Below are 57,515 nucleotides of genomic sequence, written 5' to 3' on the forward strand. Positions count from 1 at the left end.
CCACATGCCGGAACTGGGCGACAGTTCGCCCGGCGGCATGGCGGCGCTTGCAGGCCTTGCCCCCTTCAATGCCGATAGCGGCATTCACCGCGGCCAGCGCCATATCCGCGGCGGACGAAAGCGCGTTCGCGATGCCCTCTACATGGCGGCGCTGGTGGCCTACCGGTTAAAGTCGCCATTCGCCCGCATGGTTCAGGCCATGCAGGCCAAAGGCAAACCGTTCAAGGTCATGATCATTGCCATCGCCCGCAAACTGCTCGTCATCGCAAACGCCATGCTCAGGGATAAAACCACATTCCAAGCAGCTTGAAACAACATGCATCAATACAGTTGCCAGCCGACGCGCCTCTGCGCGGCGAGACGACTCTTTTCAGCCCAAGGACTTGGGCTGGCTGGATACCGGCTCAAGGCCGGTATGACGGCCGGGGGGATGGAGGCCAGACTTTACGCTTTCGGAGCCGGCCCCGTCGAGGCGCGCACCACAAGTTCCGCCTTCCATAGTTCTTGGTGCGGTTCCGTCTGGTTGAGCTTGATCCGGTTGATCAGGCGCTGGCCCACGCGCACCCCCGCCGCCCTCAGCGACGAACGGGTGGTGGTCAGCGGCACGGAGAAATTATCGGGCTTCAAAAGCGGCAGCACGTCGTCATGGGCGATCAGCGAAATATCCTTGCCGGGTTTCAAGCCCCGCTGGTTGAGCGAACGGATCGCGCCGAGCGCAAGCGCGGTACTGGCGCAAAGAATGGCGGTCGGTTTTTCCGGGCGTGACAGTAAGGCCTCCATGCCGAGATAACCTTCCTCGTCGGTCATGCTGCTGTGTCTCTTGTTGTTCGCATGCAATGTCAGGCCATTTGCCGAAAGCGCCTTTTCCACCCCGAGACAGCGCCGGTAGGTGAAGTCATAGCCTTCCGGACCGTTCAGAAGCCCGATACGCGTGTGGCCAAGCTGGAGGAGAAGCTGGGTCGCATCGCGGAACGCACCCTCATTGTCCACGTCGAGATAGGGATAATCCTCCTCCACGCCAACGGAGCGGCCATGCACGAGGAAGGGCAGGGAGAGCGATTGCATCATGGCGATGCGCGGGTCGTTCTTCTTCATATAGGCGAGATAGATGCCATCGACGCTGCCGCTTGCGGCGAGCCCCCGCAGGGCTTCGCGCTCTTTTTCCGGCTCGGTCGGCATGATCACGAGATGAAAGCCGCTGCGCGATGCTTCTTCACCGAGTCCGCTCAGGAATTCGCCGAAATGCACGTCGGAACGGTGATGCTCGCCAATCGGCATTACAAGCCCGATGGAACCGACCTTGCCTGTCGCCAGCCGTTGCGCGGCCGCATTCGGGCGATAGCCTGTCTTTTCGGCAGCCTCCATGACGCGGCGGCGCGTTTCGGCGCTGACTTCCGGATAGCCGTTGAGCGCCCTGCTGATGGTCGTCTGCGAAATGCCCAGCAGTTGCGACAGCTGTTTCAGGTTCATGTCTGTCATTCCTCCATGCGCGCGCCTTGGGAATACGGCAAAGCCTCTCCTCAATTCCCAAAGCGCTTTAGATTTTTACCAGTCTCCACCGTATTTCTCAATCGAAAAGGATAGCCGCCTTCCGAATTAAATATGACTATTCATAGGGCGCTGCAACGTTTCCGCAGAAAGAGCCTCTTGACTCCGTCTTAATGACAATGAGATGAATAGGCAGCCAAAGCGCTTTGATTGGAGAGGACGCTTTGAGCCTTTTATGTGATGGGAGGTAAATCACATGCAGAAGACTCTTTTGGCGACGGCCGCCGTCATGGCTTTGCTGTCCGGTGCGGCTTTTGCCGCCGACCTGAAGTTTGCACCCGGCGGCGACGCCAAGTTCAACTGGAAAAGCTACGAGGACTTCAAGGCGGCCCATGCCGATCTGAAAGGCCAGACGCTGACGATTTTCGGCCCGTGGCGCGGTGAAGACGAGGCCCTGTTCCAGTCGGTGCTTGCCTATTTCGCCGATGCGACCGGCGTGAACGTCCGTTATTCCTCGTCGGAAAATTACGAGCAGCAGATCGTCATCGATACGCAGGCTGGCTCGCCGCCCAATATCGCCATCCTGCCGCAGCCCGGCCTTCTGGCCGATCTGGCCGCCAAGGGCTTCCTCGTGCCGCTCGGCGACAAGACCGCCGATTGGGTCAAGGAAAATTACGGCGCGGGCCAGTCCTGGGTCGACCTCGGCAGCTACAAGGGCAAGGACGGCAACAAGGCCTATTTCGCCTTCCCTTTCAAGGCGGATGTGAAGTCGCTTGTCTGGTACGTGCCTGAGAACTTCGAGGAAGCGGGCTACAAGGTGCCCGAGAGCATGGAAGACCTGTTCAAGCTGACGGACCAGATTGTTGCCGATGGCGGCACGCCCTGGTGCATCGGTCTCGGTTCCGGCGGGGCAACCGGCTGGCCGGCAACGGACTGGGTGGAAGACCTGATGCTGCGCACGCAGCCGCTCGACGTCTACCAGAAATGGACGACCAACGAGGTCAAATTCACCGATCCGGCCGTGGTAGAAGCGATCAATGAATTCGGCAAATTCGCCAAGAACGAAAAATATGTCAGCGGCGGTGTCGCGGCCGTGGCCTCCACCGATTTCCGCGACAGCCCCAAGGGCCTCTTCGACATTCCGCCGAAGTGCTACCTGCACCATCAGGCGTCGTTCATTCCGTCCTTCTTCCCGGAAGGCACTAAAGTGGGGACGGATGCGGATTTCTTCTACATGCCGACTTACGCGTCAAAGCCTGACCTCGGCAAGCCGGTTCTCGGCGCTGGCACGCTGGTCACCATCACCAAGGAAGCACCTGCCGCCAAGGCATTCGTTGAATTCCTGCAAACCCCGATCGCCCATGAAGTCTGGATGGCGCAGTCCAGCTTCCTCACGCCCTATAAGGGTGTGAATGTCGATGCCTATGCCAATGAGCAGATGAAGCGACAGGGTGAAATCCTCACGACCGCGACAAGCTTCGGCTTCGATGGTTCGGACCTCATGCCCGGCAAGATCGGCGCTGGTGCATTCTGGACCGGCATGATCGATTTCGTCGGCGGCAAGTCCGCGGATCAGGTCGCGAGCGATATCCAGAAGGCCTGGGACGGCCTGAAGTAAAGATATCGGATCGGGCCCGGCGGTTTGCTGCCGGGCCCTTACCAACGGCGCTGCCCCGACGACCGCATAAATCAGCGCGGCGCGGAGAAGATCAAGGGAGGGAACATGGCTCAACAACTCGTTTCGGCCATCGGCGTGATGGTGGCGGGAGTCTTTGCCTGCGCTGCCTATTACTGGCTATCCGACAAGGTGCTTCAGGCGATCCTTCCGGTCCGCTCGGGAGACGTATTGCAGGCATCCCGCAACCTCAATCGCCGCGCGGCGGTCCGGCCCTGGCTGTTCATCGGTCCGGCTTTGATCCTCCTGCTGGTCTATCTGGTCTACCCCGTCATCGCGACGCTGATCCTGTCTTTCTATGACCGGACCGGCAGCGAATTCGTCGGTCTTGCCAATTATCGCTGGGCGTTTTTCGATGCCGGTTTCCGCCAGTCGATCTTCAACAATATCCTCTGGCTGGCCGTCGTGCCGGCCGCCTGCACCTTCTTCGGCCTCGTTATCGCGGTCATGACCGACCGCATCTGGTGGGGCAACATCGCCAAGTCCATCGTCTTCATGCCGATGGCGATCTCCTTCGTGGGCGCCTCCGTCATCTGGAAATTCATTTATGAATACCGCGCCGAAGGTCAGGTGCAGATCGGCCTTCTGAACGCCATCGTCGAGTTTTTCGGTGGCAATCCGCAGGTCTGGATTTCCATGCCCTTCTGGAACAACTTCTTCCTGATGGTCATCCTCATCTGGATTCAGACCGGTTTCGCCATGGTCATCCTGTCGGCAGCGCTGCGCGGAATTCCGGAAGAAACCATCGAGGCGGCCGTCATCGATGGCGCCAATGGCTGGCAGATCTTCTGGAAGATCATGGTTCCGCAAATCTGGGGCACCATCGCCGTCGTCTGGACGACGATCACCATTCTCGTGCTCAAGGTCTTCGATATCGTACTGACCATGACCAACGGGCAATGGAACACCATGGTCCTCGCCAATCTCATGTTCGACTGGATGTTCCGCGGCGGTGGCGACAGCGGCCGAAGTGCGGTCATCGCGCTCATCATCATGGCGGCCGTCACCCCGATCATGGTCTGGAACATCCGCCAGGCGAACCGCGAGATGGAGGGCCGCTGAGATGAATATCGTCAAACGCCTGCGCCGCGTCGGCCTGCCGCGCCTCATCGTCCATGCCAGCGTTCTGGTCGTCGTGCTTCTCTGGCTCCTGCCCACGCTCGGCATTCTCGTCAGCTCGCTGCGCGACAAGGACCAGATCACCGTGTCGGGCTGGTGGACGGCCTTCTCCAGCTCCGAACAAACCTCGGCAGTGCGCCTCGCCGATGCTTCCGTGCAGAAGCAGGATGGCAGCCGCTATGTGATATCAGGCAATGTTTTCGAAAACGGACAGGGCGGCAAGGTTGCAGCCTTCGGCGTTCGCGTACAGGAGCCCACGGCGTTCAAAGCCGGCGAGGCGGCCGATATCGGTGACGGCGAAACATTGCTCGTCAATACGGACGGTAGCTACGAATACAGCAAGGCCGCGAGCTTTGAAGGTTCGCGCGGCAAGCGCGTTTACATCTCCGTCGCGACGCCGCCCGTCTTCACGCTCGACAACTATCGCACGGTCCTGACCTCGGAAGGCATCGGCCAGTCCTTCGTCAACTCGCTGACCGTCGCCGTGCCGGCAACCGTCATCCCGATCCTCATTGCCGCCTTCGCCGCCTATGCACTGTCATGGATGAGCTTTTCCGGCCGCAATCTGCTGATTGCCATGGTGGTGGGCCTGATCGTCGTGCCGCTGCAGATGTCGCTGATCCCGCTTCTCAGGCTCTATAATGAAATCGGCACCATCTTCGGCGTGCCATCCAAGACCTATGCCGGCATCTGGCTGGCGCACACGGCCTTCGGCCTGCCGCTCGCCATCTATCTGCTGCGCAACTATATTTCCGGCCTGCCGAAAGAGATCATCGAAAGCGCCCGCGTCGATGGTGCGAGCGATTTTGAAATCTTCGTCAAGATCATCCTGCCGCTGTCTTTCCCCGCGCTCGCCTCCTTCGCCATCTTCCAGTTCCTTTGGACCTGGAACGACCTGCTCGTCGCCATGGTCTTCCTCGGCACGCAGAAGGACGAGTTGGTGCTGACAGGCGCCTTGAACGCGCTGCTCGGTTCGCGCGGCGGCAACTGGGAAATTCTCACTGCCTCGGCCTTCGTCACTATCGTCGTGCCGCTCGGCGTTTTCTTCGCTCTTCAACGTTATCTCGTGCGTGGCCTGCTGGCAGGCTCCGTCAAGGGAGGCTGATCATTCCATGAACGCCCATACCACACAGGACACTTCCATGACCACTTCGGTGACTTCCGCTTTGACGCCCAACAAGGATTGGTGGCGCGGCGCTGTTATCTATCAGATCTATCCCCGCTCCTATCAGGACTCCAATGGCGATGGCATTGGCGACCTCAAGGGCATCACCGACCGTCTGGCGCATATCGCCAATCTGGGTGCCGACGCGATCTGGATTTCGCCCTTCTTCACCTCGCCGATGAAGGATTTCGGTTACGACGTCTCGAATTATGTCGATGTCGATCCGATGTTCGGCACGCTTGCCGATTTCGACGGGCTGATTGCCGAAGCCCACCGGCTCGGCATCCGCGTCATGATCGACCTTGTGATGTCGCACACTTCGGACCAGCATCCGTGGTTCGTGGAAAGCCGCGCCAGCCGCAGCAATCCGAAATCGAATTGGTATGTCTGGTCGGATAGCAAGCCGGACGGCACGCCGCCCAACAACTGGCTGTCGATCTTCGGCGGTTCCGCCTGGCAGTGGGATCCGACCCGCATGCAATATTACATGCACAACTTCTTGACCTCACAGCCGGACCTCAACCTGCACAATCCGGAAGTTCAGGAAGAGCTGCTGAACATCACCCGCTTCTGGCTGAAGCGCGGCGTCGATGGTTTCCGCCTCGACACCATCAATTTCTATTTCCACGACCTTGAGCTGCGCGACAATCCGGCGCTGGCGCCGGAGCGCCGCAATGCCTCAACCGCTCCGGCGGTCAACCCGTACAATTTCCAGGAACATCTCTACGACAAGAACCGCCCGGAAAACATCGCCTTCCTGAAGCGCTTCCGCGCGGTGCTGGACGAGTTCCCGGATATCGCCGCCGTCGGCGAAGTGGGTGACAGTCAGCGCGGTCTCGAAATCGTCGGCGAATATACCTCCGGCGATGACAAGATGCAGATGTGCTATGCCTTCGAATTCCTCGCCCCCGATGCGCTCACACCGCAGCGCGTGGCCGATGTGCAGGCGGATTTTGCGAAGGCCGCACCGGAAGGCTGGGCCTGCTGGGCTTTCTCCAACCACGATGTCGTGCGCCATGTCAGCCGCTGGGGTGAGCATGTCGAAGATAAGGACGCCTTCGCCAAGGTGCTTTCGGCACTCTTGATGACACAGCGCGGTTCCGTCTGCATCTATGAGGGTGAAGAACTCGGCCTCACCGAAGCGGACATCGCTTTCGAAGATTTGCAGGATCCCTACGGCATCCAGTTCTGGCCGGAATTCAAGGGCCGCGACGGTTGCCGCACGCCGATGGTGTGGGATGCCGGCCACGCACAGGCCGGTTTCTCGACAGCCGACAAGACATGGCTGCCCATTCCGGCCGAGCACAAGCAGCGCGCCGTCAGCGCCCAGCAGGGCAATGAAGCTTCGGTGCTGGAACATTACCGCCGCTTCCTCGCTTTCCGCAGGCAGCACCCGGCTTTCGCAAAGGGTGGTATCGAATTCCAGCCGGTGCAGGGTGAGGTGCTGAGCTATACCCGAAAGCTGGGCAACGAAACCGTTCTTTGCCTCTTCAACTTGTCTGCAACGCCGGCAAAAGCCACGCTGCCGGAAGGGAACTGGGAGGTTCTCGAAGGCCACGGCTTTGCAAGCGGCCTTGAAGGCAGAAGCGTAGAACTTCCGGCATGGGGCGCATTCTTCGCCCGTTACGCCTGACAGATGAGGGAGGAACACCCATGACAAGTCTCGTTCTCAAGGATATCCGCAAATCATACGGGCAGGTGAAGGTCCTGCACGGCATCGATCTTCAGATCGAACAGGGCGAATTCATCGTTTTCGTCGGCCCCTCTGGCTGCGGAAAATCGACGCTGCTGCGCATGATCGCTGGTCTGGAGGAAATCACCGGTGGCGAGATGTATATTGACGGCCAGCTCGTCAACGAAATCCCGCCATCGCGGCGGGGTATCGCCATGGTGTTCCAGTCCTATGCGCTTTATCCGCATATGACGGTTTACGACAACATGGCCTTCGGCATGAAGATCGCGAAAGAGAACAAGCAGGAGATCGACCGCCGCGTTCGCGCCGCTGCCGAAATCCTGCAACTGACGCAATATCTGGAGCGGCTGCCCAAGGCGCTCTCCGGCGGCCAGCGCCAGCGCGTCGCCATCGGCCGCGCCATTTGCCGCAATCCGAAAGTCTTCCTGTTCGATGAGCCCTTGTCGAACCTCGATGCGGCGCTGCGCGTCGCCACCCGCATCGAGATCGCCAAGCTCAACGAGCAGATGGCCGATACGACGATGATCTACGTCACCCACGACCAGGTTGAGGCGATGACGCTGGCGGATCGTATCGTCGTTTTGAATGCCGGTCGTGTGGAGCAGGTGGGTGCGCCGCTCGAACTTTACGAGAGACCGGCCAATCTTTTCGTGGCGCGTTTCATCGGCTCGCCCGCCATGAACATCATCGCTGCAAAGATCACCGAAACCGGTGAGAAGACCTCCATCGAACTTGCCGGCGGCAAGACGCTCGCCGTTTATGTTCCGACGTCCGCAACCGAAAAGGGCAAGGCTGCGAGCTTCGGTGTCCGGCCGGAAGATCTGAGCATCGTCACCGGGGACGATTATCTTTTCGAGGGAAAAGTCGCGATCGTCGAGGCGCTCGGCGAAGTGACACTGCTTTATCTCGAAGCGCCCAAGGGGCAGGAGCCGATCATCGTCAAGGTGCCGGGCATCGTTTCCGTCGGCAAGGGCGAAACCCTGCGTTTTGCGGCACCGCAGGAAAAGCTCCACCTCTTCGACGCCGAGGGCAAGACCTATCGCAGCTAATCGCCGTCGATGCCGAACCATGCCCCGGAACCTCCTCGTTCCGGGGTTTTTGCTGACCTTTTTACCGCTGTGGAAAAATCTCGGAAATGTCCCGCTTCCGGTCTGTTTAAGCCTGCGCTGATATGAATTGTTAAAGACTATGACCTAGTCTCAATCCATTGATCGAGCATGGGAGTCTGGGCGTGCAGAGCGGTACGGGTGTCATCAGGAACCATTACCTGAGCAAGGAAGAATCCTTCATGTATGACCGCGAAAGCCGGTTTCGCATGGAAGATACCATGAACGCCGCACGCATCGAATATACCGAAAAGGCGGTGATGCACATGGCGGCGCGCCGCTGCGATGTCATCCGCATCTCCCAGACCGAAGCGGTGCTGGCGCTGCTGACGAAATATAACCTGCCGAACCAGTTCTATCTCGATATTCCCGACGCCCGCATCACCAAGATCGGCTGCGTGATGTTGCGCGTCAACGCCAACAACACCATCCACGTCCGCTTCCTGCGCATGCTGACGCAGAAGGAACTGGACCGCATTTTCGTGTTCAGCACGCATCCGGCGCATAGAGACCGGAAGCTCGATATCCGGTCGTTCTGAAAATCGGATGATCGGCGAGGGTCTTAAGAAAGCCCGCCCAGAACCGTCTGCTTCAGCTTCACATCCGGCACTTCGGTAAAGGTGAGATCGCTGCGGCCGAAATAGGATTTCTGGTTGGTGGCGGACCAGTCGTTGCAGACCAGCTTGTAGCGCTCTTTGTTTTCCGGATTTTCCGGCATGGCGTAGAGATAGTCGCCGGTGCGCTCGGTGAGCGGAATGTCGCCATCCTGATTGCAGCGCTTGAGGATTTGGGCGAGAGCCTCGCCATCGACTTCCGTCACCATCAGCTTGCCGTCGAAACGCAGCGAGGCGTTGAAATCGTAGCGGCGAATATCGCCCTCGGGCAGGCCGGCACCAAACGAAGTGTGGCCGATGAAGCCGACATCCGCACCGGTTTTTGCGGCGATGAGCTGCGCCACATGGCGGCCCGCCTCATCGACGGTCATTGCCTTCGCGGATTTGCCGACGATGGCCCGTTCTTCTGCGGTCAGGTGCTTTTCGAGTGTCTGTTCGATCAGGGATTTGAGGGCCGGGGACGTAGGCGCATTGAGCTCGATCGCGACCGTTTCCATGGCAGCCGCCTTGCCGGGTGCCGCAATGGTCGCGACCGTCATGGAGGTGCACCAGGAGCCAGTATGGACATAACGCGTGGCACCCTGCTCGTGCACGAAGTTCAGGTGATCGTGACCGCCGACCAGCAGCGTGCCGTCCGGCAGCAGGGGCAAGATATCGCGGTCGGCGACGACGCCGGCATGGTTGAGAACGATGTTGATCGCATCCGGTTTGACGATATCGGCAAGGTTGGCCTTGGCCCATTCGACCGGCTGCGGAATGTCGAGCATCTCGCGCGTGGGTTTCGGATAGGTGTTAATCGCATTGGTGGCGAGACCCGTAACGACGACCCTCTGTCCGCCGGCATTCACTTCGGCGCTACCAGGAGCAAAAGGCTTTCCGCTGCGCTTGTCGACGATGTTGGACAGCACGGTAATGCCGAGCGCCTGGCCGCGGCTGACAAAATTAGCGAGATCGTTGTCGATATCGGGCTCATGATTGCCGATATTAACGACGGTGGGGGCGAGCTTTGCGAGCGCCGCCAGGAACGTCCATTCGATTTCCCCGGCAGACCGTGTGGCCACCGCATTGCCGATTTCGAAAAGGTCGCCGTTCAGCAAGATGATATGGGGCGCCTTGTCGGCGGCGATGCGCGTTTCGATGGCTGCGAAAAGCTGGCCGATACGCTCATAGGCCGAATGCAGGTCGGAGATGACGATTGCACGCAGCGCCACGTCCTGCGCCATCGCTGGCTTTGCCGCCACCATCAGCGGCAACAGGGCGGTGCCCGCCATAAGCTTCAGCACATCGCGGCGTTTGCTCGAGAAAATCGTCATGTCAGGCCCCATCATCCGAAACTGCACCGCCGTCTCGCGGCCGGTTGAGAAGGCCCTAAAGGGCGATCATCACAGCCGCATGACAAGTCTGACGTTTAAGACGTGGGAAATAAAGCGGTTTCTGCGCCAGCTCTCGGCGATGAGAGGTGCATTCAGGCGATACCGCAAAGTGAGATTGAAAGGCGAAAGCCGTACCCGGCCTTCGCCCATCAAAAATCAATGGAACAGAACGCTGGCGCCCTGATCGGCCGGACCGGCATTGCGGCGGAAGGGGGCGAAAAGCTCGCGGCCCATGCCCCATTCATTGCCGGAAAGATCGGCCCGCGCCGGTTCGCGTTTCGCCAGTTCGGCGGCGGAAACGAGCACTTCCAGCGTTCCCGAAATGGCGTCGAGACGGATGATGTCGCCATCGCGGATAAGCGAGATCGGGCCGCAGTCTGAGGCTTCCGGCGTGACATGAATGGCGGCCGGCACCTTGCCGGAAGCGCCGGACATGCGCCCGTCGGTCACCAGCGCCACCTTGAAACCGCGATCCTGCAGCACACCGAGCGGCGGTGTCAGACGGTGCAGCTCAGGCATGCCATTGGCCTTCGGTCCCTGGAAGCGGACGACGGCGATGAAATCGCGGTTGAGCTTGCCGTCCTTGAACGCGTCCTGAAGCTCCTGCTGGTCGTGGAACACGATTGCCGGTGCTTCGATAATATGGCGCTCCGGCTTGACGGCGGAAATCTTGATAACCGATTTGCCAAGATTGCCGGTCAACATCTTCAGACCACCGGTTGGCTGGAACGGGGTCTCGATGCTGGAAAGCACCTTCGGGTCGTGGCTCTGCTCGGGGGAGGGCTGGCGTACAACCGCGCCCTTCTCGTCAAGCATGGCATCCACGGTGTAAGCCTCGAGGCCCTGTCCGAAGACGGTGCGCACATCGTCATGCACGAAGCCCTGTTTCAAAAGCTGCTTGATGAGGAAGCCCATGCCGCCGGCGGCGTGGAAATGGTTCACATCGGCAAGACCGTTGGGGTAAACGCGGGCGAGCAGCGGCACGATGTCGGAAAGATCGGAAATATCCTGCCAGGTGAGGATGATGCCGGCGGCGCGCGCCATGGCGATCAGATGCATGGTGTGGTTGGTGGAGCCGCCCGTCGCATGCAGGCCGACGACGCCGTTGACGACGGATCTTTCATCGATCATCTCGCCTGCCGGGGTGAACTCGTTGCCCTGCGCGGTAATCGCCAGCGCACGCTTCGTAGCCTCGCGCGTCAACGCATCGCGCAGCGGCGTGCCGGGATTGATGAAGGAGGAGCCGGGCATGTGGAAACCCATGATCTCCATCAGCATCTGGTTGGAATTGGCGGTGCCATAGAAGGTACAGGTGCCGGGCCCATGATAGGATTTCGATTCCGCTTCCAGAAGCTCGGCGCGGCCGACCTTGCCTTCGGCATAAAGCTGGCGGATGCGCGACTTCTCGTCGTTCGGAAGGCCGGATGTCATCGGGCCGGCGGGAACGAAGACGGCGGGCAGATGGCCGAAGGCGAGGGCTGCGATGACGAGGCCGGGCACGATCTTGTCACAGACACCGAGATAGACGGCGGCGTCGAACATGTTGTGCGACAGGCCGATGCCGGCCGCCATGGCAATGGCGTCGCGGGAAAACAGCGAAAGCTCCATGCCCGGCTGGCCCTGAGTCACGCCATCGCACATGGCGGGAACCGCGCCTGCCACCTGGGCTATGCCACCCGCTTCTTTTGCCGCATCGCGGATGATCGCGGGGAAGGTCTCATAGGGCTGGTGCGCCGAGAGCATGTCGTTATAGGCGGTGATGATTCCGAGGTTTGGAACCCGGTCGCCGGCAAGGATGTCCTTGTCGGCGGGGGAACAGACGGCAAATCCATGCGCAAGATTGCCGCAGGAAAGCACGGAACGGTGAACGCCTTTCGAGACCTGCAGCCGCAGCCGCTCGAGATAGGTCTCGCGGTAGGGCTTGGAACGTTCGACGATGCGGGCGGTGATGGCCTGAATGCGGGAATCGGCGGACATGGGCGTTCATCCTGTTCGTTGGTCGGCAACCGGCGTTCCGGGAGGTGAACGGCCGGTTGTCGTGTTTCAGTCTTCATGTCTTCGGGGCGCTTTGTCGCCGGGCCGCAATCGCGGCGGTGGCGTTCGGCTTATGGCGCCCAGTATATATCCACGGGCGTTTCTGCCCGGTTCAGCACGGCGCGGATCGGCATTTCATCCTCATCCTCGCCCGACTGTGCCTTCTCCAGCGTCGCCTTCTTGGCAGCACCTTCGATATGCAGCACCAGAAACTCGGCATCGTGCAGGCTGGAGAAGTTGAAGGTCAACCGTTCTTCTCCGGCATTCTCCGCCGCCATGGTCAAAACGCCGCGCGGCTCATCGAGGTCCAGCGCTTCGTAGAGATTGTCTCCACCGGGGAAGAACGACGCCGTATGGCCATCCGTTCCCATGCCGAGAATGACGACATCGAACGGGTCACAGATCGCCTCGGTCTTGACGGTCGCAAGCGTCGCGGCATCCTCCGGCGAGGCCGCCGGCTGGAACAGCGGCACGAAATAAGCCGCCTTCGCCTTATTCTGCAAAAGGTTCTCGGCAACGAGACGATGGTTCGAACGGTCGCTTTCCGGCGGCACGAAACGTTCGTCCACCAGCGTTACGCTGATATTGGGCCAGTCGAGATCGTGTCTGGAAAGCGCCTGAAAGAACAGCTTGGGCGTCGAACCGCCGGAGACGGCAATGCTTGCCGCACCGCGATCCTTCGTTGCCGCATCAAGGCGTTTGGCAACCTCTGCCGAAAGAGCGGTTGCCAGTTCGGCGGCGGTGTCGAAGACGTGGATCGTTTCGCTCATCGCCAGGCCCTCAATCGGCATCGTGCCAGGTGCGGCCGTCACGCTCGATCAGCGCGATGGAACCGCTCGGACCCCAGGTGCCGGCGGTATAACCCTGCACGCCCTGTCCCAGATCTTCCCAGCTCTTGAGAATGGGGTCGACCCAATCCCACGCCGCTTCCACTTCGTCGCGGCGCATGAACAGCGTCTGGTTGGAGCGGATCGTATCCATCAACAGCCGCTCATAGGCATCGGGGCTGCGCACGTTGAAGGCTTCGGCGAAGCTCATGTCCAGCGAGACCTGACGCAGGCGCATGCCGCCCGGGCCGGGGTCCTTGATGAGGAGCGACTGCTTGACGCCCTCGTCCGGCTGCAGGCGGATGACCAGCTTGTTGGCCTCGATCTTGCCGGCCGCATCATCGAAGATCGAATGCGGAATCTGCTTGAAGGTGACGACGATTTCCGACACGCGGGTCGCGAGGCGTTTGCCCGTGCGGATGTAGAAGGGAACGCCGGCCCAGCGCCAGTTGGCGATTTCAGCCTTGATGGCGACGAAGGTTTCGGTGTTGGAAACGCCGCCTTCCAGCTCTTCCAGATAGCCCTTGACCGGGCCACCGGCGGAAGCGCCGGCACGGTACTGGCCGCGAACCGTCTGCTTTTCGACATTGCTGGTGTCGATTGGCTTCAGCGAGCGCAGAACCTTGAGCTTTTCGTCACGCACGGCTTCGGCATTCATGGATGCCGGCGGTTCCATGGCGACAAGGCAAAGCAGCTGCAGGATATGGTTCTGCACCATGTCGCGCAGCGCACCGGCCTTGTCATAATAACCCGCGCGGCCTTCAAGGCCGACCGCTTCGGCAACGGTGATCTGCACATGGTCGATATGGGCGGAATTCCACAGCGGCTCATAAAGCGCATTGGCGAAACGCAGCGCCATCAGGTTCTGCACCGTCTCCTTGCCGAGATAGTGGTCGATGCGGAAGATCTGCTCTTCTTTGAAGACATGGCCGATGGTGTCGTTCAGTTCCTGCGCGGAAGCCAGATCGCGGCCGATAGGCTTTTCAACGACGATGCGGGTCGAGCGGGTGATGAGCTTGTGCTCGCGGATCTTGTCGGCAATATCGCCGAAAATGCCGGGCGCGACGGCCAGATAGAAGGCGCGCACGCGCTCCTTGCCCTCGTCCAGCAGCTTCTTCAGCACGTCCCAGCCATTATTGCCCTTGGCATCGACTGGCACGTAGAAAAGCCTGTTCAGGAAGATGGCGACCTGCGCATCGTCATATTCGCCGGCCTTCAGGTGCTCCTTCAGCGCGTCCTGCGCGAATTTGCGATATTCCTCGTGGGTCATGACCGAACGCGACGCGCCGATGATGCGGGTCGGCTCCGTGAACTGGCCTTCGACCTGCCGGTGATAAAGGGCCGGCAGAAGCTTGCGCTCGGCAAGATCGCCCGTGCCGCCGAAAACGACACAATCAAAAGGTTCAACAGGAATGATCTGACTGCTCATATCGATTCTCTCGATCTTCAAAGGTTGGGGCATCAATAATCTAATCGATTTAAAAATGCCAGACTCAGTTATGTGAAATTATGAATTTTGCTTCCGCCAACTCATCCGCCGCCGGCAACAGTCTGTAAACATTGGCCTAAAACCTGTCTCGCAACGCGTACCACGAGAGCGCGAGGAAAAGCAGCGGCGCGCGCAGCGACGCTCCGCCGGGAAAAGAGGGCACCTTCAGCTGCGCGAAGGGCGCCAGCATGTCCTTTTTGCCGAGAATGAGATCGGCATAGAGCTTGCCGCAATAGTTCGACAGCATCACCCCATGGCCGGAATAACCGCCGATGGAGGTGACGCCGGGCATGACGTCGCGCACGAAGACTTTGCGCGTCAGGGTAATGCCGACGGAGCCGCCCCAGGAATGGCTGATCTCTATATCTTTCAGCGCAGGATAGATTTCCGCGATCTGCCGGCGGATGTGGCTGGAAATATCGCGCGGCGTATCGGCCGTGTAGGCTTCGCGGCCGCCGAACAGCAGCCGGTTATCGGCCGTCTTGCGGAAGTAGCGCACAACGAACCGCGAATCCGCCACGGCCTCCCGGTCGGGAATGATGTCGGGAAACGCATCCAGCGGCACAGTGGCACCGATGAAGGAACGGATCGGCATGATATGGGCGGCCGTCACCGGTTCGAGATTGCCGATATAGGCATTGGTGGCGATCAGCACCCGCGGCGCGGTGATTGTACCGAAAGGCGTGTCGATGATGGTCTTGCCGCCCACTTGCCGGATGGACTTCGCCGGCGTCATTTCATAAATGCCGGCACCCGCCGCTTTCGCCGCCTTCGCAAGCCCGACCAGCAGCTTCAACGGGTGGATATGGCCGGTGCCGGTATCGCGCGTGCCGCCGAAATAATGGGTGGAGCCGACGCGTTTGCGTGCTTCTGCGCGTTCCATGTAGGAAATATGCGGATAGCCATAACGGTTGTTCATCGCATCGACACTTCGGCGATAATCGTCCTCGTAAGCGGCCTTGTGCGCCACATAGAGCTGCCCGGGAAGATATTCCATGTCGATGCCGCGGCTGACGGCGAAGCCACGCAGGTAGTTTTTGGCGTCCTCGGCAATGTCGAACAGCAGCTTCGATTGCTCGAAGCCGATCTCGCCTTCCATCTCATCGGGAAAGGAGCGCTGGCCGGTGCCGAACTGGCCGCCATTGCGGCCGGAAGCGCCATCGCCGAAACGATGCGCTTCGATGAGGGCGACGGAGACGCCGTTTTCGGCGAGGTTACAGGCGGCCTGAAGGCCGGTATAACCGCCGCCGATGATCGCGACATCAACCTGCTTCGACCCGTCGAGCGCCGGATAGTCCGGCCGCTCTCCGACGGTTGCCTGATACCAGGATAGTCCCGGCGCAATCGGGCTCTGCCATGTCATGCTTTAAGAACCCCTCACACGTTGAGAAGCAGGAATTCCCGCTCCCAGGGGCTGATGACCTGCATGAAGGTCTCGAATTCCCCGCGTTTCAGGCCGGCATAAAGGCCCACGAATTCATGGCCGAACACCCGGTCGAACTGTTCCTCGCCTTCCAGCAGCGCCACGGCCTCCAGGAGACCACGCGGCAGTTCGATGGAACCTTCATTGGCCGTATCGGCGGTGGGTTCGGTCGGCTCGATATTGTTGACGATGCCGAGCCAGCCGCAGCCGAGCGAGGCGGCAAGCGCGAGATAGGGATTGGCGTCCGAACTCGGCAGGCGGTTTTCGACGCGCCGCGCCTGCGGGCCGGAAATCGGCACGCGGAAGGCGGTCGTGCGGTTGTCGTAACCCCAGGCATTGTTGACCGGGCAGGCCATGTCGGGCGTCAGGCGGCGATAGGAATTCACATAGGGCGCCAGCATGACAAGTGCGTTCGGAACGTAGCGCTGCATGCCGCCGACGAAGGAGAAGAATTCCTTCGAGGGACTGCCATCCGCATTGGAGAAGATGTTGCGGCCGCTATCGATCTCCACCACCGACTGGTGGATATGCATGGCCGAACCCGGCTGGCCCTGCATCGGCTTGGCCATGAAGGTGGCGTAGATGCCATGCTTCAGCGCCGCTTCGCGAATGGTGCGCTTGAACAGGAACACCTGGTCGGCAAGCTCGATCGGATCGCCATGGCGAAGGTTGATTTCCAGCTGCGCCGGACCTTCCTCATGGATGAGTGTGTCGATCTCCAGACCCTGCTTTTCGGAGAAGTGATAGATATCGTCGATCAGCTCGTCGAATTCGTTGATGCCGGCGATGGAGTAGCTCTGCCCGCCAACGATGGAGCGGCCGGAGCGGCCCTTCGGCGGATGCAGCGGATAGTCAGGGTCGTCATTCATGGCGACGAGATAAAATTCGATCTCCGGCGCCACGACCGGCTTCCAGCCCTTTTCGGTATAGAGCGAAAGCACATTCTTCAGCACGTTGCGCGGCGTGTAGGGCACGAAATTGCCTTCCGCATCCACCACGTCGCAGATCACCTGCGCGGTCGGGTCCGTTTCCCACGGCACGACGGAGAGGGTAGAAAGATCGGGCACCAGCTTCAGGTCGCTGTCGCGCGGCTCGTAACGGAAATTGGCGGTCTCGTCAGGATATTCGCCGGAGATCGTGTGGCGGTAGAGCGCGGATGGCAGGGCAAGCGACGTATCGCCCGTGAATTTCGCCGTCGGCATCATCTTGCCGCGCGGAACGCCGGCAAGGTCGGGCGTGATGCATTCTATGTCTTCTATCCCGCGCGCCCTCAGCCATTGCGCGGCTTCGCGCCAGGAGGAAACGCCACGGGTGGAGGAAAGGTCGAGGGGAGGGGTCTTCTTTGCCATGGTTGCCTGTTTCTTCGGGCGGAGCATGGTTTTCTTGGCGGGCATGTATCACCGGGTCTGTGTTTCGACTGGCGCCATCATAACCGTAGTTTGGCAATTGGCGAGGGGGAAAGCGCCATTGACAAGCGGCGGCACTTCGAAAAGAGGAAAGGAAACGGATCGGATGGAATGATGACAGAGAAATGTGACGTGCTGATTTTGGGGGCGGGCGCCGCCGGCATGATGTGCGCCATCCGCGCCGGCCAGCGCGGCCGCTCCGTCGTCATTCTCGACCATGCGAAAGCGCCGGGCGAAAAGATCCGCATCTCCGGCGGTGGCCGCTGCAACTTCACCAATATCCATGCCGGGCCGAAGAATTATCTCTCCGCCAATCCGCATTTCGCCAAATCCGCGCTCGCCCGTTATACGCCGCGCGATTTCATCGCCCTTGTCGAAAAACACCGCATCGCCTGGCATGAGAAAACGCTCGGCCAGCTCTTTTGCGATGACAGCGCCAAGGACATCATCCGTATGCTGCTTGCCGAAATGCAGGCGGTGAATGCGAAGCTGCGGCTCGAAACGGCAGTCTCGGCCGTCACCCATGATGGCGCTCGTTTTCGCGTCACGACATCCGCCGGCGTCATCGAAGCGGAAAGCCTCATTGTGGCGACGGGCGGCAAGTCGATCCCGAAAATGGGCGCGACCGGTTTTGCCTATCAGATCGCCGAACAATTCGGCCTCAAGCTCATCGAGACCCGTCCGGGCCTCGTGCCGCTGACGCTTGATCCCGGCTCGCTGGAAAAGCTGAGCCCGCTTGCCGGCGTCGCGGTCCCGGCAGAAGTTTTCCACGGCAAGACCTCGTTTGAGGAAGCGTTGCTCTTCACCCATCGCGGTTTAAGCGGACCCTCGATCCTGCAAATCTCCTCCTACTGGCGTGAAGGCGACGTGGTCCGTCTGAAGCTCGAGCCGCATCGCGATATAGCCGCGCTGCTGAAGCAGGCGAAGCAGAAGAACGGCCGGCAGTCGCCCCAGACGGCTCTGTCGGAAATTCTGCCGAAACGTCTTGCCCAGCACGTCGTCGAACAATCCGGCCTCACCGGCCATCTGGCGGATATGTCCGACAAGGCTCTGGCGAGGCTGGCGGGCGAGGTGCAGGACTGGCAGATCAAGCCCGCCGGTTCTGAAGGTTATCGCACGGCGGAAGTCACGCTCGGCGGCGTGGACACGACCGGCCTCGATTCCCGAAGCATGGCGGCGAAATCCTTGCCCGGCCTCTATTTCATCGGCGAATGTGTTGATGTGACAGGCTGGCTCGGTGGTTATAATTTCCAGTGGGCCTGGGCATCCGGGCAGGCGGCCGGCGAATTCGCGTGATCGTCTCTGGCCGTGGAAAAGTTCGGACCTCTCTCCTTCGTCATGCCGAACTTGATCCGGCATCCAGCCACGGCGCGTCTGCGCCGTGAAGAGTCTTTCGCGATCAAGGACTTGATCGCGCTGGACCCCGGAACTAGTCCGGAGTGACGGAGTGCGGATGTGACCTGTTCGCCAACTCAATTTCAGTTGGTAAAGTTGTGGCCCTTCCTCGCTCTTTTAATAATCTGTTAATGAGCGTGGAGTCATCCTGACCAAATGCCAGCAAAGCCGGATCGCATTGCGCTCCCGCTGCACATGATGTCCTGCTGGAGGCCCTCAACAGGGCATGGGTCGGTTGAGTTTTTCGTCAGGAACCCGCGCATGAACAGATCTGCACATCGCCGCCCTCGCGCCATTGCCATCGCCCGCGCCGACAACGAGAGCCGTCAGCTGGTCTTTCGCCTGAGCCTCATCGCAGCCGGTGCTCTGGCAGCCTTGGTCGCTCTCTTTCACTGATCCGCGGCTCTTTGCCTTCATCCGGCTTATAAGCGCGCTGAAAAGCCGCCACGGCCGAGATGCCTGCGCCATATCGGCATAAAATTTCTCTTCTTGTAGAATGGCTTCGCGCCGTGTGCGCGGCTGCTGGTTTTCGATGATAGTCCGGGCTGCAAAAATCGCGTGCATGTCGCTCTCCTTCTAATGCGGAGGGCCATGATGCACGCCGTTTTTTGATTTATCTGCGCAAGAAAATGCGCTACGTTTTTCACCCATGAAAAACGTCACCTGGGATTCCTATCAGCTTTTCCTCGATGTGTCACGCAGCGGCGGCCTGACAGGGGCCGCGGCCCTGACGGGCTTGAGCCCCGCGACCATTGGGCGGCGCATGGTCGAGCTGGAGGAGCGTATCGGCAAGGCGCTGTTCCAGCGCAGCCAGACGGGATACGCCCTGACGGCGGATGGCCGCACGCTGTTCGATCGACTTCAGGCAATGGAGAATGCGGCCAAGGACATCGAAGGATGGCAGAAGGCGTCTTCGGCCTCTTCCACCGTACGCATTGCCGTCGGCACCTGGAACGCCTGGCTGCTGACCGGGAACTTCTCCGCCATCTGCACCGACCGCGATGATTTTCGCGTCGATCTTTTCATTGCCGAACAGAGGGCGGCTCTGGCGCATCGTGAAAACGACATCGGCATCCGCGCTTTCGAGCCGCAGGAAAAGAACCTCGCCGCCATCAGGACGGGGGAGGTGGCCTATGCGCCCTACAGGCTGCGCAACGCCGCTGCCGCTGTCGCCGACCGCTGGCTGGCGGTGGCCGAGGAAAGCGCCATTTCAACCTATCTGCGCTGGCCGCATGAAAATCGTAACGGTGAGATCGTGGTAACGGTAAACCGCCCGGTGGCGCTGCTCGACCTGGTGCTGGCCGGGGCAGGGGTTGCCGTTCTTCCCTGTTTCGTGGGCGATGCGGATGGACGTCTTGCGCGCGAAGGCGGGGAAATAGAGCCGCTCCGTCACAATCAATGGATCGTCATGAACAATGACGATCGCCACCGCCGCGATATCAGGACGGTGGCGGATCGGATGACCCGTCTGATCAAGGGTCATTCCGATCTTTATGCCGGACGCAAAAGCCGCCCGGCATAAAGATCGGAATTATCTTTGATTGTATGTTTAATATTTAATAATTCTTGGTTGCGTATGCGTCTAAATATCCATAGGTTGCTTTTGTAATTTTAACTCTTTTAAGTTGAGGCAACTATGATAATTTCAGCATCATATGTAAATGCGATGTCAGCAGCGGAAACACCGGAAGAAGCTGTAAAAATTTTCTATGCGGGCGTAAGCAAGGCGCTTGCCTTGGTTGTGGCCGAACAGCTCTCTAAAGCCGTTGGAGCCTATGTACCGACGGCTTCCGATGCAAAAATTGCGGGTTGGGACAAGCTCATCGGAGGCGTAGCGATGCAATTGGCTTGGGAATCTCCAGCTATTCTAAATCCTATCCCCCTGACGCAAATTGCCTCCTTCGCTCCGTATGGGCCTGAATTGCAGGCCAATGCAGAGGCAATGGGCGTGAATGTTAGCATCGGTGTTTCCGTATCGGCGAGTTTCTAAGCTGGAGCACGCCAGGCGTTTTGTTAAATGTTGGGGGCCGGAACATCGGTTATGAGGTTCCGGCCCCTTCGTTTCAGGCCGCAGCGCCCTGCGCAACGATGACGGGGATCAAAAGATCGCCCCAGTTGCCGCCGCCGCCATGGTGGCGGGCCGAGCGGACAAGCTCGACGGAAACGCCGGCCTCGACGGCTTTCATGACAGCCTGATTGAGGCGGTGCAGATCATTGGCCAGCATGCGGATGGCGGCCTGCTGATCCTGCGTCATGGCGGAGGATTGTTCCTCGGCGCGTTCCTTGACGTGGGTCTTGATGGGATTGTGGGCATTCATGGCATTTCTCCTCTCATTATTGGTTGGGGTTCTTGATCCGGTTTGCAAGCCCTTCCCGTCACCGGGAAGGGCAGTTTTTCGATTTTATTCGGCCGCCGGGCGGAACTGGTCGTGCTCGGTGGATTCCTTCATGGCTGTCGTGGACGACGTGCCGCCAGAGATTGCCAGAGACACGGCGTCGAAATAGCCGGTGCCGACTTCGCGCTGGTGTTTGGTGGCGGTGTAACCATTGGCCTCGGCCGCGAATTCCGCTTCCTGAAGCTCGGAATAGGCCGCCATCTGCCGCTCCTTGTAACCGCGTGCCAGTTCGAACATGCCGAAATTCAGCTGGTGGAAACCGGCAAGCGTGATGAACTGGAACTTGTAGCCCATCGCGCCGAGTTCCCGCTGGAACTTCGCAATCGTTGCGTCATCGAGGTTCTTTTTCCAGTTGAACGACGGCGAGCAATTGTAAGCGAGCTTCTTGCCCGGATGCACCTTGTGCACGCCTTCCGCAAACCTGCGCGCCTGTTCGAGATCCGGCTTGGATGTTTCGCACCAGATCAGGTCGCAATAGGGCGCATAGGCAACGGCGCGGGCAATGCAGGGCTCAAGACCGTTCTTGACCTGATAGAAGCCCTCAACGGTGCGGCCGGCATCGTAATCCACGAAGGGACGGTCGCGCTCATCGATATCGGAGGTCAGGAGCTTCGCGGCCTCCGCATCCGTGCGGGCGATGACCAGCGTCGGCACACCCATGACATCGGCCGCAAGCCGCGCCGCCGTGAGATTGCGGATGTGCGCCGCCGTCGGGATCAGAACCTTGCCGCCGAGATGGCCGCATTTCTTTTCCGATGCCAGCTGGTCTTCATAATGAACACCCGCAGCACCTGCCTCGATAAAGGCTTTCATGATCTCGAAGGCGTTGAGCGGTCCGCCGAAACCGGCCTCCGCATCGGCAACGATCGGCGCGAACCAGGTGTCGACCGAAAGGCCCTTGCCTTCCGCCGTCTCGATCTGGTCAGCGCGCTGCAGGGTGCGGTTGATGCGCTTGGCAAGCTCCGGTGCGGCATTGGCGGGATAAAGCGACTGGTCCGGATACATGGCCGACGCCGTATTGGCATCCGCAGCAACCTGCCAACCGGAAAGATAGATCGCCTTCAGCCCGGCGCGAACCATCTGCATGGCCTGGTTGCCGGAAAGCGCGCCAAGCGCGTTGACGAAATTCTCCTCGTTGATCAGCTTCCACAGCCGGTTCGCGCCCATCTCGGCCAGCGAATGGCGGATGTCGACGGAGCCGCGCAGCCGCTCCACGTCGGCTGCGGTGTAGGTGCGCTCGATGCCGTCGAAACGTCCCTGCGGTGCGCCCGGAACAAGCTTGTAAAAATCCGTCATACTGCTCTCTCCCATGATAAATGCGGTTTCCGTAACGGGCCGTCTTTCAACATCATATGGCGCCGTTTGATGTGAATACATTTACATTTTTCGAGATTTGAGCGCCAGAACAAACATAAAAACAGTGACTTGAAAGAGGTTATCCTGTAGTGTGCGTGACAGGCGATGGCTGTAAAATTGTAAATTTTGTAAAAGGCTTTCGCCCGCAGAGTTTGTAACAGGTTTGTATGAGTTCGCAGGCACGGGGAGGTGAGGCGGTGTCGGAAAACAAGATTTTTGCAGGCCCGCGCGTGCGTCGCATTCGCAATGGTCTGGCGCTGACGCAGACGGCCATGGCCGAGGCGCTGGCGATTTCGCCGTCCTATCTCAATCTCATAGAGCGCAACCAGCGGCCGCTGACGGTGCAGCTGCTTTTGAAGCTGGCCTCCGTCTACAAAGTCGATCTGGATGACCTGCAGGGTGAAAGCGCCGGTTCCGCCGGGCAGCTGCGTGAGGTCTTCGCCGATCCATTGCTGGCCGGTGAAGTACCGTCGCCGCAGGAATTGATCGAGGTTGCCGATGCCGCGCCCAATGCGGCAAGCGGTGTCCTCAAGCTTTACCGGGCCTACCGGGAACAGGCGCAGCGCCTTTCCGATCTCTCCGATCTTCTGGCGCGGGAAGGGCATGAGACGGCGCTCGCCTCCACCCGCCTGCCGATTGACGAGGTGCGCCACGTCTTTGAAAACCGGCCGGCCTATTTCCATGCCATCGATGCGGCGGCGGAAGAACTCCACAAACACCTGTCGGCGGGCGATGATCTCGCCTCCGGGCTGAGGGCATGGCTTCAGAAAAACCACGGCATCGTGGTCCGCACCCTGCCGGTTCATGCCATGCCGAACCTCAGGCGGCGTTACGACCGCCATTCCATGCGGCTGTTTTTATCCGAACGCCTGTCGCAACCGGATCAGCTCAGGGAAATGGCGATGGAGACCTGTCTTCTGGCGCTTCGCGAAGAAATCGGGACGGAGCTTGAAGGGCTCGGCCTGAAAGGGGAGGAGGCAAGGCGCATCGCCCGCTTCGAGCTGGCGCGTTATGCCGCCCATGCGTTGATGATGCCCTATGGCGCATTCCTCAGCGCCGCCCAGCGGGCGAAATACGATCTCGAGGTTTTGCGGTCGCGCTTCAACGCTTCTTTCGAACAGGCAGCCAACCGTCTTGTCAGCCTGCAACGGCCGTCGGCCGCGGCGATCCCGTTTTTCCTGATGGAGATCGACAATGCCGGCAACCGTTTCCGCCTTGCAGGGGCCGGCGGTTTTCCAAGGGCGCGTTTTGGCGGCCTCTGTCCGCGTCTCAATATTCATGCCGCTTTCGCTCAGCCGGGACAGGTGCTGGTGGAAGCGGTGGAGATGCCGGATGGCGACGCGTTCCTCACAGTGTCGCGCACGCTGGAAGGTCCTCAGGCGGGTTTCGGCGAAAGGGTGCGGCGAACGGCCGTGCTTCTCGGCTGCGATCTCGCCCAGGCCGGAGAGACCGTCTATGGCCCCGCCGCTTCGGGTGCCGCGCCCGTCGCCGTCGGGCCTTCGTGCCGGCTGTGCGAAAGGCAGGGCTGTCTGTCGCGGGCGGAAGCGCCGCTGACGCGGCCGCTCGGGCTCGATGAAATGGTTACCGGTCTCAGTGTTTTCGACTTCCAGTAGGTGTTTCCATTCGCTTTTTGTGGCCGGAACACATTTGGTTGAAAATGCTGTGCTGCACATTTCCCGCTTGCTCCCTTTTGTTTTCCTTTCTAGTCTCTCCCAAAAAAGGGGATCACGCTCCCATCGTGAGGATGCGTTAACAGGAGACATCATGAAAAACCGTTCTCTCCGCCTGACCTTGGCTCTCACCACCGCGCTCGTTGCAGCAGGTTCGGCAATGGCCCAGGAGAAGGTCGTCCACGTCTATAACTGGTCGGATTATATTGACGAATCGATCCTTGCCGATTTCACCAAGGAAACCGGCATCAAGGTCGTCTATGACGTTTTCGACAGCAACGAGCTTGTGGAAACCAAGCTTCTGGCCGGCAGCTCCGGTTATGATGTCGTGGTGCCGACCGGTCCCTTCCTCGCCCGCCAGATCAATGCCGGCGTGTTCCAGAAACTCGACAAGTCCAAGTTGCCGAATCTGAAGAACATGTGGCCCGAGGTTTCCGAGCGTCTGGCGAAATACGACCCCGGCAACGAATATGCCGTGAACTACATGTGGGGCACCACCGGCATCGGTTACAACGTCGCCAAGGTGAAGGCGGCGCTCGGCGATGTTCCGGTCGATAGCTGGGATATTCTCTTCAAGCCGGAAAATGCCGAAAAGCTGAAATCCTGCGGCATCAATATTCTCGATGCGTCGGACGAGACCTTTGCCATCGCCATGAACTATCTCGGCAAGAATCCGGATAGCAAGGAGACCGCCGACCTCGAGGCGGGCGGCGACGTCTACATGAAGATTCGCCCCTATGTGAAGACCTTCAACTCCTCCGCCTATATCGATGAACTGGCGAACGGCGACAGCTGCATCACCATCGGCTGGTCCGGCGATATCCTGCAGGCGAAGAGCCGCGCGGAGGAAGCCAAGAACGGCGTCGAGGTGAACTACGTCATTCCGAAGGAGGGCACCTATATGTGGTTCGACAACCTTGCCATCCCGGCGGATGCCAAGAATGTCGAGGAAGCCCACGCCTTCATCAACTATCTGATGCGGCCGGAAGTCATCGCCAAGGCCTCCAACTATGTTCAGTATGCGAATGGCAACCTCGCCTCGCAGGCGCTGATGGATGAGTCCGTCGCCAAGAACCCGGCGGTTTATCCCGATGCCGAGACGCTGAAGAAGCTCTTCACCATCTCGCCCTACGGACCGAAGGAACAGCGCGTCCTGAACCGCGTCTGGACGCAGATAAAGACCGGCAGCTAAGCAGATTTGGGATGGGGTGGATCTATCCACCCTCATTCCTGTGCTTGTCACAGGGATCCAGCGACCTGTCGTCTGTCAGGTTAGATGAAGTCTTTTCAGCCCAAAGACTTGGGCTGACGGGTTCCCTGTAACATCCTCGGGCTTGTTCCGGGGAACGGGGATGAGGACAGTGGGATGGCATCGATACGGCATCCTGATCGTATACGTGGTCGATGGATTCTTGGGTAAAATGGGGCGGGCATGGCAAAGACACTTGGACCGGTCAAACGCAAATTCAGCCCTTGGGACAACCCCGATGCGGTGCCCTTCATCCGCTTTGAAAACGTCACCAAACGTTTTGGCGATTTCGTCGCCGTCAACAATCTGACGCTCGATATCTATGAACGCGAATTCTTCTCGCTGCTCGGTCCCTCCGGCTGCGGCAAGACCACGCTGATGCGCATGCTGGCCGGTTTCGAGGAACCGACCGAAGGCCGCATCCTGCTGCAGGGCAAGGATATTTCCGGCGTGCCGCCCTATAAGCGGCCCACCAACATGATGTTCCAGTCCTACGCGCTTTTCCCGCATATGTCGGTGGAAAAGAACATCGCCTTCGGTCTCGAACAGGACGGCCTGCCAAAAGCGGAAATCGCCTCGCGCGTCGAGGAAATGCTGCGGCTGGTCAAACTCAGTGAGTTCGCCAAACGCAAGCCCAGCCAGCTTTCCGGCGGCCAGCGGCAGCGCGTGGCGCTCGCCCGCTCGCTTGCCAAGCGGCCCAAGGTGCTTCTGCTGGATGAACCGCTCGGCGCGCTCGACAAGAAGCTGCGCGAGGAAACGCAATTCGAACTGATGGACATCCAGACCAATCTCGGTCTCACCTTCCTCATCGTCACCCACGATCAGGAAGAGGCGATGACGGTGTCGGACCGGATTGCGGTGATGGACAAGGGCAATGTCGTGCAGGTGGCGACGCCGGCCGAGATTTACGAAGCGCCGAACAGCCGCTACGTGGCGGATTTCATCGGCGATATCAATATCTTCGACGCCAATGTCGTCGCCAATGCTTCCGATATCGGCAAACCGGGTCTGGTGACGCTGGATTGCGAAGGGCTGAAGGTGGCGGTGGAGCAGGAATGCGCCGCTGCGACCGGCAGCCAGGTGGCTTTCGCCATCCGCCCGGAAAAGGTCCGCATCTCGCTCGATCAGCCCGCCGACAGCAGCGTCAATTCCGCCTATGGCGAGGTCTGGGATATCGGCTATCTCGGCGACTTCTCGGTCTTCATCGTCAAGCTTGCCGATGGCCGCGTCATTCGCGCCGCGCAGGCGAATGTTTCGCGTCTCGTCGATCGTCCGATCACCTTCGGCGATATGGTCTGGCTGAACTGGAAGCCGGATTCCGGCCTCGTCCTGACGCGCTGAGGGAGGCTTTCATGGCGATCACCACTCCCGAAAACCGGCAAAGCCCCTGGCGCGGGCTGGTCGTCGCGGTTCCCTATTTCTGGCTGCTGTTATTCTTTGCAGCACCGTTTTTCATCATCTTCAAAATCTCGCTGTCGGATACGGCGATCTCCATGCCGCCCTATACGCCGGTTTTCGAAGGGTTTTCGAAGCTCGGCGCCTTCTTCTCCGAACTGGATTTCGAAAATTACCTCTTCCTGACGGAAGACCCGCTTTACATCGACGCCTATCTGTCGTCGCTGCGCATCGCCTTCATCTCCACCTTTCTGCTTTTGCTGATCGGTTATCCCATGGCGCTCGCCATGGCGCGCGCGCCGTCTTCTATTCGTCCGACACTGGTGATGCTGGTGATCCTGCCGTTCTGGACCTCGTTCCTGATCCGCGTTTACGCCTGGATCGGCATTCTGAAGCCAGAAGGCCTGCTGACGGTGCTGTTCCAATGGCTCGGTCTTCTCGGGCCGGACCAGCAGGTCAATATCTTCCGCACCGAGACGGCGATCTTCATCGGCATCGTTTATTCCTATCTGCCCTTCATGGTGCTGCCGCTCTATTCGGCGCTGGAAAAGCTCGACAATACGCTGCTGGAAGCGGCGGCCGATCTCGGCTGCCCGCCATGGAAGGCCTTCTGGAAGATCACCTTCCCGCTGTCGCTGCCGGGCGTCGTGGCCGGCTCGATGATCTGCTTCATTCCGATAACAGGGGAATTCGTCATCCCCGATCTGCTTGGCGGCGCACAGACGCTGATGATCGGCAAGACGCTGTGGACGGAATTCTTCGGCAACCGCGACTGGCCCCTGGCATCCGCCGTCGCCGTGCTGCTGCTGCTGTTGCTGGTGGTACCCATCGCCATCTTCCAGAATCAGCAGAAGAAGGTGGGGTGAGGCCATGAAGCGCGGAAAATTCGACATCACCGTCCTCACCCTCGGTTTTGCCTTTCTTTATATCCCGATCATCATCCTGATCGTTTATTCCTTCAACGCCTCGAAGCTCGTCACCGTCTGGGGCGGTTTCTCGCTGCAATGGTACCGCTCCATGTGGTCGAATGAGGGGCTGATGGATGCGGCCTGGGTGACGTTGCGTGTCGGTATCCTCAGCGCCACCATCGGCACCATCCTCGGAACGCTGGCGGCGCTGTCGCTGACGCGGTTCTCGCGGTTTCCGGGCCGGGTGCTGTTTTCCGGCATGATCTACGCGCCGCTCGTCATGCCGGAGGTCATCACCGGCCTGTCGCTGCTGCTGCTCTTTGTGGCCGTCGGGGTGGATCGCGGTTTCTGGACGGTGGTTATCGCCCATACGACTTTCACCATGTGTTACGTGGCGATCGTCGTGCAGTCGCGGCTCCTGACCTTCGATCGCAGTCTCGAGGAAGCCGCGCTCGATCTCGGCTGCCCGCCGGTCAAGACCTTCTTCCGCATTACCCTGCCGCTCATCTTCCCCGCCGTCATTGCCGGCTGGATGCTGGCCTTCACCCTGTCGCTGGACGATCTGGTGATCGCCAGCTTCGCCACCGGCCCCGGTGCAACCACGTTGCCGATCAAGATTTATTCGCAGGTTCGCCTCGGCGTGACGCCGGAAATCAACGCCATCTGCACGATCCTGATCGGGCTTGTCACCATCGGTGTGATTGTCGCCTCCATCGCTTCCAAACGGACCGAATTGCAGCGCATGCGGGACGAACATGCGGCGGCACGGAACTGATCGAATATCCTGCGTGGATTTTTACGCGTTACTGTTGAAATCGCGAGAAAAGTAGAAACTGTTAATTTAGTTTCGGCGCTTTACGGTCTCAGAATAGGAATTTTCGTCGGTAATTGATCGATTTTGGTTTTAACCGCTTGTTAATAGGAGTTGGCGGAAAGTAAACCCAACGCAGGGCCGTCAAATTTTTGATAGCCGGGACTGATAATTTCCATCTGGCGAGATTGTCCCCCTTTCTCTCGTTGAAAAGCACAACTCATCCAGGCGGCCGCAAGGCCGCCTTTCTTTTTGTCGCAAGGTCCGTGCCACTCAGCGGTTTTCCGGATGGTCCATCGATTTCGAGACGAGAAGCACGGGAATAAGCCCGGCAATGATGATGATGATCGCCGGCACGGCCGCATCCTGCACCCTTGAGCGCGACGCATCCTCATAAACCAGCGTGGCCAGCGTGTTGAAACCGAAAGGCCGGAGCAGGATCGTGGCCGGCAATTCCTTCATGGATTCGATCAGGACGAGCAGAAAAGCCGTCAGCGCTGCGGGCCGCATGTTCGGCAACAGCACCTTGAACAGCGTCTGCGCCCGGTTGCGCCCAAGCGTCCGTGAGGCCATGTCGATATGCGGCGAAAGCTTCTGGAAACCAGCATCGAGCGTGCCTTCCGCCATGGTCATGAAGCGCACGGCATGGGCGTAAATGATGGCGAAGGCGGTGCCGGAGAGCAGCAGCCCGGTGGAAAAGCCGAAATGTGCGCGGATGAAGCCATCGACGCCATTGTCGAGACTGGCAAGCGGAATGAGCACCCCGATGGCGAGCACGGTTCCCGGCACGCCATATCCCATGGAACCGAAGCGGGCGGCCACCTTCGAGCTGCGCGAGCGCTCGGTGCGGATGGCATAGGAAAACACGAAAGCGGCTATCAGCGTCACGAAGGCGGCGGAAAGCGAGACTTCGAGACTGTGCCCGAGTGCTTTGAGAAGCTTCGGCGCAAACAGCGCATCGAGCCTCCTCGCGGCATAACCGCCCAGCACGATGACGGGAATGAAAAAGCCGCTCGCGACGGGAACGAAGCAGAAAAGGCTCGCGCCCCAGCGCCGCCAGCCGTTGAGCGCCTTCAGCCGGTGGCGCTGCACCATGCTTGTCGCCTTCGGCGCGCCGAAGCGCTGTTTTTCCCGGGCATTGCGTTCGATGACGATCAGCGCACCGACGATGACGAGGATGACGGCTGCGATCTGCGTCGCATTGGCGAGATTGCCGCGATTGAGCCAGGTTTCGTAAATGGTGAAGGTCAGCGTCTGGACGCCGAGATATTCAACCGCGCCGATATCGTTCAGCGTTTCCATCAGGACCAGAGAAAGCCCGATGGCGATGGCAGGCCGGGCCATCGGCAATTGCACGGAGAAGAACACATTCAGCGGTTTTGCGCCAAGCGTGCGGGCCGCTTCGGCCGCAAACCGCCCCTGCATGGAGAAGGCGGCACGGGCCGAGAGATAAACGTAAGGATAGAGGACGGAACTTAGAACCACCACCGCACCGCCGAGCGAGCGTATGTCCGGAAACCAGTAGTCATGGATGCTGTGATAACCGAAAGCGGCGCGCAACGCGCTCTGTATCGGGCCGGTGAAATCGAGGAACTCACCGAAGGCATAGGCGGCGAGATAGGAGGGGATGGCGAGCGGCAGGACGAGTGCCGCGGACAATAACCGCCGCAGCGGAAATTCGAATGTGGTGACAAGCCAGGCGCAGACGATGCCGAAGAATGCCGTCGTCGCGGCCGTCATCCCCAAGAGCAGGAAGGTGCGAAACCCGGCGCGCGGCAGGACATTGGCGAGAAGATGTTGCCATCCCTCCGTGCTGCCCGTCAGCGCCAGCCAGAAAATTGCCAGAATGGGCATGGCGGCAATGGCCGCGACGATGACCGCCGTGATGGGCAACACCGAGAAGCGTCTTGTTGCCGGAAGGGAAACCGTCATGGACATGCCAGTCTACTGTCGTGCAAAGGCCTCAACCGGCGACCATGGTGCCGGCGGCTTCCGCATTGCTACGCCCGCATGGCCTCAGTTGGCAAGAACCCGCTGCGACGGAAAGGTGATTTCTACCAGCGTGCCTTCATTCGGCGTGGAGGTGATGGAGAAATTCGCCCGGTTGGCGTCCACCATGGCCTTGGTCAGCGGCAGGCCGAGTCCGGTGCCGTCGCCGCGCACACGTTTGCCGGAGGAGGCCACCTGCCGGAACGGCTTCATGGCCTGTTCCAGTTCCGCCCGGGTCATGCCGATGCCGGTGTCGCGAATGCGCAGCGACACGCTGCCATTGGCCTCATAGGCGGTGGACACCACGATCTGGCCGCCCGACGGGGTGAAGCGGATGGCGTTCGACAGGATGTTCAGCACGATTTGCTTGATCGAGCGCAGGTCGGCGACGATCTGCGGCACGGATTGCGCAAGTGCGGTGCGGATGATGACGCGCTGGTTGTTGGCCTGCGGCTGCACCAGCGAGACCGCCTCGGCCACCGTTTCGTTGAGCGGCACGGCGACGAAATCCACATCCATCTGCCCGGCCTCGATCTTGGAAATATCGAGCAGATCATTGACGATGTCGAGCACATGCCGGCCGGAACGGCCGATATCATTGGCATATTCCACATAACGCGGATGGCCGATCGGCCCGAAACGTTCGGTCGCCATCATGTCGGCAAAGCCGATGATAGCATTGAGCGGCGTGCGGATTTCATGGCTGACGCGCGCCAGGAAATCGGTCTTGTGGGCATTGGCGGTTTCCGCCGCCCGCTTGGCGTTGCGCAGTTCTTCTTCCGTGCGCTTCCACTGGGTGATGTCACGGATAACCGCGCAATAGCCATGCGAGGATTTAAGCCGGCCGATGGTCATGAACAGCGGCAGGAAGCCGCCGGATGCTTCGCGGCCGATCACTTCGCGGCCGTCATTCAGCACGCTGGCGACACCGTTATTGGCAAGGCCGGAAAGATAATCCAGCACGGCGCGCTGGCTCTCATGGGCAAAAAGCGTGACGAAAGGCTTGCCGGCGATTTCACCATTGTCATAATTGAACAGCGCGCTGGCGGAGCGGTTGAGCGAGCGGATTTCGCCTTCGTCTCCGAGAAGCACCACCCCGTCGGTGGCCGTTTCCAGAATGGAATGCAGCTCCTCCACTTCGCCCTGCAACAGGGAGAGGCTGCCTGCTTCCGCATTTTCGGCATCGCCGGCAGCAATATTTTCGTTGGCGGCCGCAACCGGCGCCTGCTTTTCCTCAAGCGGCACCAGCGACAGCATCAGCGCCTTGGTTTCTTCCCAGCGGATGGATTGCAGCCGCGCCTTGACGGGGATGATGTCGTTGTCAGAGCTGACGACCACCATGCCGCCTTCGTTGTCCGGCATGTCCTCCAGCTCCTGCCGCTGCAGCAACGCTTCCAGACCGCCCACCTCTTCGAGTTCGGCGAGAGAGCCATAGCCCGTCAAGCGCAGGAAATCCGGGTTGGCGTGGATCAGCCTGTCGCCGGCATGCACCAGAAGCGCCACGGGCATCTGGTCCAGCGTCTCGGCTGTCAAGGCGTTCGCGGGGCGAACGGACGGGCTGACCATGGCGGCGGCAATATCGGCAGCCGGCCGCTTGTCGGCCGCAGGCTCTTCCTTTTCGTCGGAACCGCTTTCATCCGCCGGTGCGCGAATGGCAGCAGGCTGCTCGCCACGAACATAGTCGGCGAAAAGATCGTCTTCCTCCGCCGGTTCGGTTTTCCTGTCGTCATTTTCCGTTTCGGAGGCTGCGCTTTCTGAAGCATCCGCATCGATATCCTGCTGAATATCCTGCATGGTCGGCTCAGCGGAAATGGCTTCCGCATCCGTTTCCCGGTCTTCTTCGGAAGCAGCATCCGCCGGCGCCAGGGCTCGGCCGATTTCGCGGAAGGCGGCCTGCTCGCCTGCGGTCAGCCCCTCGCGGGAGCGCGAGCGGCGCTCCTCCAGATGGACGACCTTGTCGGAATAGGCCGGCTCCAGCGCGGGCGCTGCAACCGGCGCTTCGAATTCCGGCGGGGTATAAGCATGGTGCTCTTCTTCGGCCGAAACCACGTTCGATGCATCATCCGCCGCATCGGCCCCCGTTGCCGGGACCTCGTCCTCAGCGATGGAACCGGCGTCTTGCACCGCGTCGTCATCCTCATCGATAAAGGCCAGCAATTCGTGGCTTTCATCCTCAATAGTGGGCTGCGGCTGGGCTTCCGCCGGATCGGCCTCTTCGCCGTTGAGGAAGGTCAGGCCCGTGGCATGCGGGTCTTCGGCGGCATCGGCAAGCCGCACGATGCCAAAACCGCGGAAACCGTCGAATTCGCGTGAGCGCGTATAGGTGGGCAGGGCGGCAAGATCGATCGGCACCATCAGCGATGTGCCTTCCACCGGCCAGTAGATCGTCTTGCCCGACCATGTGTCGCGACGGCCGAGAAGCTCGCGAATCTTGCCGTCGGGATCGAGATTGAACAGGGCCGCGACATCGGCAAAGCCCATGCCTTCCACGGCAGCCGCCTTGGCGCCCACAGCCTCTGCAAATTCATGCGAGATCGAACTGAAGCGTCCTTCCGCATCGATTTTCCAGACGAAACGGGAAGCGCGCGCACCGGCATTGAAAACAAAAGGCTGCGCTTCTGCGCCAGCGCCGATGTCCGTTTCCTCGGCCTCCGTCTCCGCCGCTACCTCTTCATCCGCCGCAGGAGCAGCGTCTGATGGCGCGGTTTCAACGATTTCATCGTCCGCGACTGCGTTTTCTTCGACCCGGGTCTCTTCGGCAGGGGCATCGGCGATTGCCCGCTCGGTTAAGGGAGCTTCTGCCTCATCCTCATCGAGTTCGAAAAGATCGGCGATGTCGTCGGTCATCGCCACATGCGCAGCCGCGTCGGCGTCCTGCGCGGAAAGCGCCGCCGGGGTCTCCGCTCCGTTTTCCGGCAATGACAGAAGGCTGTTCTCATCTTGCTGCGCTGCCTCTTCCTCTTCGGGATCGGCCGGCAGTTCCTGCACCTCTTCCACATCCTCGATGCCAGCGACGGCATCGAGCACGGAATCGAAGGAGGTTGCAGCGGCAACAGGCGCGACCTCCGCAACCGGCAGTGCGGGCTCGGCGGCGGCTGGCGTTTCCTGCGGCCTGTCTTCTGCGAAACCATTGACGGGATCGAGTGTGCCCAGCGCGGTTTCGACCACGAACATCAGGTTCAGTTCGGGCGATGCCGCAATCTGGCCGGTGGCGGCGGGCAGGTAACCCTTGCCGGTCGGCACCGGCCGCTTGACGAGATGGCCGGACTGTCCGGCTGCCATTTTCACCAGTGTCCGCGCCGTGTGCGGGGTGATGCCCAGCGACGAAAAGCCGGGCGAGGCGGCGACAATCTCGTTCTCGCCGTTCAGAACCGCCATATGGATATCGGGGTCGTCGAAACCTTCGATCATGCGCCTGGCGCACTCCGCCGTGTCGGGTGGGACTTGGTCGGTGAGGGCGGAAAACAGGATGGCGGGCTGGCCGGGTTCGGCCTCGATGATTTCCGCGCGCGCCGTAATGGCAAGGCTGCGGAAGCCAGACGTGATGCGAATGGTAAACGGCAGGCTATCGCCTGCTTTGGAAAGCCGCGCCGCCGTGGCTGCCAGTTGCCGGAAGGTCACGTCCTGCGGTTTCGGGCCCTGTTCCAGAAAATCATAGACCATCGGTGTGCCGAACAGCGCCGCACCCCGGCCATTGGCCCAAAGGGCGTTTTTAAGGTCGAGCGAGAACAACGCCATGGCCGCGCCGCGCCCGAAACCTTCACGCACCCGTTCATGCACTGCGATATCGATAAAGGGATACTGGACGGCGGGCATGTCGAAACCTATTCTGGCACTACCGGACCTTGCGGGCTTTTCGGCTTCCTCATGAAGCTCTAAACGTAAACCCGCCGAGGCATCACGTTAACAGAATTTTAAATAACTTCACAGCGCGGTCCGGTCCACCATCCGCCGGATGAATCGCCAAATAGAGTTAACATCAACAGGCCGCTGCGGCCTCTTTATGTCAGCCCGGCCGATTGAAAAGCACTTGCCTTTCTCAGCCTTTTTTCGCAAAATTCGAAGAGGCACTTGCAAATGGGGAAAACACCTTTTATGTCACCCCCCGTGACGCCGCTTCGGCGTTTCATGTGCGGTTGTAGCTCAGTTGGTTAGAGCGCAGGTTTGTGGCACCTGAGGTCGGTGGTTCGACCCCACTCAACCGTACCATTCCCCTCTCCCAGTAAGTTATGCGTCACAAGGACTTTCCGGGAGAGGGGAATACTTTATCCAGACCGGTCCGCGCAGGCACCTCCCGATTTCCGAAAATCCGCAAAATTATTGCCATGTACGTGGTGGTTCCCACGCAACCTTGGTGACGTGTGAGCCTTTGCCACACGCCGCCCGGCAAAAACCATTTGGCTAAAATCGCTTGCGCTGGTATTGTCCGCCCAACGAAACCTTATGAAAGCCAGCAGCATAGCGTCTACGCTTGTGCGCGGCGAAATGGACAAGACAGTGATCGACCCCGGAAACGGCCCAAAGCCGTCGGAACAAGGGGCGTCGGTGGCGAACAAAGGGAAAGCGAAGCGATCCCGTCGTGGCAAGAAACACAAGCGTGACGGTCAGCCCCGTGACGCTGCTGTGCTGTCGCATGATGTTGCCGCGGATGTTCCGGCCGGTTCCTCCTATGCATCGGCTCTTGAGCCGGATGCCGAGCCGCGCAAGAGAAAGCGCCGCAGGCGCTCTCGCGGCAAGGGTGCCTCTCAGCAGGCTGCCCCAGCTTCCACCGTGCCGGCGCAGGCTCCAGCCGCAACAGATGCTGCCAATCCGTCCGTCGTGCCGCCGGGCGCAGGGCGAAAGTCGCGCCACCGCAAGCGTGGTCACCGCGATCCGCGCGGCCGCGATCCACAGGGCCGTCCGCTGGTTCCCACCCATGCGCCGAAACATGTCGGCAAGCAGAATGGTCGCGCCAATGGGGCCGGGCAGGAACCGCACCGGCAATCCGAAATATCCGCTCGTCACGCAGGCCGCCAGCATGAGCATGGCCAGGAGCCGCCGGCGGATATGTATGCCGCGCTCGATCTCGGCACCAATAATTGCCGGCTTCTGATCGCTCAGCCGACGCGGCCCGGCCAATTCCGGGTCGTCGATGCCTTTTCGCGCATCGTCCGGTTGGGCGAGGGGCTGGTGTCGAGCGGCCGGCTGTCCGACGACGCCATGGATCGAGCTGTCGAGGCGCTGAAAGTCTGCTCCGCGAAACTCTCGGGTCGCCCGATCAGGCGCATGCGGCTCATCGCCACCGAGGCCTGCCGCGCTGCGTCGAATGGCGAGGAATTTCTGGCGCGTGTGACGCGGGAAACGGGACTGAAGCTCGAAATCATCAGCCGCGAGACGGAAGCCCGCCTTGCGGTGTCTGGCTGTGCCTCCCTCGTCGGGCGCGAAGCACGCTCTGTCGTGCTGTTCGATATCGGTGGCGGATCGTCGGAAATCGCCGTAATCAAGGTCGGCGAAAACCGCTCAAACCGGCTCGCCAACCACATCACCCACTGGACCTCGTTGCCGGTCGGCGTCGTCACGCTTTCGGAACGCCATGGCGGGCGCGATGTGACGCCGGACGTCTTCGCCGCCATGGTGCGGGAAGTTGAAGGGCTGCTCGATGCCTTCCATTGCCCGCCTCTCGCGCCGCAAACCCATCACGAGGATTTTCATCTTATCGGAACTTCGGGCACGGTCACGACGCTTGCCGGCGTCCATCTCGATCTGCCGCGATACGATCGCCGCAAGGTCGATGGCCTCTGGCTTTCCGATGACGAGGTAACGGCCATGCAGGACAAGCTGCTGGCATGGGATTTCGCCGGCCGCGCCGCCAATGCCTGCATCGGGCCTGACAGGGCCGATCTGGTTCTGGCCGGCTGCGCCATTCTCGAGGCCATTCGCCGCCGCTGGCCGGCACGCCGCATGCGCGTCGCGGATCGCGGCCTTCGCGAAGGCCTTTTGACGGATATGATGGCGGATGACGGCGCATGGCGGCGCAACCGCATCAGGCGCATGCAGATGACACGGCAGGACAGGACGGAAGGTTTGACATGAGCAAGGCGCCGACAAGCAACAACCGCACCGGCCGCAAGATCGGCCAGAAGGTCAAGAAGACCAAGCTCAAGGCCTCGTCGCGCCGCTGGCTGGAACGTCATATCAACGACCCCTATGTGCAGCGCGCCAGGCTTGAAGGCTATCGCGCCCGCGCCGCCTTCAAGCTCCTGGAAATCAACGACAAGCACCAGATTTTGAAGGGCGCGCGCCGCATCATCGACCTTGGTGCGGCACCTGGAAGCTGGTCGCAGATCGCTTCGAAGGTGACGGATTCGACCGAGGACGATATTCGCGTCGCCGCCATCGATTTTCTCGAAATCGATCCCATTCCCGGTGTGAAAATCCTCCAGCTCGACTTCCTCGATCCCTCCGCGCCGGAAAAGCTGATGGAGGCCGTTGGCGGCACGCCCGATCTGGTGCTGTCGGACATGGCCGCGCCCACCACCGGTCACCAGAAGACCGACCATATCCGCACCATGCATCTGTGCGAAGTCGCGGCCGATTTCGCCGTTCAGGTGCTGGCGGAAGGCGGCCACTTCCTTGCGAAGACCTTTCAGGGCGGCACGGAAAAGGCGTTGCTGGATATGCTGAAGAAGAACTTCAAGCAGGTTCTCCACATCAAGCCGGCGTCCTCACGCTCGGAATCGGTGGAAATGTTCCTGCTTGCCAAGCACTTCAAGGGCCGCAAGAGCGAGCCGACCGACGCATACGAAGCCGAAGAGGCTTCCGAAGACTGATCACTCCGCCGGTTGTGAGACCTTGCCGCGGTGGCCGGAGACGGCCGCCCCGGCGTTGCCGTCCATGCGGATGATCGGCACGATGGCGAACAGCGATACCAGCGCCACGATGGTGAAGGCGATGTGGAAATCGGCGAGCTGCAGATGCGTGCCGGACATCATGCTGCTGACTTCCAGAATGGAGGCGGCGAAAGCCACACCCAGCGCCAGGCTGATCTGCTGCAGCACCGACGCCATCGAGGTCGCCTGGCTGGCCTGACTGTCCTCGATATCGGAATAGCTGAGCGCGTTCGATCCGGTGAAGAAGAAGGACCGGGCAAATCCCGCTGTCACAAGGAAGATCATGATCAGCGGATAAGGCGTTTCCGGGGTGAAGAAGCTGTTGGCGAGCGTGGTGCAGGCGCCGACGATGCCGGCCCCGATCAGTGTCGAGCGGAATCCGGTTGCCGCAAACACCCGCTTGGCCATGAATTTCGTGGTGATTGCGCCGATTGCGCCGGCAAAGGTGATCATGCCCGACTGGAACGGGTTAAGCCCGAAACCGATTTGCAGCATCAGCGGCATCAGAAAGGGTATGGCGCCCGTGGAAATGCGGAAAACGGTGCCGCCGACGGACGCCGCCCGGAAGGTCGCGTTCTGGAATATGCGGAAATCCAGAATGGGGGCGGGGTGGCGCGCGGCGTGGCGCAGATAAAGAAAACCGCAGATGAAACCGATGATCGTCGAGGCGATGCCGATGGCCGGGGGCAACGCCGGCAGGCTGACGACGGAGAGGCCGAACACCACGCCGGAGGCGGCGATGCCTGACAGCACGAAGCCCTTGCCGTCCATCGGCGGCGGGTTGGTGGTTTCGATTTCCGGCAGAAAGATCGTCGAGAGCCAGATGCCGATGACGCCGATGGGCACATTGATCAGGAAAATCCAGTGCCATGAAAAATAGGTGGTGATGAAGCCGCCGATGGGCGGGCCGGTCAGCGGCCCCACCAGCCCCGGAATTGTCAGCAGCGCCATGGCGGAGACGAGTTCGCTGCGCTTGGTCGTGCGCAAAAGCACGAGGCGGCCAACGGGCGTCATCATCGCCCCGCCCATGCCCTGTAGGAAACGCGAAAGCACGAATTCGAACACCGAGGACGACACCGCGCAGCAGATCGACCCCACCACGAAGACGCCGATGGCGAAACGGAAGATTTTCTTCGCGCCATATTTGTCGGCCATCCAGCCGCTGATGGGAATGAAGATCGCCAGCGCCACCATATAGGCCGTTAATGCGAGCTTGAGCGTGATCGGGCCGACATGAAGGTCGGCGGCAATTGCCGGCAGCGAGGTGGCGATGACGGTGGAGTCCATCTGCTCCATGAAGAGAGCGACTGCCAGGATGAGGGGAATGATGCGGTTCATGAGGCTGCCTGCGGCTTTCCGCTGCGACAAAGGATATCGCCGTTCCTCCTACGCCTGATAAGCGGGCTTGCCAACACGTTAATTATCAATTTCTCAAGTTCCGATCAAACCTGCGTGAGGCCGGTTTTCTTGCAACTTTATCGCTCTATTGTCCGTTGGCATGGTTCAGTTGGCGATCACGGCCAGTTGGCGATATCGGAGACAAGATAATGACCCAATCCTTGAGCATGAGCAGACGCGGCCTCATCGGTGCGGCGGGCGCAAGCGTTCTCGGTGCGCCGCTGTTGATGGCGCGCACGGCAACGGCCCAGACCAGCCAGCCGCAAACCTCCATGGAGATAGAACACGCGATGCCGCCTGAAACCAACCGCTTCAAGCTCGGCAATTTCGAAGTGCTGGTGGTGAAGGATGGCGCACGCGCGGCCCCCAATCCCGGCGAGACCTTCGGCACAGACCAGTCGGCCGAGACGGTCGGAAAATTGCTGGAAGACAATTTTCTGCCGAAGGAGCAATTCGTCAATTCCTTCTCGCCGGTCCTCGTCAATACCGGCACGGATCTCGTGCTGTTCGATACCGGTTTCGGTGAAGCCGGGCGCGGTGCGGGCAATGGCCGGTTAATCGAGGGCATGGCGGCGGCCGGTTATACGCCGGAAGATGTGACCGTGGTGGTGCTGACCCACATGCATGGCGACCATATCGGTGGGCTGATGGAAAAGGGTGCTCCGGCTTTTTCCAAGGCGCGCTACGTGTTCGGTCAGGCGGAATATGATTTCTGGACGGATGAGAAACGTGTCGGCACGCCTGCGGAAGGCGGTCACAAGGGCGTTCTCACGAACGTCAAGCCGCTGGCGGAAAAGGCGACCTTCATCGGCGACGGCGCCAGTGTCGTATCCGGGATTACCGGTGTGGCGGCCTTCGGTCATTCGCCGGGCCATATGATCTTCCGTGTCGAATCGGAAGGCAAACAACTCGTCCTGACGGCGGATACGGCCAACCATTTCGTCCTTTCCCTTCAGAAGCCAGACTGGGAGGTGAAGTTCGACATGGACAAGGCGGCCGCCGCCGCGACCCGTAAAAAGGTCTATGACATGATCGCCACCGACCGTTTGCCTTTCCTTGGGTATCACATGCCTTTCCCGGCGGTCGGTTACGCGGAGAAGCTGGATACAGGCTATCGTTTCGTGCCGAAATCCTACCAGTTCGACATCTAATGCATGTCGCGCAAAAGTGTTCAGCGGTTTTGCGATAACGACATGCATAAAAACAAGCAGTTATAGCGCGTCGTGTGGGGCAAGGACCCACACGACGCGCTATAACGTCTGCTGCAATGCAGCAACAAAGAAAGCCCGGAAGGCAATTCCGGGTTTTTTCTATTCCCTTCCTGTCATGAACGTGTTACCAGCCCTCGCCAACTTCCAAGCAATCCTTGCAGGGCGCCGGGGTGAACTTTTCGTTCCGGAACGGCCACGCATTTTCAGTATGAAGGAATTTGGTCATGGCACGCATCATTCAAACACCCACTGGTTTGGACGCTCTCACATTTGACGATGTGTTGCTGCAACCCGGACATTCCGAGGTTATGCCGGGACAGACGAATATCGCCACCCGCATTGCCCGCGATATCGATCTCAACCTGCCGATCCTCTCTTCCGCCATGGATACGGTTACCGAAGGCCGCCTCGCCATCGCCATGGCCCAGGCCGGCGGCATCGGCGTCATCCACCGCAACCTGACCCCCATCGAGCAGGCCGAAGAAGTGCGGCAGGTGAAGAAGTTCGAAAGCGGCATGGTCGTCAACCCGGTCACCATCGGCCCGGATGCGACGCTCGCTGAAGCACAGGCCTTGATGAAGGCGCATGGCATTTCCGGTATTCCGGTCGTTGAAAACGGCGGTTCCGGCGGCCACAAGAACGGCCGTCTGGTCGGCATTCTGACCAACCGCGACGTGCGCTTCGCCTCCGATCCGCAGCAGAAGATTTACGAACTGATGACACGTGAAAACCTGGTCACGGTCAAGGAAAGCAGCGTCGATCAGCAGGAAGCGCGCCGCCTGCTGCACAAGCACCGCATCGAAAAGCTGCTGGTTGTGGATGCCAAGGGCAATTGCGTCGGCCTCATCACCGTCAAGGATATCGAGAAGTCGCAGCTGAACCCCAACGCCACCAAGGATGCGCAGGGCCGCCTTCGCGCCGCTGCCGCCATCAGCGTTGGTGCAGATGCCATCGAGCGCGCCGAGCGCCTCATCGATGCCGGTGTCGACCTTTTGGTCGTCGATACCGCGCATGGCCATTCGCAGCGCGTGCTGGATGCCGTCTCGCAGGTTAAGAAGATGTCGAACTCGGTTCGCATCATCGCCGGCAATGTCGCCACAGCCGACGGCACCAAGGCGCTGATCGATGCCGGCGCCGATGGCGTCAAGGTCGGTATCGGCCCAGGCTCCATCTGCACCACCCGCATCGTCGCCGGCGTCGGCGTTCCACAGCTTGCGGCTATCATGTCGTCGGTTGAAGTCGCCAATGCGGCTGATATCCCCGTCATCGCCGATGGCGGCATCAAGTTCTCGGGCGATCTGGCCAAGGCAATCGCCGCCGGCGCTTCCGCCGTCATGATCGGCTCGCTGCTGGCCGGCACGGATGAAAGCCCGGGTGAAGTGTTCCTCTATCAGGGCCGTTCCTTCAAGGCCTATCGTGGCATGGGCTCTGTCGGTGCCATGGCCCGCGGTTCGGCAGACCGCTATTTCCAGGCGGAAGTGCGCGACACGCTGAAGCTCGTTCCGGAAGGCATCGAAGGTCAGGTTCCCTACAAGGGTCCGGTTTCCGGTGTCCTGCACCAGCTGGCAGGTGGCCTCAAGGCCGCCATGGGTTATGTTGGCGGCAGCAACATCAAGGAATTCCAGGAGCGCGCCACCTTCGTTCGCATCTCCAGCGCGGGCCTGCGCGAAAGCCACGCCCATGACGTGACGATCACCCGCGAAAGCCCGAACTACCCCGGCGCGGTTTGATCTTTCGAGGCGAATCCGTAAAAAGATACTGAGTATTTGGCGCTCCCCGATTCATGCCGGATCGGGGAGCGTTTTCATGATTGGAGAAGAAAGCATGTCACCCACGACCGCAATGTTCTGGCCGATGATCGCCCATGTCTTTCTGGTCTTCTGCCTTTATGCGCTCCTGATCATCCGGCGCAACAAATACACCTTCAAGGATCGCGAATCGGCGATCAAGCTGCGCGATCGGGGCGAAGAGGCGCGCGAAAGCCATCTGGTGAACCGAAACATCGCCAACCAGTTCGAACTGCCGGTGCTGTTCCACATCGCCTGCCTGCTGCTCTACATCACGGATGCGGACAATATCGTCACCGTCGTTCTGGCATGGCTGTTCGTGCTCTCGCGTTATGCCCATTCCTATGTCCACGTCACCAGCAACCGCCTGCGTCAGCGTGGCGCATTGTTCGGCATCGGCTTTGCGCTGGTCGTCTGCCTGTGGGCATGGCTCGCCATATGGTTGGCGCTGGAGTAAATCAGCACCGTGAGGTTGCCTCATAACTGAGACAATCCTGCCTTGCAAAATGCTCCGATTTGCGATGGGTCAATTCCATGACGCCCCATCCCCGTTAATCTCTGCCTGCCGTCGAGGATTTCAGGCGAGCAGAGATTAGGGAGTATGTCATGGCTAAGACAATGAAGGCAGCCGTCGTCCGCGTGTTTGGAAAACCGCTGACCATCGAGGAAGTGGCGATACCGGATCCCGGCCCGGGTGAAATTCTCATCAACTACAAGGCGACGGGCATTTGCCACACCGACCTGCACGCCGCAACCGGCGACTGGCCGGTCAAACCCAATCCGCCTTTCATCCCCGGCCACGAAGGTGTGGGTTACGTGGCCAAGATCGGCGCTGGCGTCACGGGCATCAAGGAAGGCGACCGCGCCGGCACGCCCTGGCTCTACACCGCCTGCGGCTGCTGCATTCCCTGCCGCACGGGCTGGGAAACGCTGTGCCCGAGCCAGAAGAATTCCGGCTATTCCGTCAATGGCAGCTTTGCCGAATACGGCCTCGCCGATCCGAAATTCGTCGGCCGCCTGCCGGACAATCTCGATTTCGGCCCGGCCGCACCGGTGCTCTGCGCCGGCGTTACCGTCTATAAGGGGCTGAAAGAAACCGAGGTCAGGCCCGGTGAGTGGGTGGTCATTTCAGGCATTGGCGGGCTTGGCCACATGGCCGTGCAATATGCCAAGGCCATGGGCATGCATGTCGTTGCCGCCGATATTTTCGACGACAAGCTGGCGCTTGCGAAGAAACTCGGAGCCGATGTCACCGTCAATGGCCGCGCGCCAGATGCGGTGGAGCAGGTGCAGAAGGCGACCGGCGGCGTCCACGGCGCGCTGGTGACGGCGGTGTCGCCCAAGGCCATGGAGCAGGCTTATGGCTTCCTGCGCTCCAAGGGCACCATGGCGCTTGTCGGCCTGCCGCCGGGCTTCATCTCCATTCCGGTGTTCGACACGGTGCTGAAGCGCATCACGGTGCGCGGCTCCATCGTCGGCACGCGGCAGGATCTGGAGGAAGCGTTGACCTTTGCCGGCGAAGGCAAGGTGGCGGCCCATTTCTCCTGGGATAAGCTCGAAAACATCAACGATATCTTCCACCGCATGGAAGAGGGCAAGATCGACGGCCGTATCGTCGTGGACCTCGCCGCCTGATGTGAAAACTGGCTGGCGGCGCTCACGTAAATGTGTGGCGCCGCTTGCCCCCGCCTCGTTCCCCACGGGGCGATCTGCGCTATCCTTCCGCATCCGTGCGTTCAAGGAGGATAGAGCGATGGACAAGCCCAAGATCACGCAGGCCATGATCGACGCTTACGATGAATATACCCATCTCAGTCTCGATCGCCGCAAATTCATGGAAAAGCTCACCGTATTGGCAGGGTCCGGTGCAGCAGCGGCGGCCATCGCCCCGCTTCTTTCGGCCAACAGCGCCCGTGCGGCTGTCATCGCGGCCGATGACGACAGGATTGTCGCCGAGGAGGTGACCTATCCCGCCCCCGGCGGTGAGATGAAGGGTTACCTCGTTACGCCGAAAGCCGCTTCCGGCCCCATCGGCTCGGTCATCGTCATCCACGAGAACCGTGGTCTGAACGACCATATTCGTGACGTGGCACGGCGGGTGGCGCTCGCCGGTTTTCGGGCGCTTGCTGTCGATTTCCTCTCACCGCAGGGCGGTACGCCCGCCGATGAGGAGAAGGCGCGGCAGATGTTCAGCGGTCTCGATATGGACGCGACCGTCGCCAATGCCGAAGCGGGCCGGGTATGGCTTGCCGCAAGGCAGGGAGCGAATGGCAAGGTCGGAGCAGTCGGTTTTTGCTGGGGCGGCGGGCTGGTCAACCGTTTCGCCACCAAATCGGCAGGTTTGAATGCCGGCGTCGCCTATTACGGCCAGCAGGCCCCGGCGGCCGATGTACCGGCCATCAAGGCGCCGTTGCTTTTGCACTATGCGGGTCTCGACGAGCGCATCAATGCCGGCATCGACGCCTATAAGAAGGCGCTGGAGGAAAACGGCAAGACCTTTGAAATCTTCGTCTATGACGGCGTCAACCACGCCTTCAACAATGACACGTCCTCGGCGCGCTACGACAAGGCGGCCGCCGATCTCGCCTGGGGCCGGACGACGGAGTTCTTCAAGAAATATCTGGCATAGCCCGTCATATTCGGTCTGTTATGGTGCAGCCTTTCGGAAGACTGGAAGGCTGCAGCATGGACCGGGATGGCATGCGGTTTACGCAGGCTTTCGAAAAGATCACGCGCGCAGTTCCTGAAACCGAACAGTCACGCGCAAACCGGGATTGTTGTCCGCTAGCGTCACGGCGGCACCATGTAATTCCGCTATGGCTTTGACAAGGCTCAGGCCAAGGCCGGATCCCGCGGTAGTTCTGCTCTTCTCGACGCGATAGAACCGGTCGAACACCTGCGCCCGGTCTTCATCTGAAATGCCCGGCCCGTTATCGGCGATATTTAACAGGACCTGTCCGTCCTCGCGTGATACGTCGAGCCAAATTCTTGATCCGACGGGGGTGTGCCGCATGGCGTTGGACAACAGGTTCGTCAATAATTGGCGAATGAGATCAGGGTCGCCATCGATCCAGCCGCCGTCTACGGCATCGCGCATCGTCAGTTGATAGCCTTCCTCTGCCGCGATAACCTCGTAGGTTTCGTAGATTTCGCCGACGACATCGCAAAGATCGAAGGCGGTGAATCGAGCCGTTCTGCTTCGCGCTTCGATCTGCGCAATCCGCAGAAGAGCGTCGAACGTATTGGCTATGGACCGCAACTCTTCGAGGGCGGTCTCTACACCGATCCTCATCTCGTCTACCGTATGCGCAATGAGTGCATCCTCCAGCACGAGGAATGTCCGGCCGATCGGGGTCTTGAGGTCATGGGCGACGTCGGTGGTTACCTGCTTCAATGCCGCGACGCTGGATTCCAGTCTTGCCAGAGCCACATTGATTTCCACTGACAATATGTCGATTTCATCCATGCGTGACGACACCGGAAGTCGTTTTGAAAGCTCGCCATGTCCGATAGCGTGGGCAATTTGCGTCAGCGACGAGATGCGGTAGCGCGTTCGATACGCCAATATGGCGGCCCCCGCCATTCCCATGGAAAGAACGATCGCGGTCGCCCAGCCGAAACTGATGAGAACGATGCGGGCCAGTTCGTCGGTGTCCCCGGAGTTGATCCCCACCACGAGAGTGTTTGGCCCCAGGGGACCCTTGAAAAGCTTGTAGTGGGAAACACTGCCGTGATGGTCGTCAGGTTCAAGGATCGAATAACCGGATGGGGTGTCCGAAAACCGATTGCTTCCCGCCAGCAGTTCTCCAACCGGGCTGCGCAATGCGTAGATGGTCTCCTGCCCCCGGATGGCGGGGCCATGATTGTCGATCATGTCTACGGCGCCCTGAAGGCCGCGTGCGTCGAAGGCCGATGCGATCTCCCGGTAACGCTCCTGGACACTGGCGTTTAGGCGTTCATCAAGGAAACTGACGACCATCTGATAGGCCGCGATGTTCGCGCCAAGCGATGCCGTGACGAACAGGACGATGTAGATGACCGCCAGTCTGACGGCGGTGCTCTTCAGAAAGCTACCGCCGGGCATAAAGCGTATAACCCGTGTTCTTGACCGTATGCAGAAGCGGTTGATCGAAAGGCTTGTCGATTTTCGCCCTCAACCGGCTGATATGTGTCTCCACGACGGAGCTTTGCGGGTCGAAATTGAAGTTCCAGATTTTTTCGAGAAACATCGTTTTCGTCAGGATTCGACCTTCGTTGCGCATGAGCAGTTCCAGAAGCGAGAACTCGCGTGGCAAGAGGTCGATCCGCTGCCCCCCGCGCGACGTTGTTCTGGTGACGAGGTCCATTTCGAGGTCGCCGACACGCAGGCGCGTCTTCTCCGTGGCAATGGGCGGCCGCCGAACGAGAGCATTGATCCTGGCCGTCAATTCCGAGAAAGCGAAAGGTTTTACCAGATAGTCGTCGCCGCCGGCTTCCAGCCCTTCGACACGGTCATCAACACCGCTCATCGCCGTCAGAAAAAGGATGGGAACGCGTATCGAAGCCGCACGCAGGCTTTTGACCAGATTGAGACCGTCGAGGCCTGGGATCATGCGGTCAACAACGGCGATGTCGTATCCCCCATCCAGTCCCGCAGCCAGTGCGTCACGCCCGTCCCTGACCCAGTCGACCGTATGGCCAGCCGAGGTTAACCCCTTCGTAATATAGTTTCCGGTTGTATTATCGTCTTCTACAAGAAGTATTTTCATGGATGATGACGTTGCCTGAAAATTGGATTTTTTCTACGGGGCGGTTGGTTCTGATCACGCCGTGAATCGGGCTTTATTGGGGCATTTCACGGATCTGCAGATTTACAAATTTGTATAGTTGGCGACAGATGGCTGAAAATCCGGGGTTTTACTTTCACGATGCTGCAAGTCGCAGTGTTACCCGTTATGAGGATCTAGACCATGATCAAAAATCTGACCATCGCCGCCTTCGCCCTGATCGCCGCAACCTCTACCGCCTTTGCAAACGGTATTCTCAGCGACACTGCTTCGCCGATTGCAAAGATCACCCAGGATCACGCAAATGCCGGTGATACGGCGATATCTGCCTCCAACCCGGAAGTTCGTTTCCGCGTGCTCGACAACGGCATGGTCGAACGCACGAACAGCCGTTTCGACACCTCCATGATGATCGATCCGTCGGACGAGCTTCGCGACCGCAACCGCCGATAAGTTTTATGATGACGGCAGGCTCGGCGGTTAGAGGCCGCCGAGCTTATCCGCGTCGCGGCAACAACCCATACTACCGCGAAGCGTCAGCCGCATTAAGGATGAGCGGCCGCAAAACGAACCATATGGCGGCTTGGCAAGCGATACGGATTTCAGCTTTTGCCGCGCTTCAAATGCTCGTCGAGTCTCGGCATGATCTCCACGAAATTGCAGGGCAGGTGGCGATAATCGAGCTGGGCTTTCAGAATGCCGTCCCACGCATCCTTGCACGCACCCGGCGAGCCGGGCAGCACGAAGATGAAGGTCGCGTTCGCCACGCCGCCGGTCGCGCGTGACTGGATGGTGGCGGTGCCGATCTTGTCATAGGAGATGCGGTGGAAGAGGGCGGAAAACCCATCCATGCGTTTTTCGAACAGCGGCTCCAGCGCTTCCGGCGTCACATCGCGGCCGGTAAAACCGGTGCCGCCGGTGGTGATGACCACATCCACGCCTTCAGCGAGCGTCCAGTCGCGAACCGTGCCGGCAATCGCTGCCTTATCATCAGGCACGATGGCGCGGGCCGCGAGCCTGTGGCCCGCTTCCTCCAGCCTTGCGACGAGCGTATCGCCGGATTTGTCGTTCTCCAGCGTGCGGCTGTCCGAAACGGTCAAAACCGCAATGCCAAGGGGAATGAAGGGTCTTTCGCCTGCCATGGCCTTATCCTCGAAGTATCTGGTCTTCAAATGGTCCGCGTCGCCTGAAAATACCAGCCGGGGCGTTTCTTCCGAAGCGATGTTTCCGCTTTCCTGGCCGCTTCAAGGGAATGAAAAATCCCGAAACAGGTTGCTCCCGAACCGGACATGCGCACAAGCGCAGCACCTTCCTGCGACAGCAACCCAATGATTTCCCCGATCTCCGGCAGAAGCGCTTGGGCCGACGGTTGCAGATCGTTACGGCTTTGGGCGAGAAAATCCATCCAGCCGATTGTCGCAGAGGCGGGCAGGGGCGGATTGGTCTTGGTCTGCAATCGCCGGAAAATCTCCGGCGTCGAGACCGCCTTCAGCGGATTGGCCAGAACCATCACCAGGTCGGGCAGATCGGTTAGCGGTTCGATGTCCTCGCCGATGCCGCGCGCGATCAGGGATCGGCTCTCAAGGCACATCGGCACATCCGCCCCGAGCGTCAGCGCCATGGATGCAAGCGTATCCGGTGCGATCCCGGCACGCCAGTGCCGCAAAAGCCCCCGCAGTGTCGCCGCCGCATCCGCCGAGCCGCCGCCGATACCGGAAGCCACGGGCAGGTTCTTTTCAAGATGAATGGCGACCGGGGGGGCTGCCTGCCCCGTCGATGCGAGCGCATTGCGCAACAGGTCCCTGGCACGGGTGACGAGGTTATCGCCGCCATCGCCCGCGCGCAAAAGATCGCCGAAAGGGCCTGAGATGGAGAAACTGTCGGCATCGGTGTCGCGAATACGGATCGTGTCGCCGGCTTCGGTAAAGGTCACCAGCGTTTCGAGCAGGTGATACCCATCCGCTCGCTGGCCGGTCACATGCAGCGCCAGATTGATCTTGGCCGGGGCCGCCTCGATGGTCTCGGTGGCCCCGGAAACGTCATGCCCGCGCATGCGGCGTCAGGATTTCTTGTCCGGAGTGGCAGCCGGTGCCGGTGCCGGAGGAGCCGCCGGGACCGGCGCGACCTCCTTCTTGGCGGTATTTTCGGCGTCCTTTTCCACCGGCGGCAGGCCGTTGGCGATCTTTTCCTTCACCTTGGCCTTGTCCACGTCGTCGCTGTCGCCGATCAATGCGCGGTTCCACTGATAGACCGCCTCGATCTTGCGGCCGACCCGCCAGTAGGCGTCGCCCAGATGGTCGTTGATGGTCGGATCGCCGGCTTTCAGTTCGATTGCCCGCTCCAGCTCGGTCACGGCCTCATCGAAAGCGCCGAGGCGATAATGCGCCCAGCCGAGCGAGTCGACGATATAGCCGTCATTCGGCCTAAGCTCGACGGCGCGGCTGATCATCTTCATGCCGTCGTCAAGATTGATGCCCTTGTCCACCCAGGAATAACCGAGATAGTTCAGCACCTGCGGCTGCTCGGGGTTCAATTCCAATGCCCGCTTGAAATTCGGTTCGGCCTTGTCCCATTCCTTCAGCCGCTCATAGGCGATGCCGCGCTGGAAGAACACCGACCAGTCGGACTTCTGCGGCACGGCGCCGATTACCTCGATGGCCTTGTCGTAGTTTTCGGCCATGGCGCGGTAATCCTTGGCGTCCGAAAGCACGCTGCCATAAGCGAGATAGGAACGGACGTCCTTCGGATCGGATTCAAGCAGGGACTGGAGATGCTTGCGCGCCTCGTCCACCTTGCCGGTCTGCGCGAGCGTCAGTCCGAGCTGCAGCTCGGAAATGCGATACATCGGCGAATCCTTCGGCACCTCGCGGTAGAAGGCGATGGCGCGGTCAGGCTGTTTGAGCGCTTCGGAGAGACCGCCGAGAAGGATGAGCGTATCCGGGCTCTTCGGATCGAGCGCGCGCGATGTCTGCAGATAAAGCGTGACGATTTCTTCCGCACCTTCGCGGTTCAAGGCACCGGCAATGGAGAACATGACGCTCGCAGCACCCTCCACGGCATTGGTGATCTGCTGTTCCGGCTTTTCACCGTTTTCGATGGACTGGCGAAGCGCTTTCAGCGGCGCGTAATTCGGTGCGAAAGTGTCGCCGACCGCAATCGCATCCAGCGCCTTCTGCCTGTTGCCGGCGGAAGCCTCCAGCCGGGCAAGCGCCATCACCGCGCGCATATAGGTATCGGAGGCGGTTGCCCCGCCTTCGCGGTCCGTCACCGCTTCGTTCAGGCTCTTGCGGGCGGCTTCATTGTTGCCGGAAACAAGGGCGATGGCCGCCGCATTGTATTTCTGGAAGATCGAAATCCAGCCCGGGCCCTTCATATTGTTGACCAGCGCCAGCGCTTCCTTCGGCTTGCCGGAACCGGCACGCGCCCAGGCGGTCAAAAGCGTGTTGACCATGCGGTCGAGATCGTTCGGACCGGTATATTTCAGGATCTTCTCGGCCTTGGCGAATTCCTTGTCCTTGATGGCGTCGAGACCGCGCACGATAGTCGTCACGCGCTCCACCGAGGTATCGTCCTTCATCGAATCGGCGATCTTGGCGCCGGCCTCGAAATTGCCGCTCAGAAGTTCGGCGATCATCAACCGCTGGCGGATTTCCGTATTGGCCGGATCGAATTCCAGCGCCTTTTTGTAAAGCGAAATCGCGGTGGGATAATCCTGATCGACATCGGCATTGCGCCCGGCGAGGAAGGCGCCGGAGAAGGTGTTCACCTTGCCGGGATCGAACGTAACGGCCTTGTCTTCCGGTGTCGCCTTCGTCTCCGCAAAGCCGGGGCTTGCACCCGCGCCGATTGCGAGAGCAGCGGCAAGAGCCGCGCTGCAGAGAAGACGGAGTGCTGGTTTACGCCGCATGAGGGAACCTTTGCCTTTGTGCAGAAGCACGGAAAAATCAGTTTCCATTGTTGGTCACGATAGAATGGCTTTTTTGAAGCAGCCCCGCAAGAAATTATGGCCCCGGCCACAATCACGCCTTGCGGAGAAGCTGGCCCGGAACCCTGGGCGGATGGTCTTTTCCATCCGCCTTTCGCCCGGCCTCTAGCGTCAGTTCAGACGCTCGATGCAGAAGTCGATCACTTCCAGAAGCGCATCTTTCCAGGGGCTCTGCGGCAGCGGTGCGAGCGCATCGCGGGCGATGGTGCCGTAATGCGTGGCGCGGCCGATCGTATCGCCAAGACCGTTGTATTTGGTAATCAGGCCCAGCGCCTTTTCAAGGTTCCCGTCGCTGCTCTCACCCTTTTCGATGGCGTTGCGCCAGAAGGCGCGCTCATCCTGCGTGCCGCGACGATAGGAGAGGATGACTGGCAGCGTGATCTTGCCTTCGCGGAAATCGTCGCCGGTATTCTTGCCGAGATCGGCGGATTTTCCACCGTAGTCCAGCACATCGTCGACCAGCTGGAAGGCGAGGCCGAGATTCATGCCGTAGGATTTCAGTGCGCTGCGGGTCGCCTTGTCGGTCTTGGCGACGATGGGGCCGACTTCCGCCGCCGCCGCAAAAAGGGCGGCCGTCTTGGCGCGAATCACCTGCAGATAATCGTCTTCGGTCGTTTCCATGTTCTTGGCGACGGAAAGCTGCAGAACCTCGCCTTCGGCGATCACCGAGGCAGCGGTGGACAGCACGTCGAGCGCATCGAGAGAGCCGACATCCACCATCATGCGGAAGGCCTGGCCGAGCAGGAAGTCGCCGACGAGAACGCTCGCCTGGTTGCCCCATATGGTGCGGGCGGTGGATTTGCCGCGGCGCAGATCGCTTTCATCCACCACATCGTCATGCAGAAGCGTTGCCGTGTGCATGAATTCGACGCTGGTGGCGAGCTTGATGTGGTTGTCGCCCTTGTAACCGAACATCGAGGCGGAGGCGAGCGTCAGCATCGGCCGCAGGCGCTTGCCGCCGGAAGAGATGAGGTGGTTGGCCACCTCGGGTATCATCTGGACATCGGAACCGGCCTTGGAAAGGATAAGCTGGTTTACCCGTTCCATATCGGGGCGGGTCAGGTCGACAAGCGGCTTGACGGATGCGAGTTTGTTTTTGCTTTCTTCAAGCGGTATGACGACGCCCAAGGGACAGGACTCCAGTTCGAATTTGAATTCGACAATAAAAACTGACGCCTTGCGCGGCAAGGGGCGAATTGCCGCTAGCCATTCAAAAAGATGGGAATTTAAGGTCTATCCATGCGTGAACTGATCCGTACCAACGATGCCGTGCTGCTCTCCTTCGCCGAAAGCCTGATGAGGGATGCCGGCATCCATTGCCTCATCGCCGATCAGGCGATGAGCATTCTGGAAGGATCGCTCGGTCTTTTGCCGCGAAGGTTTCTGGTGGAGGAAGATCGGGCAGATCAGGCCCGCCGCATTCTCATCGATGCCGGGCTCGGCGACGAGTTGCGCAACGAAGAGGCTTGAACGGCGGTGGGCGACGGCATTTCCGAAACGATCGACGCCTTTCACCGGGGCCGGTTTCACATCATCCAGCCGAAGGGCAGGGGGCACCGGGCCGGCATGGACGCCATGCTTCTGGCCTCGCTGGTGGCGGATGAGCGTGCCTGCCGGATTGCCGATCTCGGCGCGGGCGCGGGGGCTGCCGGCATGGCGGTTGCGGCGCGGCTCGAAAAGGCCGAGGTGACGCTTTACGAACGCTCGCCGGAAATGGCGCAATTTGCCCGCCGCAGCCTCGAACTACCTGAGAATGCTGCCTTTTCCGCTCGCGTGAATGTACGCGAAGCCGATGTGACACTGCGGGCGAAAGCACGCGCCGAAGCGGGGTTGCCCGATGATCATTTCCATCACGTCATCATGAACCCGCCCTATAACGATGCGGATGACCGCCGCACACCGGATGCCCTGAAGGCCGAAGCGCATGCCATGACCGATGGCCTGTTCGAAGACTGGATCAGGACCGCGGGCGCGATCATGGTGCCGGGTGGGCAGCTTTCCCTGATTTCAAGGCCGCAATCGGTGGCGGAGATCATCGCCGCCTGCGGCAGCCGTTTCGGCGGCCTCGAAATCACCCTCATTCATCCGCGCCTTGGCGAGGATGCGGTGCGCATGCTCATCACCGCCGTCAAGGGTTCACGGGCGCGGCTGTCGTTCCGCGCACCGCTCATCATGCATGAGACCGGCAGCCATGCCTTCACCCCCTTCGTGGATGACCTGAACAATGGCCGCGCCGCCTATTCGCGTAATGTAAGGGCAATCCGGACCGCGTCATAAATATCGCCGTTCCGCCGGCCGCAAACCATTGTGTTTTCCGGGGCGATACATACATCCGTGACGAACGGATAAATGCTGCGAGGATTGAGTAGTGGGTTTTCTGAAGTATCTGGTGCCGAAACGCTTTCGTAAAAAGGAGCTCGTCATCCCGGTTGTGCGCATGCACGGTGCGATCATGGCCGGCGGCAACCAGTTCCGCCCCGCCCTCAATCTCGCCTCCTATGCGCCGCTTCTGGAAAAGGCCTTCGCCGTCAAGGATGCCCCGGCCGTCGCCATTTCGCTCAATTCGCCCGGCGGTTCGCCGGTGCAGGCGCGGATGATCTATAACCGCATCCGCCAGCTCGCCGAAGAAAAGGAAAAGAAGGTCCTGATCTTCGTGGAAGACGTTGCAGCCTCCGGCGGTTACATGATCGCGCTTGCCGGTGATGAAATCATCGCGGATCCCACCTCCATCGTTGGTTCCATCGGCGTCGTCTCCGGTGGTTTCGGTTTTCCGGAAATGCTGAAGAAGATCGGCGTGGAACGCCGTGTCTATACCGCCGGCGAGAACAAGGTCATCCTCGATCCCTTCCAGCCGGAAAAGGAAGGCGATATCGATTACCTGAAGTCGCTTCAGGTCGAAATCCACAATGTTTTCATCGATATGGTCAAGATGCGCCGCGGCTCGAAACTGAAGGGCGACGAGGCGATCTTCTCCGGCCTGTTCTGGACCGGCATGCGCGGCCTCGACCTCGGCCTGATCGACGGGCTGGGCGACATGCGCGAGGTTCTGCGCCGCCGTTACGGTGAGAAGGTCAAGCTCCAGCTTGTCAGCGGCGGGCGCACTCTATTCGGCAAAAAGATGCCGGGCGTCAATGCTGCTCTTGACGTGAATGCCGAAAGGCTGGCCGCCGGTGCGGTATCGGGGCTTGCGGAAATCGCCGAAGAAAAGGCATTGTGGTCGCGTTTCGGTCTATGATGTCTCGGGAATGAAGCCTTATGGCGCAGCTCATTACAATTATTCTTCTGGTGGTGGGATCCGTCATCCTTTACCGCCGCTTCGTCCGCGACGCGGAAAAGCTCTCGGCAAAATCGAAACAGCGCGAGAAGGAACGCGAGACCGGCGCCATCGGCACGCTGATCAAGGACCCGGAAACCGGCGAATACCGCGTGAAGCGCGAGGATGAGGCGTAATTTTCCTGTAACGCAGAATTTGCTATAGTCGCTTTCGATTAAGGAGACCGTCATGCGTGTCACGAAATGGGGCGATAGTCTTGCGGTCCGCATTCCGGCGGATGTCGCGGAAGCCTTGCATATCAAGGAAGGCGACGAGGTGGATGTCTCTGTACCCGTACAGGAACCGTCTGCTTCCATTTCGCAGGAGGAGCGCGAAAAGATACTATCGTATATTCGCGCTCAGCGATGGCAGCTGCCGCCGGGCTGGAAATTCGACCGCGAAGAGGCAAATGAGCGTTGAGCCATTTGCCCTTTCTCGATACGAATATCTTCATCTACGCCTTTCTGGACGACGAACGGTCATCCAAGGCCCAAGAGATCGTTTCGAAACCTTATGTGACGAGCGTTCAGGCATTTAACGAATTTGCGAGTGTTGTCCGGCGGAAGTGGCCACAAAAATGGGGCGAAATCCACAGATCGCTGGATGGTCTCCGCCGAATGGCCGTGACGGTCGTCGAACTCAATGTGCAGTTAAATGCGAGCGCTATTGATCTTGTCGATAAATATAACTTCGCCTTCTATGACGCATTGATGGTAGCAGCGGCTCTGAAGGCGGAAAGCAATGTTTTCCTCTCCGAAGACATGCATGACGGTCTCACCGTCGAAGGGCGGATGAAGATCGTCAACCCGTTCACCGCCCGTCTCCACGCATAAAACCTTGACCCTCACGCCATGCCGTGGCACCAGTCCGCATCCGAAGTAAGTCAATGCTTACTTGTCCTCCTAACACCGCGATGACTGCAATGACCGATGTTCCCGACCATATGAACCCGAAGCGTTCCTTTCAGGCGCTGATCCTGACGCTGCATAATTACTGGGCCGACAAGGGCTGCGCGGTGTTGCAACCCTACGATATGGAAGTGGGCGCGGGTACGTTCCATCCGGCAACCACGCTGCGCGCGCTTGGGCCAAAGCCGTGGAAGGCCGCTTACGTGCAGCCCTCGCGCCGCCCGTCCGATGGGCGTTACGGCGAGAACCCTAACCGTTTGCAGCATTATTACCAGTATCAGGTCATTCTGAAGCCCAATCCTTCCAACTTGCAGGAACTCTATCTCGGTTCGCTGAAGGCCATCGGCCTCGACCCTCTGCTGCACGATGTGCGCTTCGTCGAAGACGACTGGGAAAGCCCGACGCTCGGCGCCTGGGGTCTTGGCTGGGAATGCTGGTGCGACGGCATGGAAGTGTCGCAATTCACCTACTTCCAGCAGGTCTGCGGCATCGAATGCTCGCCGGTCGCTGGCGAGCTTACCTATGGTCTGGAGCGTCTCGCCATGTATGTTCAGGGCGTCGACAATGTCTACGACCTGAACTTCAACGGCCGCGAAGGCGAAGAGAAGATTTCCTATGGTGACGTCTTCCTCCAGGCCGAGCAGGAATATTCCCGGCATAACTTCGAATTTGCCGACACCGCCATGCTGCATCGCCATTTCATCGACGCCGAAAAGGAATGCCAGGCGCTTCTCGCCGCCGGCGCGCCCGGTGACAACGACAATCAGCGCCTGCACAAATGCGTTTTCCCGGCCTATGACCAGTGCATCAAGGCCAGCCACGTCTTCAACCTTCTGGATGCGCGCGGCGTAATTTCGGTCACGGAACGCCAGAGCTATATCCTGCGCGTGCGCACGCTGGCGAAAGCCTGCGGCGAAGCCTTCCTGCTGACGGATGCGGGCGGATCGAACTGGAACAGGGCCGCCTGAACCTTTATGTAAGGCGGGGCAACAGTCTAACGTGCGGACGCCGTTCTGGTGTCCGCGCCTCTTGAGGAGGGGTCGGGAATGTTCATCACGCTGGCAATCATCGCGGCAATCGCGCTCTATGTCGTCTTCATCTATAACGGGCTGGTCAAGGCGCGGCAGATGAAGGAAGAGGCGTGGTCGGGCATCGACGTGCAGCTGAAGCGCCGCGCCGATCTCATTCCCAACCTCATCGAGACCGTGAAGGGTTACGCGGCGCACGAAAAGAGCACCTTCGAGGAGGTGATCGCCATGCGTAACCGGGCGCAGGCCGTGCCGGCGGGCGATGTCGAGGGCCGCGCTCAGGCGGAAGGGCTGCTGTCTCAGGCGCTCGGCAAGCTCTTTGCGCTTGCCGAAGCCTATCCCGATCTCAAGGCCAATACGAATTTTCTGGAATTGCAGCGTTCGCTGGAAACCATCGAAAGCGAAATCCAGATGTCGCGCCGTTATTACAATGGCGCCGCCCGCGATCTCAACGTCAAGGTGGAAAGCTTCCCCTCCAATCTGGTCGCAGGCCAGTTCGGTTTTGCCAAGGCGCCGTATTTCGAGATCGACAACCCGGCCGACCGCGCCGTGCCGACTGTGAAATTCTAAGCGCACTGTTCCCTCGGCGGCTCAAGACCTCCCGTTCAAATTCCGATAATCCGGCTCTTCGCTGCATTCTTTGACAAGACGACAATCATGATCGAACTGACCATCACCCCGCCCGACCACCCGCTTTCCGGCAAGGTCGAGCCGCCCGGCTCCAAGTCCATCACCAACCGTGCGCTTCTCCTGGCCGGTCTTGCCAAGGGCAAAAGCCGGTTGACCGGGGCACTGAAAAGCGACGACACGCTTTATATGGCCGAAGCCCTGCGCGAGATGGGCGTCAAGGTCACCGAGCCTGATGCCACCACCTTCGTCGTGGAGGGTACTGGCGTATTGCAGCAGCCGGAAAAGCCGCTTTTCCTCGGCAATGCCGGCACCGCCACACGGTTCCTCACCGCTGCTGCCGCACTTGTCGATGGCGCCGTCATCATCGATGGCGACGAGCACATGCGCAAACGCCCGATCATGCCGCTGGTGGAGGCCCTGCGCTCCCTCGGTGTCGAGGCGGAAGCGCCCACCGGTTGCCCGCCCGTCACCGTCTGCGGCAAGGGCACGGGTTTCCCGAAGGGCAGCGTCACCATTGACGCCAACCTCTCCAGCCAATATGTGTCTGCGCTTCTGATGGCGGCTGCCTGCGGCGACAAGCCTGTCGATATCGTCCTCAAGGGCGAGGAAATCGGCGCGAAGGGTTATATCGACCTCACCACCTCGGCCATGGAAGCCTTCGGCGCGAAGGTGGAGCGGGTCAGCAACGCCATCTGGCGCGTGCATCCGACGGGTTACACGGAGACCGATTTCCACATCGAGCCGGATGCCTCCGCCGCCACCTATCTCTGGGGCGCGGAGCTTCTGACCGGCGGCGCGATCGATATCGGCACGCCGGCCGATAAGTTCACCCAGCCGGATGCTAAGGCCTATGATGTCATGGCCAAGTTTCCGCACCTGCCCGCCGAAATCGACGGCTCGCAGATGCAGGACGCCATTCCGACTATCGCGGTTCTGGCCGCCTTCAACGAGACGCCGGTGCGTTTCGTCGGCATCGCCAATCTGCGCGTCAAGGAATGCGACCGTATCCGCGCCGTCTCGCTCGGCCTCAACGAAATCC

The 57,515-nt window shown here is 60.1% G+C and carries 51 protein-coding genes and 1 tRNA gene (1 of these 52 running past the window's edge); 34 read left to right on the forward strand and 18 right to left on the reverse strand.

All coding sequences use genetic code 11. The features are described 5' to 3' along the window. Positions 1-310, forward strand: a 310-nt coding sequence (locus F3H58_RS20695; protein ID WP_149743597.1) for a transposase, incomplete at its 5' end; no start/stop codon positions are given. 134 nt (positions 311-444) lie between these two features. Here F3H58_RS20695 and F3H58_RS20700 read toward each other — a convergent pair. Beyond that, positions 445-1,470 (reverse strand): LacI family DNA-binding transcriptional regulator, encoded by a 1,026-nt coding sequence (locus tag F3H58_RS20700; RefSeq protein WP_065654439.1) that lies wholly within the window; start codon positions 1,468-1,470, stop codon positions 445-447. Positions 1,471-1,744: 274 nt separating this feature from the next. Here F3H58_RS20700 and F3H58_RS20705 point away from each other — a divergent pair, with 274 nt between their 5' ends. The 6 genes from F3H58_RS20705 (at position 1,745) to F3H58_RS20730 (ending at position 8,785) form a co-directional block, all read left to right on the forward strand. Continuing rightward, positions 1,745-3,106: an ABC transporter substrate-binding protein gene (locus F3H58_RS20705; protein ID WP_020812904.1), complete on the forward strand. Its 1,362-nt coding sequence runs from the start codon at positions 1,745-1,747 to the stop codon at positions 3,104-3,106. A gap of 105 nt (positions 3,107-3,211) precedes the next feature. Then, entirely contained in the window at positions 3,212-4,225 is a 1,014-nt protein-coding gene (locus tag F3H58_RS20710) for a carbohydrate ABC transporter permease (protein WP_149743598.1), read from the forward strand. A gap of 1 nt (position 4,226) precedes the next feature. After that, positions 4,227-5,387 carry a carbohydrate ABC transporter permease gene (locus F3H58_RS20715; RefSeq protein ID WP_149743599.1) on the forward strand — a complete coding sequence of 387 codons (1,161 nt, stop codon included), beginning with the start codon at positions 4,227-4,229 and terminating at the stop codon, positions 5,385-5,387. Positions 5,388-5,424: 37 nt separating this feature from the next. Next, positions 5,425-7,080, forward strand: coding sequence for a beta-galactosidase BglA (bglA, locus tag F3H58_RS20720; RefSeq protein WP_149743600.1), 1,656 nt, complete (start codon positions 5,425-5,427; stop codon positions 7,078-7,080). 20 nt (positions 7,081-7,100) lie between these two features. Beyond that, positions 7,101-8,189, forward strand: coding sequence for an ABC transporter ATP-binding protein (locus tag F3H58_RS20725; RefSeq protein WP_149743601.1), 1,089 nt, complete (start codon positions 7,101-7,103; stop codon positions 8,187-8,189). 239 nt (positions 8,190-8,428) lie between these two features. Beyond that, positions 8,429-8,785, forward strand: a complete 357-nt coding sequence (locus F3H58_RS20730) for a hypothetical protein (RefSeq protein WP_035236048.1) — start codon at positions 8,429-8,431, stop codon at positions 8,783-8,785. A 23-nt stretch (positions 8,786-8,808) separates the two neighbouring features. Here F3H58_RS20730 and F3H58_RS20735 read toward each other — a convergent pair whose 3' ends face one another. The 6 genes from F3H58_RS20735 to F3H58_RS20760 form a co-directional block, all read right to left on the reverse strand. Beyond that, entirely contained in the window at positions 8,809-10,173 is a 1,365-nt protein-coding gene (locus tag F3H58_RS20735) for a metallophosphoesterase (RefSeq protein ID WP_149743602.1), read from the reverse strand. A 216-nt stretch (positions 10,174-10,389) separates the two neighbouring features. After that, positions 10,390-12,210 (reverse strand): phosphogluconate dehydratase, encoded by a 1,821-nt coding sequence (gene edd, locus F3H58_RS20740; RefSeq protein WP_149743603.1) that lies wholly within the window; start codon positions 12,208-12,210, stop codon positions 10,390-10,392. 128 nt (positions 12,211-12,338) lie between these two features. After that, positions 12,339-13,037, reverse strand: coding sequence for a 6-phosphogluconolactonase (pgl, locus tag F3H58_RS20745; protein WP_149743604.1), 699 nt, complete (start codon positions 13,035-13,037; stop codon positions 12,339-12,341). Positions 13,038-13,047: 10 nt separating this feature from the next. Next, complete coding sequence (gene zwf / locus F3H58_RS20750; RefSeq protein WP_004432590.1) at positions 13,048-14,523, reverse strand: glucose-6-phosphate dehydrogenase; 1,476 nt, start codon at positions 14,521-14,523, stop codon at positions 13,048-13,050. 136 nt (positions 14,524-14,659) lie between these two features. Further along, positions 14,660-15,946, reverse strand: coding sequence for an NAD(P)/FAD-dependent oxidoreductase (locus F3H58_RS20755; RefSeq protein ID WP_149743605.1), 1,287 nt, complete (start codon positions 15,944-15,946; stop codon positions 14,660-14,662). A gap of 14 nt (positions 15,947-15,960) precedes the next feature. Beyond that, positions 15,961-17,400, reverse strand: coding sequence for a glutamine synthetase family protein (locus tag F3H58_RS20760; protein ID WP_080817810.1), 1,440 nt, complete (start codon positions 17,398-17,400; stop codon positions 15,961-15,963). A gap of 123 nt (positions 17,401-17,523) precedes the next feature. On the opposite strand from F3H58_RS20760, the gene F3H58_RS20765 reads away from it, so the two are divergent. From F3H58_RS20765 to F3H58_RS20780, 4 genes are all read left to right on the forward strand, one after another. Continuing rightward, positions 17,524-18,708 (forward strand): BaiN/RdsA family NAD(P)/FAD-dependent oxidoreductase, encoded by a 1,185-nt coding sequence (locus F3H58_RS20765; protein ID WP_149743606.1) that lies wholly within the window; start codon positions 17,524-17,526, stop codon positions 18,706-18,708. Positions 18,709-19,068: 360 nt separating this feature from the next. Further along, positions 19,069-19,203: a hypothetical protein gene (locus tag F3H58_RS27570; RefSeq protein ID WP_286169872.1), complete on the forward strand. Its 135-nt coding sequence runs from the start codon at positions 19,069-19,071 to the stop codon at positions 19,201-19,203. Between the two features lie 253 nt (positions 19,204-19,456). Next, the gene (locus F3H58_RS20775; protein ID WP_149743608.1) at positions 19,457-20,329 is read left to right on the forward strand and encodes a LysR family transcriptional regulator; all 873 of its coding nucleotides are present in this window, start codon (positions 19,457-19,459) and stop codon (positions 20,327-20,329) included. 114 nt (positions 20,330-20,443) lie between these two features. Then, positions 20,444-20,797 (forward strand): hypothetical protein, encoded by a 354-nt coding sequence (locus tag F3H58_RS20780; protein WP_286169873.1) that lies wholly within the window; start codon positions 20,444-20,446, stop codon positions 20,795-20,797. 73 nt (positions 20,798-20,870) lie between these two features. On the opposite strand, the gene F3H58_RS20785 is transcribed toward F3H58_RS20780, so the two are convergent. After that, the gene (locus F3H58_RS20785) at positions 20,871-21,125 is read right to left on the reverse strand and encodes an SMc00767 family acetate metabolism repressor (protein WP_046800624.1); all 255 of its coding nucleotides are present in this window, start codon (positions 21,123-21,125) and stop codon (positions 20,871-20,873) included. An 84-nt stretch (positions 21,126-21,209) separates the two neighbouring features. Next, the gene (gene aceA / locus F3H58_RS20790; RefSeq protein ID WP_149743609.1) at positions 21,210-22,499 is read right to left on the reverse strand and encodes an isocitrate lyase; all 1,290 of its coding nucleotides are present in this window, start codon (positions 22,497-22,499) and stop codon (positions 21,210-21,212) included. 257 nt (positions 22,500-22,756) lie between these two features. Between aceA and F3H58_RS20795 the strand changes: the two genes are divergently transcribed. The 5 genes from F3H58_RS20795 (at position 22,757) to F3H58_RS20815 (ending at position 28,556) form a co-directional block, all read left to right on the forward strand. Beyond that, positions 22,757-24,172, forward strand: a complete 1,416-nt coding sequence (locus F3H58_RS20795) for a helix-turn-helix domain-containing protein (protein WP_149743610.1) — start codon at positions 22,757-22,759, stop codon at positions 24,170-24,172. Between the two features lie 151 nt (positions 24,173-24,323). Beyond that, positions 24,324-25,421, forward strand: a complete 1,098-nt coding sequence (locus tag F3H58_RS20800) for a polyamine ABC transporter substrate-binding protein (protein WP_004432613.1) — start codon at positions 24,324-24,326, stop codon at positions 25,419-25,421. A 240-nt stretch (positions 25,422-25,661) separates the two neighbouring features. Then, positions 25,662-26,819, forward strand: a complete 1,158-nt coding sequence (locus F3H58_RS20805) for an ABC transporter ATP-binding protein (RefSeq protein ID WP_080817799.1) — start codon at positions 25,662-25,664, stop codon at positions 26,817-26,819. A gap of 11 nt (positions 26,820-26,830) precedes the next feature. Further along, complete coding sequence (locus F3H58_RS20810) at positions 26,831-27,739, forward strand: ABC transporter permease subunit (protein ID WP_149743611.1); 909 nt, start codon at positions 26,831-26,833, stop codon at positions 27,737-27,739. Positions 27,740-27,743: 4 nt separating this feature from the next. After that, positions 27,744-28,556 carry an ABC transporter permease gene (locus tag F3H58_RS20815; protein WP_149743612.1) on the forward strand — a complete coding sequence of 271 codons (813 nt, stop codon included), beginning with the start codon at positions 27,744-27,746 and terminating at the stop codon, positions 28,554-28,556. A 309-nt stretch (positions 28,557-28,865) separates the two neighbouring features. On the opposite strand, the gene F3H58_RS20820 is transcribed toward F3H58_RS20815, so the two are convergent. Next, positions 28,866-30,530 carry an ABC transporter permease gene (locus F3H58_RS20820; protein ID WP_188129006.1) on the reverse strand — a complete coding sequence of 555 codons (1,665 nt, stop codon included), beginning with the start codon at positions 30,528-30,530 and terminating at the stop codon, positions 28,866-28,868. A gap of 78 nt (positions 30,531-30,608) precedes the next feature. Then, complete coding sequence (locus tag F3H58_RS20825; protein ID WP_149743613.1) at positions 30,609-34,397, reverse strand: ATP-binding protein; 3,789 nt, start codon at positions 34,395-34,397, stop codon at positions 30,609-30,611. Positions 34,398-34,713: 316 nt separating this feature from the next. Here F3H58_RS20825 and F3H58_RS20830 point away from each other — a divergent pair. The 3 genes from F3H58_RS20830 (at position 34,714) to F3H58_RS20840 (ending at position 37,390) form a co-directional block, all read left to right on the forward strand. After that, a tRNA-His gene (locus F3H58_RS20830) sits at positions 34,714-34,790 on the forward strand. A 234-nt stretch (positions 34,791-35,024) separates the two neighbouring features. After that, positions 35,025-36,653, forward strand: coding sequence for a Ppx/GppA phosphatase family protein (locus tag F3H58_RS20835; RefSeq protein WP_188129007.1), 1,629 nt, complete (start codon positions 35,025-35,027; stop codon positions 36,651-36,653). After that, a complete protein-coding gene (locus tag F3H58_RS20840; RefSeq protein ID WP_149743615.1) occupies positions 36,650-37,390 on the forward strand; it encodes an RlmE family RNA methyltransferase in 741 nt (246 codons plus the stop codon). Before F3H58_RS20835 ends, F3H58_RS20840 begins: the two co-directional genes overlap by 4 nt. Here the strand turns inward: F3H58_RS20840 and F3H58_RS20845 are convergent, their stop codons facing one another. Further along, a complete protein-coding gene (locus tag F3H58_RS20845; RefSeq protein WP_035236057.1) occupies positions 37,391-38,788 on the reverse strand; it encodes an MDR family MFS transporter in 1,398 nt (465 codons plus the stop codon). Between the two features lie 209 nt (positions 38,789-38,997). On the opposite strand from F3H58_RS20845, the gene F3H58_RS20850 reads away from it, so the two are divergent. From F3H58_RS20850 to F3H58_RS20875, 5 genes are all read left to right on the forward strand, one after another. Beyond that, positions 38,998-39,999 carry an MBL fold metallo-hydrolase gene (locus tag F3H58_RS20850; RefSeq protein WP_188129008.1) on the forward strand — a complete coding sequence of 334 codons (1,002 nt, stop codon included), beginning with the start codon at positions 38,998-39,000 and terminating at the stop codon, positions 39,997-39,999. 284 nt (positions 40,000-40,283) lie between these two features. Continuing rightward, positions 40,284-41,789 carry an IMP dehydrogenase gene (gene guaB / locus F3H58_RS20860; RefSeq protein WP_065654415.1) on the forward strand — a complete coding sequence of 502 codons (1,506 nt, stop codon included), beginning with the start codon at positions 40,284-40,286 and terminating at the stop codon, positions 41,787-41,789. A gap of 112 nt (positions 41,790-41,901) precedes the next feature. After that, positions 41,902-42,303, forward strand: coding sequence for an MAPEG family protein (locus tag F3H58_RS20865; RefSeq protein WP_004432719.1), 402 nt, complete (start codon positions 41,902-41,904; stop codon positions 42,301-42,303). A 149-nt stretch (positions 42,304-42,452) separates the two neighbouring features. Then, positions 42,453-43,481, forward strand: coding sequence for an alcohol dehydrogenase AdhP (adhP, locus tag F3H58_RS20870; protein ID WP_149743616.1), 1,029 nt, complete (start codon positions 42,453-42,455; stop codon positions 43,479-43,481). A gap of 118 nt (positions 43,482-43,599) precedes the next feature. After that, positions 43,600-44,475, forward strand: coding sequence for a dienelactone hydrolase family protein (locus F3H58_RS20875; RefSeq protein ID WP_149743617.1), 876 nt, complete (start codon positions 43,600-43,602; stop codon positions 44,473-44,475). Positions 44,476-44,574: 99 nt separating this feature from the next. Here the strand turns inward: F3H58_RS20875 and F3H58_RS20880 are convergent, their stop codons facing one another. Next, positions 44,575-45,930, reverse strand: coding sequence for a sensor histidine kinase (locus F3H58_RS20880; RefSeq protein WP_149743618.1), 1,356 nt, complete (start codon positions 45,928-45,930; stop codon positions 44,575-44,577). After that, positions 45,917-46,594, reverse strand: coding sequence for a winged helix-turn-helix domain-containing protein (locus tag F3H58_RS20885; protein ID WP_149743619.1), 678 nt, complete (start codon positions 46,592-46,594; stop codon positions 45,917-45,919). The genes F3H58_RS20880 and F3H58_RS20885 overlap by 14 nt, the downstream gene beginning before the upstream one ends. Before the next feature lie 201 nt (positions 46,595-46,795). On the opposite strand from F3H58_RS20885, the gene F3H58_RS20890 reads away from it, so the two are divergent. After that, on the forward strand, positions 46,796-47,065 hold the full coding sequence (locus F3H58_RS20890) for a hypothetical protein (protein WP_149743620.1): 270 nt from the start codon (positions 46,796-46,798) through the stop codon (positions 47,063-47,065). A 149-nt stretch (positions 47,066-47,214) separates the two neighbouring features. Here F3H58_RS20890 and moaB read toward each other — a convergent pair whose 3' ends face one another. The 4 genes from moaB to F3H58_RS20910 form a co-directional block, all read right to left on the reverse strand. After that, positions 47,215-47,754 (reverse strand): molybdenum cofactor biosynthesis protein B, encoded by a 540-nt coding sequence (moaB, locus tag F3H58_RS20895; protein WP_188129009.1) that lies wholly within the window; start codon positions 47,752-47,754, stop codon positions 47,215-47,217. A gap of 26 nt (positions 47,755-47,780) precedes the next feature. Further along, complete coding sequence (locus F3H58_RS20900; RefSeq protein ID WP_149743622.1) at positions 47,781-48,665, reverse strand: 4-(cytidine 5'-diphospho)-2-C-methyl-D-erythritol kinase; 885 nt, start codon at positions 48,663-48,665, stop codon at positions 47,781-47,783. A gap of 6 nt (positions 48,666-48,671) precedes the next feature. Further along, on the reverse strand, positions 48,672-50,519 hold the full coding sequence (locus F3H58_RS20905) for a tetratricopeptide repeat protein (RefSeq protein ID WP_149743623.1): 1,848 nt from the start codon (positions 50,517-50,519) through the stop codon (positions 48,672-48,674). Between the two features lie 189 nt (positions 50,520-50,708). Then, positions 50,709-51,725 (reverse strand): polyprenyl synthetase family protein, encoded by a 1,017-nt coding sequence (locus F3H58_RS20910; RefSeq protein WP_149743624.1) that lies wholly within the window; start codon positions 51,723-51,725, stop codon positions 50,709-50,711. A gap of 111 nt (positions 51,726-51,836) precedes the next feature. Between F3H58_RS20910 and F3H58_RS20915 the strand changes: the two genes are divergently transcribed. The 9 genes from F3H58_RS20915 to aroA form a co-directional block, all read left to right on the forward strand. Next, positions 51,837-52,067, forward strand: a complete 231-nt coding sequence (locus tag F3H58_RS20915; protein ID WP_020813603.1) for a putative signal transducing protein — start codon at positions 51,837-51,839, stop codon at positions 52,065-52,067. A 6-nt stretch (positions 52,068-52,073) separates the two neighbouring features. After that, positions 52,074-52,874, forward strand: a complete 801-nt coding sequence (locus F3H58_RS20920; RefSeq protein WP_149743625.1) for a tRNA1(Val) (adenine(37)-N6)-methyltransferase — start codon at positions 52,074-52,076, stop codon at positions 52,872-52,874. Positions 52,875-52,965: 91 nt separating this feature from the next. Then, positions 52,966-53,832, forward strand: coding sequence for a S49 family peptidase (locus tag F3H58_RS20925; RefSeq protein WP_188129011.1), 867 nt, complete (start codon positions 52,966-52,968; stop codon positions 53,830-53,832). 20 nt (positions 53,833-53,852) lie between these two features. After that, positions 53,853-54,047, forward strand: a complete 195-nt coding sequence (locus F3H58_RS20930) for an NfeD family protein (RefSeq protein ID WP_004432742.1) — start codon at positions 53,853-53,855, stop codon at positions 54,045-54,047. Positions 54,048-54,099: 52 nt separating this feature from the next. Next, entirely contained in the window at positions 54,100-54,330 is a 231-nt protein-coding gene (locus F3H58_RS20935; RefSeq protein WP_149743626.1) for an AbrB/MazE/SpoVT family DNA-binding domain-containing protein, read from the forward strand. Beyond that, on the forward strand, positions 54,327-54,743 hold the full coding sequence (locus tag F3H58_RS20940) for a PIN domain-containing protein (RefSeq protein ID WP_149743627.1): 417 nt from the start codon (positions 54,327-54,329) through the stop codon (positions 54,741-54,743). Before F3H58_RS20935 ends, F3H58_RS20940 begins: the two co-directional genes overlap by 4 nt. Before the next feature lie 80 nt (positions 54,744-54,823). Then, positions 54,824-55,786: a glycine--tRNA ligase subunit alpha gene (locus F3H58_RS20945; protein WP_188129012.1), complete on the forward strand. Its 963-nt coding sequence runs from the start codon at positions 54,824-54,826 to the stop codon at positions 55,784-55,786. A gap of 78 nt (positions 55,787-55,864) precedes the next feature. Further along, entirely contained in the window at positions 55,865-56,416 is a 552-nt protein-coding gene (locus tag F3H58_RS20950) for a LemA family protein (RefSeq protein WP_078051226.1), read from the forward strand. An 87-nt stretch (positions 56,417-56,503) separates the two neighbouring features. Continuing rightward, positions 56,504-57,515 carry the 5' portion of a 3-phosphoshikimate 1-carboxyvinyltransferase gene (gene aroA, locus F3H58_RS20955; RefSeq protein WP_149743628.1) on the forward strand. It continues 266 nt past the right edge of the window, so 1,012 of the gene's 1,278 nt are visible here — the first part of the coding sequence; the start codon lies at positions 56,504-56,506; the stop codon falls past the right edge of the window.

Origin of the sequence: Rhizobium sp. NFACC06-2, from assembly GCF_900101425.1 — a bacterium.
In the GTDB taxonomy this organism is placed as follows: Bacteria; Pseudomonadota; Alphaproteobacteria; order Rhizobiales; family Rhizobiaceae; genus Agrobacterium; species Agrobacterium leguminum.

What these genes read in the sequence shown, in the direction of transcription:
- F3H58_RS20700 (WP_065654439.1), bottom strand. Translation starts at nt 1,470, where the DNA reads ATGAACCTGAAACAGCTGTCGCAACTGCTGGGCATTTCGCAGACGACC.
- F3H58_RS20705 (WP_020812904.1), top strand. Translation starts at nt 1,745, where the DNA reads ATGCAGAAGACTCTTTTGGCGACGGCCGCCGTCATGGCTTTGCTGTCC.
- F3H58_RS20710 (WP_149743598.1), top strand. Translation starts at nt 3,212, where the DNA reads ATGGCTCAACAACTCGTTTCGGCCATCGGCGTGATGGTGGCGGGAGTC.
- F3H58_RS20715 (WP_149743599.1), top strand. Translation starts at nt 4,227, where the DNA reads ATGAATATCGTCAAACGCCTGCGCCGCGTCGGCCTGCCGCGCCTCATC.
- bglA (WP_149743600.1), top strand. Translation starts at nt 5,425, where the DNA reads ATGACCACTTCGGTGACTTCCGCTTTGACGCCCAACAAGGATTGGTGG.
- F3H58_RS20725 (WP_149743601.1), top strand. Translation starts at nt 7,101, where the DNA reads ATGACAAGTCTCGTTCTCAAGGATATCCGCAAATCATACGGGCAGGTG.
- F3H58_RS20730 (WP_035236048.1), top strand. Translation starts at nt 8,429, where the DNA reads ATGTATGACCGCGAAAGCCGGTTTCGCATGGAAGATACCATGAACGCC.
- F3H58_RS20735 (WP_149743602.1), bottom strand. Translation starts at nt 10,173, where the DNA reads ATGACGATTTTCTCGAGCAAACGCCGCGATGTGCTGAAGCTTATGGCG.
- edd (WP_149743603.1), bottom strand. Translation starts at nt 12,210, where the DNA reads ATGTCCGCCGATTCCCGCATTCAGGCCATCACCGCCCGCATCGTCGAA.
- pgl (WP_149743604.1), bottom strand. Translation starts at nt 13,037, where the DNA reads ATGAGCGAAACGATCCACGTCTTCGACACCGCCGCCGAACTGGCAACC.
- zwf (WP_004432590.1), bottom strand. Translation starts at nt 14,523, where the DNA reads ATGAGCAGTCAGATCATTCCTGTTGAACCTTTTGATTGTGTCGTTTTC.
- F3H58_RS20755 (WP_149743605.1), bottom strand. Translation starts at nt 15,946, where the DNA reads ATGACATGGCAGAGCCCGATTGCGCCGGGACTATCCTGGTATCAGGCA.
- F3H58_RS20760 (WP_080817810.1), bottom strand. Translation starts at nt 17,400, where the DNA reads ATGCCCGCCAAGAAAACCATGCTCCGCCCGAAGAAACAGGCAACCATG.
- F3H58_RS20765 (WP_149743606.1), top strand. Translation starts at nt 17,524, where the DNA reads ATGATGACAGAGAAATGTGACGTGCTGATTTTGGGGGCGGGCGCCGCC.
- F3H58_RS27570 (WP_286169872.1), top strand. Translation starts at nt 19,069, where the DNA reads ATGAACAGATCTGCACATCGCCGCCCTCGCGCCATTGCCATCGCCCGC.
- F3H58_RS20775 (WP_149743608.1), top strand. Translation starts at nt 19,457, where the DNA reads ATGAAAAACGTCACCTGGGATTCCTATCAGCTTTTCCTCGATGTGTCA.
- F3H58_RS20780 (WP_286169873.1), top strand. Translation starts at nt 20,444, where the DNA reads ATGATAATTTCAGCATCATATGTAAATGCGATGTCAGCAGCGGAAACA.
- F3H58_RS20785 (WP_046800624.1), bottom strand. Translation starts at nt 21,125, where the DNA reads ATGAATGCCCACAATCCCATCAAGACCCACGTCAAGGAACGCGCCGAG.
- aceA (WP_149743609.1), bottom strand. Translation starts at nt 22,499, where the DNA reads ATGACGGATTTTTACAAGCTTGTTCCGGGCGCACCGCAGGGACGTTTC.
- F3H58_RS20800 (WP_004432613.1), top strand. Translation starts at nt 24,324, where the DNA reads ATGAAAAACCGTTCTCTCCGCCTGACCTTGGCTCTCACCACCGCGCTC.
- F3H58_RS20805 (WP_080817799.1), top strand. Translation starts at nt 25,662, where the DNA reads ATGGCAAAGACACTTGGACCGGTCAAACGCAAATTCAGCCCTTGGGAC.
- F3H58_RS20810 (WP_149743611.1), top strand. Translation starts at nt 26,831, where the DNA reads ATGGCGATCACCACTCCCGAAAACCGGCAAAGCCCCTGGCGCGGGCTG.
- F3H58_RS20815 (WP_149743612.1), top strand. Translation starts at nt 27,744, where the DNA reads ATGAAGCGCGGAAAATTCGACATCACCGTCCTCACCCTCGGTTTTGCC.
- F3H58_RS20820 (WP_188129006.1), bottom strand. Translation starts at nt 30,530, where the DNA reads ATGTCCATGACGGTTTCCCTTCCGGCAACAAGACGCTTCTCGGTGTTG.
- F3H58_RS20825 (WP_149743613.1), bottom strand. Translation starts at nt 34,397, where the DNA reads ATGCCCGCCGTCCAGTATCCCTTTATCGATATCGCAGTGCATGAACGG.
- F3H58_RS20835 (WP_188129007.1), top strand. Translation starts at nt 35,025, where the DNA reads ATGAAAGCCAGCAGCATAGCGTCTACGCTTGTGCGCGGCGAAATGGAC.
- F3H58_RS20840 (WP_149743615.1), top strand. Translation starts at nt 36,650, where the DNA reads ATGAGCAAGGCGCCGACAAGCAACAACCGCACCGGCCGCAAGATCGGC.
- F3H58_RS20845 (WP_035236057.1), bottom strand. Translation starts at nt 38,788, where the DNA reads ATGAACCGCATCATTCCCCTCATCCTGGCAGTCGCTCTCTTCATGGAG.
- F3H58_RS20850 (WP_188129008.1), top strand. Translation starts at nt 38,998, where the DNA reads ATGACCCAATCCTTGAGCATGAGCAGACGCGGCCTCATCGGTGCGGCG.
- guaB (WP_065654415.1), top strand. Translation starts at nt 40,284, where the DNA reads ATGGCACGCATCATTCAAACACCCACTGGTTTGGACGCTCTCACATTT.
- F3H58_RS20865 (WP_004432719.1), top strand. Translation starts at nt 41,902, where the DNA reads ATGTTCTGGCCGATGATCGCCCATGTCTTTCTGGTCTTCTGCCTTTAT.
- adhP (WP_149743616.1), top strand. Translation starts at nt 42,453, where the DNA reads ATGGCTAAGACAATGAAGGCAGCCGTCGTCCGCGTGTTTGGAAAACCG.
- F3H58_RS20875 (WP_149743617.1), top strand. Translation starts at nt 43,600, where the DNA reads ATGGACAAGCCCAAGATCACGCAGGCCATGATCGACGCTTACGATGAA.
- F3H58_RS20880 (WP_149743618.1), bottom strand. Translation starts at nt 45,930, where the DNA reads ATGCCCGGCGGTAGCTTTCTGAAGAGCACCGCCGTCAGACTGGCGGTC.
- F3H58_RS20885 (WP_149743619.1), bottom strand. Translation starts at nt 46,594, where the DNA reads ATGAAAATACTTCTTGTAGAAGACGATAATACAACCGGAAACTATATT.
- F3H58_RS20890 (WP_149743620.1), top strand. Translation starts at nt 46,796, where the DNA reads ATGATCAAAAATCTGACCATCGCCGCCTTCGCCCTGATCGCCGCAACC.
- moaB (WP_188129009.1), bottom strand. Translation starts at nt 47,754, where the DNA reads ATGGCAGGCGAAAGACCCTTCATTCCCCTTGGCATTGCGGTTTTGACC.
- F3H58_RS20900 (WP_149743622.1), bottom strand. Translation starts at nt 48,665, where the DNA reads ATGCGCGGGCATGACGTTTCCGGGGCCACCGAGACCATCGAGGCGGCC.
- F3H58_RS20905 (WP_149743623.1), bottom strand. Translation starts at nt 50,519, where the DNA reads ATGCGGCGTAAACCAGCACTCCGTCTTCTCTGCAGCGCGGCTCTTGCC.
- F3H58_RS20915 (WP_020813603.1), top strand. Translation starts at nt 51,837, where the DNA reads ATGCGTGAACTGATCCGTACCAACGATGCCGTGCTGCTCTCCTTCGCC.
- F3H58_RS20930 (WP_004432742.1), top strand. Translation starts at nt 53,853, where the DNA reads ATGGCGCAGCTCATTACAATTATTCTTCTGGTGGTGGGATCCGTCATC.
- F3H58_RS20935 (WP_149743626.1), top strand. Translation starts at nt 54,100, where the DNA reads ATGCGTGTCACGAAATGGGGCGATAGTCTTGCGGTCCGCATTCCGGCG.
- F3H58_RS20945 (WP_188129012.1), top strand. Translation starts at nt 54,824, where the DNA reads ATGACTGCAATGACCGATGTTCCCGACCATATGAACCCGAAGCGTTCC.
- F3H58_RS20950 (WP_078051226.1), top strand. Translation starts at nt 55,865, where the DNA reads ATGTTCATCACGCTGGCAATCATCGCGGCAATCGCGCTCTATGTCGTC.